51 protein-coding genes and 5 pseudogenes (2 of these 56 cut by a window edge) are annotated in these 57,671 nt (G+C 43.9%); 35 read left to right on the top strand and 21 right to left on the bottom strand.

Annotation, left to right across the window (positions count from 1 at the left end; all coding sequences use genetic code 11):
• Positions 1–203 carry the 5' portion of an SDR family NAD(P)-dependent oxidoreductase gene (locus tag R3O62_RS12330; protein WP_005809052.1) on the bottom strand. The gene continues 568 nt to the left of window position 1, outside the view, so 203 of the gene's 771 nt are visible here — the first part of the coding sequence; it begins with the start codon at positions 201–203; its stop codon lies beyond the left edge, outside the window.
• Between the two features lie 189 nt (positions 204–392).
• Here R3O62_RS12330 and R3O62_RS12325 point away from each other — a divergent pair, with 189 nt between their 5' ends.
• The 4 genes from R3O62_RS12325 to R3O62_RS12310 all read left to right on the top strand — a co-directional run bounded on the left by R3O62_RS12325 (position 393) and on the right by R3O62_RS12310 (position 3,011).
• Positions 393–1,676: a DEAD/DEAH box helicase gene (locus tag R3O62_RS12325; protein WP_005776446.1), complete on the top strand. Its 1,284-nt coding sequence runs from the start codon at positions 393–395 to the stop codon at positions 1,674–1,676.
• Between the two features lie 465 nt (positions 1,677–2,141).
• On the top strand, positions 2,142–2,351 hold the full coding sequence (locus R3O62_RS12320; protein ID WP_005776445.1) for a YtxH domain-containing protein: 210 nt from the start codon (positions 2,142–2,144) through the stop codon (positions 2,349–2,351).
• 26 nt (positions 2,352–2,377) lie between these two features.
• Positions 2,378–2,743 (top strand): phage holin family protein, encoded by a 366-nt coding sequence (locus tag R3O62_RS12315; protein WP_005776444.1) that lies wholly within the window; start codon positions 2,378–2,380, stop codon positions 2,741–2,743.
• A 4-nt stretch (positions 2,744–2,747) separates the two neighbouring features.
• On the top strand, positions 2,748–3,011 hold the full coding sequence (locus R3O62_RS12310; RefSeq protein WP_005809055.1) for a hypothetical protein: 264 nt from the start codon (positions 2,748–2,750) through the stop codon (positions 3,009–3,011).
• A gap of 69 nt (positions 3,012–3,080) precedes the next feature.
• Here the strand turns inward: R3O62_RS12310 and R3O62_RS12305 are convergent, their stop codons facing one another.
• Complete coding sequence (locus tag R3O62_RS12305) at positions 3,081–4,052, bottom strand: type I phosphomannose isomerase catalytic subunit (RefSeq protein WP_005776441.1); 972 nt, start codon at positions 4,050–4,052, stop codon at positions 3,081–3,083.
• A gap of 263 nt (positions 4,053–4,315) precedes the next feature.
• Here R3O62_RS12305 and R3O62_RS12300 point away from each other — a divergent pair, with 263 nt between their 5' ends.
• The 5 genes from R3O62_RS12300 to rpiB all read left to right on the top strand — a co-directional run bounded on the left by R3O62_RS12300 (position 4,316) and on the right by rpiB (position 10,659).
• Complete coding sequence (locus R3O62_RS12300; RefSeq protein WP_005776439.1) at positions 4,316–5,413, top strand: aldose epimerase family protein; 1,098 nt, start codon at positions 4,316–4,318, stop codon at positions 5,411–5,413.
• A 50-nt stretch (positions 5,414–5,463) separates the two neighbouring features.
• Complete coding sequence (locus R3O62_RS12295) at positions 5,464–6,789, top strand: MFS transporter (protein WP_005809061.1); 1,326 nt, start codon at positions 5,464–5,466, stop codon at positions 6,787–6,789.
• A gap of 35 nt (positions 6,790–6,824) precedes the next feature.
• On the top strand, positions 6,825–7,979 hold the full coding sequence (galK, locus tag R3O62_RS12290) for a galactokinase (protein WP_005776437.1): 1,155 nt from the start codon (positions 6,825–6,827) through the stop codon (positions 7,977–7,979).
• A gap of 154 nt (positions 7,980–8,133) precedes the next feature.
• On the top strand, positions 8,134–10,143 hold the full coding sequence (locus tag R3O62_RS12285; protein ID WP_005819299.1) for a transketolase family protein: 2,010 nt from the start codon (positions 8,134–8,136) through the stop codon (positions 10,141–10,143).
• A gap of 81 nt (positions 10,144–10,224) precedes the next feature.
• Positions 10,225–10,659 carry a ribose 5-phosphate isomerase B gene (gene rpiB / locus R3O62_RS12280; protein WP_005776435.1) on the top strand — a complete coding sequence of 145 codons (435 nt, stop codon included), beginning with the start codon at positions 10,225–10,227 and terminating at the stop codon, positions 10,657–10,659.
• A 213-nt stretch (positions 10,660–10,872) separates the two neighbouring features.
• On the opposite strand, the pseudogene R3O62_RS12275 reads toward rpiB, so the two are convergent.
• Positions 10,873–11,076, bottom strand: a pseudogene (locus R3O62_RS12275) (hypothetical protein); the annotation flags it as partial.
• A gap of 285 nt (positions 11,077–11,361) precedes the next feature.
• Here R3O62_RS12275 and R3O62_RS12270 point away from each other — a divergent pair.
• From R3O62_RS12270 to R3O62_RS12205, 14 genes are all read left to right on the top strand, one after another.
• Positions 11,362–11,637, top strand: coding sequence for a tetratricopeptide repeat protein (locus R3O62_RS12270; protein WP_317472614.1), 276 nt, complete (start codon positions 11,362–11,364; stop codon positions 11,635–11,637).
• 18 nt (positions 11,638–11,655) lie between these two features.
• Positions 11,656–11,883, top strand: a complete 228-nt coding sequence (locus R3O62_RS12265; RefSeq protein WP_005776432.1) for a 4Fe-4S dicluster domain-containing protein — start codon at positions 11,656–11,658, stop codon at positions 11,881–11,883.
• 11 nt (positions 11,884–11,894) lie between these two features.
• On the top strand, positions 11,895–12,977 hold the full coding sequence (locus tag R3O62_RS12260) for a 3-methyl-2-oxobutanoate dehydrogenase subunit VorB (RefSeq protein ID WP_005776431.1): 1,083 nt from the start codon (positions 11,895–11,897) through the stop codon (positions 12,975–12,977).
• Between the two features lie 10 nt (positions 12,978–12,987).
• Entirely contained in the window at positions 12,988–13,161 is a 174-nt protein-coding gene (locus R3O62_RS12255) for a hypothetical protein (protein ID WP_005776430.1), read from the top strand.
• A gap of 94 nt (positions 13,162–13,255) precedes the next feature.
• Positions 13,256–14,017 (top strand): thiamine pyrophosphate-dependent enzyme, encoded by a 762-nt coding sequence (locus tag R3O62_RS12250; protein WP_005776427.1) that lies wholly within the window; start codon positions 13,256–13,258, stop codon positions 14,015–14,017.
• Between the two features lie 18 nt (positions 14,018–14,035).
• Positions 14,036–14,578, top strand: coding sequence for a 2-oxoacid:acceptor oxidoreductase family protein (locus tag R3O62_RS12245; RefSeq protein WP_005776426.1), 543 nt, complete (start codon positions 14,036–14,038; stop codon positions 14,576–14,578).
• A gap of 122 nt (positions 14,579–14,700) precedes the next feature.
• Complete coding sequence (locus R3O62_RS12240; RefSeq protein ID WP_032531881.1) at positions 14,701–16,743, top strand: putative porin; 2,043 nt, start codon at positions 14,701–14,703, stop codon at positions 16,741–16,743.
• Positions 16,744–16,751: 8 nt separating this feature from the next.
• Positions 16,752–17,576, top strand: coding sequence for a transporter substrate-binding domain-containing protein (locus R3O62_RS12235; protein WP_005809076.1), 825 nt, complete (start codon positions 16,752–16,754; stop codon positions 17,574–17,576).
• A 194-nt stretch (positions 17,577–17,770) separates the two neighbouring features.
• Positions 17,771–18,757, top strand: coding sequence for a Gfo/Idh/MocA family protein (locus R3O62_RS12230; protein ID WP_032531880.1), 987 nt, complete (start codon positions 17,771–17,773; stop codon positions 18,755–18,757).
• Between the two features lie 212 nt (positions 18,758–18,969).
• Positions 18,970–19,491 carry an RNA polymerase sigma factor gene (locus R3O62_RS12225; protein WP_032539793.1) on the top strand — a complete coding sequence of 174 codons (522 nt, stop codon included), beginning with the start codon at positions 18,970–18,972 and terminating at the stop codon, positions 19,489–19,491.
• Entirely contained in the window at positions 19,488–19,913 is a 426-nt protein-coding gene (locus R3O62_RS12220; protein WP_269109625.1) for a hypothetical protein, read from the top strand. The genes R3O62_RS12225 and R3O62_RS12220 overlap by 4 nt, the downstream gene beginning before the upstream one ends.
• A 28-nt stretch (positions 19,914–19,941) precedes the next feature.
• Positions 19,942–20,391, top strand: a complete 450-nt coding sequence (locus R3O62_RS12215; RefSeq protein ID WP_269109624.1) for a DUF6108 family protein — start codon at positions 19,942–19,944, stop codon at positions 20,389–20,391.
• 13 nt (positions 20,392–20,404) lie between these two features.
• Positions 20,405–21,298 carry a hypothetical protein gene (locus R3O62_RS12210; protein ID WP_269109623.1) on the top strand — a complete coding sequence of 298 codons (894 nt, stop codon included), beginning with the start codon at positions 20,405–20,407 and terminating at the stop codon, positions 21,296–21,298.
• A 165-nt stretch (positions 21,299–21,463) separates the two neighbouring features.
• Positions 21,464–21,931, top strand: coding sequence for a nucleoside deaminase (locus tag R3O62_RS12205; protein WP_217737395.1), 468 nt, complete (start codon positions 21,464–21,466; stop codon positions 21,929–21,931).
• Positions 21,932–22,019: 88 nt separating this feature from the next.
• On the opposite strand, the gene R3O62_RS12200 is transcribed toward R3O62_RS12205, so the two are convergent.
• Both R3O62_RS12200 and R3O62_RS12195 read right to left on the bottom strand, forming a co-directional pair.
• Positions 22,020–23,690: an OmpP1/FadL family transporter gene (locus R3O62_RS12200; protein ID WP_032531876.1), complete on the bottom strand. Its 1,671-nt coding sequence runs from the start codon at positions 23,688–23,690 to the stop codon at positions 22,020–22,022.
• A 34-nt stretch (positions 23,691–23,724) separates the two neighbouring features.
• Positions 23,725–25,056: a hypothetical protein gene (locus R3O62_RS12195; protein ID WP_234164448.1), complete on the bottom strand. Its 1,332-nt coding sequence runs from the start codon at positions 25,054–25,056 to the stop codon at positions 23,725–23,727.
• 210 nt (positions 25,057–25,266) lie between these two features.
• On the opposite strand from R3O62_RS12195, the gene prmA reads away from it, so the two are divergent.
• A complete protein-coding gene (prmA, locus tag R3O62_RS12190; protein ID WP_005776412.1) occupies positions 25,267–26,109 on the top strand; it encodes a 50S ribosomal protein L11 methyltransferase in 843 nt (280 codons plus the stop codon).
• A 168-nt stretch (positions 26,110–26,277) separates the two neighbouring features.
• On the opposite strand, the gene R3O62_RS12185 is transcribed toward prmA, so the two are convergent.
• The 6 genes and pseudogenes from R3O62_RS12185 to lpdA all read right to left on the bottom strand — a co-directional run bounded on the left by R3O62_RS12185 (position 26,278) and on the right by lpdA (position 32,543).
• Positions 26,278–26,787: a flavodoxin gene (locus R3O62_RS12185; RefSeq protein WP_005809092.1), complete on the bottom strand. Its 510-nt coding sequence runs from the start codon at positions 26,785–26,787 to the stop codon at positions 26,278–26,280.
• Positions 26,788–26,803: 16 nt separating this feature from the next.
• Positions 26,804–28,840 carry an alpha-ketoacid dehydrogenase subunit alpha/beta gene (locus tag R3O62_RS12180; RefSeq protein ID WP_005819279.1) on the bottom strand — a complete coding sequence of 679 codons (2,037 nt, stop codon included), beginning with the start codon at positions 28,838–28,840 and terminating at the stop codon, positions 26,804–26,806.
• Between the two features lie 32 nt (positions 28,841–28,872).
• Positions 28,873–29,865: pseudogene (locus R3O62_RS12175) on the bottom strand (dihydrolipoamide acetyltransferase family protein); the annotation flags it as partial.
• 198 nt (positions 29,866–30,063) lie between these two features.
• Positions 30,064–30,210, bottom strand: a pseudogene (locus R3O62_RS12170) (biotin/lipoyl-containing protein); the annotation flags it as partial.
• 252 nt (positions 30,211–30,462) lie between these two features.
• Entirely contained in the window at positions 30,463–31,194 is a 732-nt protein-coding gene (locus tag R3O62_RS12165; RefSeq protein ID WP_317472622.1) for a lipoate--protein ligase family protein, read from the bottom strand.
• Positions 31,194–32,543 (bottom strand): dihydrolipoyl dehydrogenase, encoded by a 1,350-nt coding sequence (gene lpdA / locus R3O62_RS12160; RefSeq protein ID WP_317472624.1) that lies wholly within the window; start codon positions 32,541–32,543, stop codon positions 31,194–31,196. The genes R3O62_RS12165 and lpdA overlap by 1 nt, the downstream gene beginning before the upstream one ends.
• 215 nt (positions 32,544–32,758) lie before the next feature.
• Between lpdA and R3O62_RS12155 the strand changes: the two genes are divergently transcribed.
• Both R3O62_RS12155 and R3O62_RS12150 read left to right on the top strand, forming a co-directional pair.
• The gene (locus R3O62_RS12155) at positions 32,759–33,295 is read left to right on the top strand and encodes a hypothetical protein (protein WP_227559354.1); all 537 of its coding nucleotides are present in this window, start codon (positions 32,759–32,761) and stop codon (positions 33,293–33,295) included.
• A gap of 216 nt (positions 33,296–33,511) precedes the next feature.
• A complete protein-coding gene (locus tag R3O62_RS12150; protein ID WP_005809105.1) occupies positions 33,512–33,718 on the top strand; it encodes a hypothetical protein in 207 nt (68 codons plus the stop codon).
• Between the two features lie 158 nt (positions 33,719–33,876).
• On the opposite strand, the gene R3O62_RS12145 is transcribed toward R3O62_RS12150, so the two are convergent.
• Positions 33,877–35,466, bottom strand: a complete 1,590-nt coding sequence (locus R3O62_RS12145; RefSeq protein WP_005809107.1) for a hypothetical protein — start codon at positions 35,464–35,466, stop codon at positions 33,877–33,879.
• A gap of 25 nt (positions 35,467–35,491) precedes the next feature.
• Positions 35,492–37,147 (bottom strand): hypothetical protein, encoded by a 1,656-nt coding sequence (locus R3O62_RS12140; protein ID WP_005809109.1) that lies wholly within the window; start codon positions 37,145–37,147, stop codon positions 35,492–35,494.
• Positions 37,148–37,598: 451 nt separating this feature from the next.
• Between R3O62_RS12140 and R3O62_RS12135 the strand changes: the two genes are divergently transcribed.
• Positions 37,599–38,858: a metal-dependent hydrolase family protein gene (locus tag R3O62_RS12135; protein WP_032531869.1), complete on the top strand. Its 1,260-nt coding sequence runs from the start codon at positions 37,599–37,601 to the stop codon at positions 38,856–38,858.
• Between the two features lie 109 nt (positions 38,859–38,967).
• Here R3O62_RS12135 and arsM read toward each other — a convergent pair whose 3' ends face one another.
• From arsM to R3O62_RS12110, 5 genes are all read right to left on the bottom strand, one after another.
• Positions 38,968–39,798 (bottom strand): arsenite methyltransferase, encoded by an 831-nt coding sequence (gene arsM / locus R3O62_RS12130; RefSeq protein WP_005809113.1) that lies wholly within the window; start codon positions 39,796–39,798, stop codon positions 38,968–38,970.
• 116 nt (positions 39,799–39,914) lie between these two features.
• The gene (locus tag R3O62_RS12125; protein WP_005776397.1) at positions 39,915–40,241 is read right to left on the bottom strand and encodes an ArsR/SmtB family transcription factor; all 327 of its coding nucleotides are present in this window, start codon (positions 40,239–40,241) and stop codon (positions 39,915–39,917) included.
• A 211-nt stretch (positions 40,242–40,452) separates the two neighbouring features.
• On the bottom strand, positions 40,453–40,977 hold the full coding sequence (locus R3O62_RS12120; RefSeq protein ID WP_005809115.1) for a biotin/lipoyl-containing protein: 525 nt from the start codon (positions 40,975–40,977) through the stop codon (positions 40,453–40,455).
• Between the two features lie 13 nt (positions 40,978–40,990).
• Positions 40,991–42,502 (bottom strand): acetyl-CoA carboxylase biotin carboxylase subunit, encoded by a 1,512-nt coding sequence (gene accC, locus R3O62_RS12115; RefSeq protein ID WP_014298606.1) that lies wholly within the window; start codon positions 42,500–42,502, stop codon positions 40,991–40,993.
• Between the two features lie 18 nt (positions 42,503–42,520).
• A complete protein-coding gene (locus tag R3O62_RS12110; protein WP_317472626.1) occupies positions 42,521–44,065 on the bottom strand; it encodes an acyl-CoA carboxylase subunit beta in 1,545 nt (514 codons plus the stop codon).
• Positions 44,066–44,332: 267 nt separating this feature from the next.
• On the opposite strand from R3O62_RS12110, the gene R3O62_RS12105 reads away from it, so the two are divergent.
• A complete protein-coding gene (locus tag R3O62_RS12105; RefSeq protein WP_032531925.1) occupies positions 44,333–44,920 on the top strand; it encodes a DUF3575 domain-containing protein in 588 nt (195 codons plus the stop codon).
• 54 nt (positions 44,921–44,974) lie between these two features.
• On the top strand, positions 44,975–46,423 hold the full coding sequence (locus R3O62_RS12100) for a DUF3868 domain-containing protein (protein WP_032536319.1): 1,449 nt from the start codon (positions 44,975–44,977) through the stop codon (positions 46,421–46,423).
• 230 nt (positions 46,424–46,653) lie between these two features.
• Here the strand turns inward: R3O62_RS12100 and R3O62_RS12095 are convergent.
• A pseudogene (locus R3O62_RS12095) lies at positions 46,654–46,992 on the bottom strand (transposase); the annotation flags it as partial.
• Between the two features lie 148 nt (positions 46,993–47,140).
• Here R3O62_RS12095 and R3O62_RS12090 point away from each other — a divergent pair.
• The 4 genes and pseudogenes from R3O62_RS12090 to R3O62_RS12075 all read left to right on the top strand — a co-directional run bounded on the left by R3O62_RS12090 (position 47,141) and on the right by R3O62_RS12075 (position 51,475).
• The gene (locus tag R3O62_RS12090; RefSeq protein WP_317472627.1) at positions 47,141–49,465 is read left to right on the top strand and encodes a TonB-dependent receptor plug domain-containing protein; all 2,325 of its coding nucleotides are present in this window, start codon (positions 47,141–47,143) and stop codon (positions 49,463–49,465) included.
• Positions 49,462–49,623, top strand: coding sequence for a cysteine peptidase family C39 domain-containing protein (locus tag R3O62_RS12085; RefSeq protein WP_005809124.1), 162 nt, complete (start codon positions 49,462–49,464; stop codon positions 49,621–49,623). Before R3O62_RS12090 ends, R3O62_RS12085 begins: the two co-directional genes overlap by 4 nt.
• 138 nt (positions 49,624–49,761) lie before the next feature.
• A pseudogene (locus R3O62_RS12080) lies at positions 49,762–49,848 on the top strand (IS982 family transposase); the annotation flags it as partial.
• A gap of 127 nt (positions 49,849–49,975) precedes the next feature.
• Positions 49,976–51,475, top strand: a complete 1,500-nt coding sequence (locus tag R3O62_RS12075; RefSeq protein ID WP_165015354.1) for an L-lactate permease — start codon at positions 49,976–49,978, stop codon at positions 51,473–51,475.
• Positions 51,476–51,610: 135 nt separating this feature from the next.
• Here R3O62_RS12075 and R3O62_RS12070 read toward each other — a convergent pair whose 3' ends face one another.
• Together R3O62_RS12070 and R3O62_RS12065 are read right to left on the bottom strand one after the other, a co-directional pair.
• Entirely contained in the window at positions 51,611–53,203 is a 1,593-nt protein-coding gene (locus tag R3O62_RS12070) for a RagB/SusD family nutrient uptake outer membrane protein (protein WP_032536353.1), read from the bottom strand.
• A gap of 99 nt (positions 53,204–53,302) precedes the next feature.
• A complete protein-coding gene (locus R3O62_RS12065; protein WP_032531863.1) occupies positions 53,303–56,431 on the bottom strand; it encodes a SusC/RagA family TonB-linked outer membrane protein in 3,129 nt (1,042 codons plus the stop codon).
• 327 nt (positions 56,432–56,758) lie between these two features.
• Between R3O62_RS12065 and R3O62_RS12060 the strand changes: the two genes are divergently transcribed.
• Both R3O62_RS12060 and bioA read left to right on the top strand, forming a co-directional pair.
• Positions 56,759–57,166: a hypothetical protein gene (locus R3O62_RS12060; RefSeq protein ID WP_317472628.1), complete on the top strand. Its 408-nt coding sequence runs from the start codon at positions 56,759–56,761 to the stop codon at positions 57,164–57,166.
• Positions 57,156–57,671, top strand: partial view of an adenosylmethionine--8-amino-7-oxononanoate transaminase gene (gene bioA / locus R3O62_RS12055; RefSeq protein WP_317472630.1) — the 5' portion only. The gene runs 1,722 nt beyond the window's last position; 516 of the gene's 2,238 nt are visible here — the first part of the coding sequence; the start codon lies at positions 57,156–57,158; the stop codon falls past the right edge of the window. The genes R3O62_RS12060 and bioA overlap by 11 nt, the downstream gene beginning before the upstream one ends.

Here is a 57,671-nt window from a genome sequence, read left to right as displayed (position 1 = left end):
GCCGCTTTGCGGTCACGTACATCAAACGGCAACAAACAGACACGCACCCCATATTTAGTTTCCAGTTCCTTTTTCAGTTCTTCCAGCTTTGCCACATTACGGGCATTCAAGATCAAGTCCGAACCCTGTGAAGCAAACTTACGTGCACAGCCTTCACCAATACCGCTGCTTGCTCCTGTTATAAAAACGATTTTACCTTTCATTTCTCATATATTAATTTAGATTTCCCATATAATGAAACACAAAAGTACGCTTAAACCTCCGATGATATGCCCTACACCTTAGTTAAATAAGATTAAAGCATTACAGAAAAAAGGATTTACGTCTTACTATTGCCCTATCTTTGTGCTATATAACATAACAGAGCCGAGAGGCTCATTCAATTATTGTACATGACATTTGAAAATTTGAATTTGATAGAGCCTATTTTAAAGGCTTTAAGACAAGAGGGTTACACCTCTCCCACCCCGATACAAGAACAGTCAATCCCCATTTTACTTCAAGGAAAAGATCTATTAGGTTGCGCTCAGACGGGCACCGGTAAAACGGCGGCTTTTTCTATCCCTATCTTGCAAAAATTGTATAAAACGGACCATCGCAAAGGGATCAAAGCATTAGTGCTGACACCAACCCGGGAACTTGCGATACAGATTGGTGAAAGTTTTGAAGCATATGGCCGTTACACTGGTCTGAAACATGCCGTTATTTTCGGCGGAGTAGGACAGAAACCACAGACCGACGCTTTACGGGGGGGGATACAGATATTGGTTGCAACTCCGGGCAGATTATTGGATTTGATATCACAAGGATTCGTTTCCTTGAATTCACTTGACTTTTTTGTTTTGGACGAAGCAGACCGAATGCTTGACATGGGATTTATCCACGATATCAAACGTATCCTGAAACTGCTTCCGACGAAAAGACAGACTCTGTTCTTCTCGGCTACCATGCCACCGGAAATAGAGACACTGGCAAACTCGATGTTGACAAAACCGGAAAAAGTGGAGGTAACCCCGGCTTCTTCGACTGTGGATATCATCTCTCAACAAGTTTATTTTGTCGAGAAAAAAGAAAAAAAAGACCTGCTGATTCACTTGCTGAAAGACGCCTCTATCGAGTCGGTACTTATTTTCACACGCACCAAATACGGAGCTGATAAACTGGCACGTATATTGACCAAAGCCGGCATCGGCGCAGAAGCGATTCACGGCAACAAAACCCAGAATGCCCGCCAACGGGCCTTGACCAACTTCAAGAATCACACCCTACGCGCCTTGATAGCAACCGATATCGCCGCACGAGGCATCGACGTAGATCAGCTATCGCACGTGATCAATTATGAGTTACCCAATGTACCGGAAACTTATGTGCATCGCATCGGACGGACAGGACGTGCCGGACATGAAGGTGTAGCCATCTCTTTCTGCGAATCAGAAGAACTTCCCTACCTGAAAGACATTCAAAAACTGATAGGGAAAAACATTCCTGTAGTGAAAGAACATCCGTTTGTCACTGCCGAAGGCGCCAAAGCTCAGGAAGAAAAACAAGAAGAGATTAAGGTCAAAGCAAAAGCCAACAAAGTATACCGTGGAAGCCGGGCGAACGGTGACTTCTGGAGACGGAAAAAACAAAAGCCTAACCAGCCTTCTTCTAATAAGCAAGAAAAAAGGAAATAATCCGTTGGCAATAGGGCAGATGTGATTTTCTTTCACATCAAAATATATAAATCAAGCCAATGGTAAATAGAACCCAAAAGCGCCATATACACAGCCCCATGGTATGAGAAAAATCTTGGAGATTTATAACTCCAAGAAAACACTCCATATAAAAGTATAAAGAAGGTGCGTCATAACTCTTTTTACCACGGAGTGCCACAGAGTATCACTGAGTATTTTGTTAATAATCAACAACTTTAAATCGCCTCCGTGTTACTCTGTGTCCTCTGTGGTGAGTTTCGACACACACTCTTTATTAATTAAATATATCTCCCATACGAATATTCCCACAAAGAAGTGAATCTCCCGCTTTAGGGGCTTCAGATTTTAAACAGAGTATTATTTTCTAAAAAAATTAGGGCAAATAGAACAAGTTTTCAATAAAAATGTTAGCTTTGTAATATGATCATTTAAAAACAAAAGATTATGAAAGGACTTAATGTATTAGCAGCTTTTCTGGGTGGTGCAGCCGTAGGCGCAGCCCTGGGTATTTTATTTGCTCCTGAAAAAGGAGAAGATACTCGTCACAAAATCGCAGAGATTCTTCGCAAAAAAGGTATCAAGTTGAATCGTAACGAAATGGAAAATCTCGTTGACGAAATTGCAGCCGAAATCAAAGGTGAAGTAATTGACTAAATGAACAAGACCAAAACAGAGCTATCATGTTTACAGACGATAAAAGCATTGAAAATATCCAGCAACTGTTTGCTGAGTTCAAGAAGTTTCTTGTGCTCCAAAAAGAGTATACCAAACTGGAATTGACGGAAAAATTAACGATACTCCTATCCACGTTAATTATGATTTTAGTGCTTACTATCTTAGGTATGGTAGCCCTGTTTTATCTGCTTTTTGCCTTGGCTTACATTCTTGAACCATTAGTAGGTGGATTGATGGTAAGTTTCGGCATCATAGCAGGCATCAATATCATATTGATCGCCATCATTTATTTTTTTCGCAGGCAACTTATCATTTCACCAATGGTAAATTTCCTTGCAAACCTGTTTCTCAACGATCCCGATAAAAAATGAAGCAATGAACAACAGCACACCTACTCCCCAAAAAATTACGCTGGAAGACATTGCTCAGCGTAAACAAGAAATATTGCAGGATATCCGCAACCAGAAACAAGCCATGGCGGATACTACCCGCCGGATTTTCGCCCCCCTTGCACCTGCAGCTTCAGGTGGTAGCTCACTGATGCGTTCTTTCAATACCGGTATGGCTATTTTTGACGGCGTCATGCTGGGCATGAAAATGATCCGCAAAGTTCGCGGACTTTTCCGGAAAAGATATTAAAAAAACACCCGGACATACATCATTGTATATCCGGGCATCTATTATTATCATGTGATATCAAGGAAGTCTTTACACGTACGTTTCCAGTAATTTCACATTGCCGCCTTGTGGAACAATCGTCACATCCTGAGTGGTGGCAGGAAGCAAAATCGTTTCTCCCGCACCAAGTGTCACCTCGTTGCCTTCATTATCGGTCATCAGACAAGAACCTTCTATACAAATGAAGATAACAAATGAATCCAGCTCTGAATAATCACAACTGATCTGCTCACTCATGTCATAAACCGACGTGGTAAAGTAAGGACAAGCCACCAACTCAACCGGTTCATCTTTCAGAGGTTCATATTTGGTACGATAGTCATCAAGCACTTCATAGTTGATTGCATCGAGTGCCTGGCTGGTATGCAACTCACGTGTTTTTCCATTCGCATCTTTACGATTGAAATCATAAATACGATAAGTAATATCCGAGGTCTGCTGGATTTCAGCGATGAATGCCCCCGCACCAATGCTATGGATACGTCCCGCAGGCAAAAAGAAAACATCGCCCGGATGGATTTCGTATTCCTGAAGCACATCTGTGATTGTATTATTGTACACGCGCTCTTTATATTCTTTCGGAGTAATCTGCTCAGAAAATCCCGAACGCAGTTTAGCCCCTTTATCGGCACCTACTACATACCACATCTCAGTTTTACCTTTTGAGTTGTGGCGCTTCTTAGCCAGTTCATCAGTTGGATGCACCTGTATAGACAGATCTTGCTTCGCATCGATAAACTTTATCAGCAAAGGAAACTCATTGCCAAAACGGGCATAGTTTGCTTCGCCTACCAGTTCCTCACGGTATTTTTTCACCATATCGGTCAGCGTAAGGCCTTTATCCGGACCATTAGCTACGACAGACTCGTTATTTTCTACGCCGGAAATTTCCCAGCTTTCCCCCACTCCCTTCAAATCATCTTTCAGATGCTTGAACGGGATAATTTTGTCGCCCCCCCAAAGCGTCTGCTTCAGAATGGGTTCGAATTTTAATGGATACATTTTTGTTTTTCTTGTTATAAACTTAGATTAAAAACTCATGATTTTAACAATCAAGGGACAAACATACGAAAAATATCAAATAATACACAAAATCCTGCCTTTTAATTAAAAGTAACATGAAAATTTTATCTTCACATTACAATTTTGGATGCTTTTTCGGGAAACGCTAAACTTTCCTAAATCGCCGAACAGATTTACAAGGAATAATTTGGGAGAACGAAAGAATTTCCCTTTATTTGCAAGAAATTTTAATAATACCAGACATGATTAACACATTCCCAACTGAAGGAAATCTGTCAGGGCTCAGCCGGAAAGATTTTCAAAAGGATATAAACGATAAGAAAACCGATTTGTTTATCCTCAAAAACAAGAAAGGAATGGAAGTTGCCGTAACAAACTACGGATGCGCCATTCTATCTATCATGGTTCCGGACAAAGACGGAAAATATGCCAACGTCGTACTCAGCTACGGCACACTGGATGCACTGATGCACGGACCGGAACCTTTCCTGAGCACCACTATCGGACGTTATGGCAACCGTATCGCCAAAGGTAAATTTACCTTGTATGGTGAAGAGCACAATCTCACAATCAACAATGGCCCTAATTCACTTCATGGCGGCCCCACAGGATTTCATGCCAGAGTTTGGGATGCCGAACAGATAGAGGAAGGCATGATCCGGTTTAACTATACTTCGGCAGACGGAGAAGAGGGCTTCCCCGGTAATCTGGAAGTGGAAATGATTTATCGCCTTGAAGAAGAAGAGAATGCAATTGTCATCGAATACCGTGCTACTACCGACAAAGCGACTGTCGTAAACCTGACCAACCACGGATTCTTTAATCTGGCAGGTACTGCCAATCCCACCCCAACAGTAGAAAACAACATCGTCACAATCAACGCAGATTTCTATACTCCGATAGATGAGGTATCCATTCCAACAGGAGAAATAGCCAAAGTAGAAGGCACTCCAATGGACTTCCGTACCCCGCACACCGTCGGTGAACGAATTAATGATAAATTCCAGCAATTGATACATGGTGCAGGTTATGACCATTGCTATGTACTAAACAAGATAGAAGCGGGTTCTCTGGACCTGGCAGCTACCTGCAAAGAGCCCAACAGCGGACGTACTATGGAAGTATACACCACAGAAGCAGGCGTACAACTATACACAGGTAACTGGCTGGGAGGTTTCGAAGGGACAAACGGAGCAACCTTCCCAGCACGAAGCGCAATCTGTTTCGAAGCGCAATGCTTCCCCGATACACCGAACAAAGCACATTTCCCGTCAGCTACGTTACTGCCGGGTGATGAATACCAGCAGGTAACTATCTATAAATTCGGAGTTGAAAAATAAATAAGGAAATAACTAACCTCATTTTTATAACTAACAACTTTTTAAAAACCATGACACAACAAAAAAAGAATTATGTGTTGCCTATTGCAATGATGTTTGCGCTTTTCGCAATGATTTCATTTGTAACAGGACTTACTAATCCGCTCGGACTTATTGTAAAAGAGCAATTCCAGGCTGCCAACTGGATGACGCAGCTGGGTAATGCAGCCAACTTCATAGCTTATGCCTTTATGGGACTGCCGGCAGGTATGATGCTCAAAAGAATCGGTTACAAAAAGACTGCCCTTACTGCCGTAGCCGTAGGATTTATCGGAGTAGGCATTCAAGTGCTATCGGGACAGATGGACTATCAGCCGGGCGAACTGACTGTATTCTGGGTTTATCTGACCGGTGCTTTTGTTTCAGGTTTCTCAATGTGTATGTTGAATGCGGTAGTAAACCCGCTGTTGAATACACTTGCAGGTGGTGGTAAAAAGGGTAATCAATTGATCCAGTTCGGTGGTTCTCTGAATTCTATTTCTGCTACGATCGTTCCGGTATTGGGTGGTTATCTGATCGGTACCATCAGCCAGGATACACGTATCAGTGATGCTAACCCTGCATTGTTCATCGCTATGGGTATCTTCGCTGTCGTATTCATCGTATTGGCCATCATGGACATTCCCGAGCCTCACAAAGAAAGTGCAAGCGATCATAAAGTAAAAGACACTCACAGCCCGCTTTCATTCCGCCACTTCGTTCTCGGAACAGTTGCTATTTTCGTATATGTAGGTGTGGAAGTAGGTATTCCTAACTTTATTAACCTGTTCCTGACCACTTCACCGGATGCGGCAGGTGCCAAAGGATTCGGTATGGATACAGCTATGGCAGGTTCAATCGTAGGCACCTATTGGTTCCTAATGATGATCGGCCGTCTGTGTGGAGGTGCTTTGGGAGCTAAGTTCTCAAGTAAAACTCAGTTGACAGTAGTTTCTTCACTGGCTCTGATCTTCTTGCTGATCGGTATGTTTGCCCCCAGTGCAACAACAGTAGCTATGCCTGTATTTAAAGGAGGTGCCAGCATCGGCTTCGGTATGGAAACAGTACCTGTAGGAATCATGTTCTTCGCACTTTGCGGACTCTGTACTTCTATCATGTGGGGTGGTATCTTCAATCTGGCAGTAGAAGGATTGGGTAAATACACAGCAATGGCTTCCGGTATCTTCATGGTAATGGTTTGCGGTGGTGGTATTCTCCCGCTGATCCAGGGCGCTGTAGCCGATGTAACCAGCAGTTATATTGCAAGTTACTGGGTAATCTTCGCAGCTGTAGCATACATGCTGTATTATGCACTTGTAGGTTGCAAGAATGTAAATAAGGATATTCCTGTTGAATAAAAACATAAATAATAACTTTTAATACCAAAACGATCATGGATATAGAACACGTAAGAAGTCGCTTCATCAAACATTTTGATGGAACTACAGGATTTGTATATGCCTCTCCGGGCCGTATCAATCTCATTGGCGAACATACCGACTACAATGGCGGATTTGTTTTCCCGGGAGCTATCGATAAAGGAATGATTGCCGAAATCAAGCCAAATGGCACAGACAAAGTAAATGCTTATTCTATCGACCTGAAAGATTATGTTACTTTCGGATTGAACGAAGAAGATGCTCCGCGCGCCAGTTGGGCAAGATATATATTCGGCGTATGCCGTGAAATGATCAAACGTGGTGTTGATGTAAAAGGATTCAATACAGCTTTTTCCGGAGATGTGCCTCTGGGTGCGGGTATGTCCTCTTCAGCAGCTTTGGAAAGTACTTATGCTTTCGCACTGAATGATCTGTTCGGTGAGAATAAAATAGACAAGTTTGAATTAGCCAAAATAGGACAGGCTACAGAACACAACTATTGTGGTGTAAACTGTGGTATTATGGACCAGTTTGCTTCTGTATTCGGAAAAGAAGGCAGCCTGATCCGCTTGGACTGCCGTTCTCTGGAGTACCAGTACTTCCCGTTCAAACCGGAAGGTTATCGTCTGGTATTGCTTGATTCGGTTGTAAAACATGAACTGGCTTCATCAGCATACAACAAACGCCGTCAGAGCTGTGAAGCTGCCGTAGCTGCTATCCAGAAAAAACATCCTCATGTAGAATTCCTGCGTGACTGTACAATGGATATGCTGGCAGAAGCAAAAGCTGATATCAGTGCAGAAGATTATATGCGTGCCGAATATGTAATCGAAGAAATCCAACGCGTACTCGATGTATGTGATGCTCTGGAAAAAGGAGATTACGAAACCGTAGGCAAGAAAATGTATGAAACTCACCATGGCATGAGCAAACTTTACGAGGTAAGCTGCGAAGAGCTTGACTTCTTGAACGACTGCGCTAAAGAATGTGGCGTAACCGGCTCACGTGTAATGGGTGGCGGTTTCGGTGGTTGCACCATTAACCTGGTAAAAGACGAATTGTATGACAACTTCATCGAAAAAGCCAAAGAATCATTTAAAGCTAAATTCGGCAGAAGCCCGAAAGTGTATGATGTAGTTATCAGTGACGGTTCAAGAAAACTGGCATAAAGATTTAAAAACTAATATTCAGAAGGCAAGGCACATCCTAAACAGATGTGCCTTTCTTTTTGTTATGTAAAAAAGCTATCTTTTTATGGTAGATAAATCCCACTAAAAGGTTATCTTTGCGAAAAATCTGAAAAAACTAAATTAATCAATAGATATGAACGATAGTAAACTTATGAATCGTGCGGCTGATAATATCCGCATATTAGCTGCGTCGATGGTAGAAAAAGCCAATTCGGGACACCCGGGAGGCGCCATGGGCGGTGCTGATTTTGTGAACGTACTCTTCTCTGAGTTTTTGGTATACGATCCGCAAAATCCACGTTGGGAAGGTCGCGACCGCTTTTTCCTCGACCCGGGACACATGTCACCGATGCTTTATTCCGTATTGGCTTTCACCGGAAAATATACATTGGACGAATTAAAGCAATTCCGTCAGTGGGGCAGCCCTACTCCGGGACACCCTGAAGTGAATGTAGACCGTGGCGTTGAAAACACTTCCGGCCCGCTGGGACAAGGACACACTTATGCAGTAGGTGCAGCCATTGCAGCAAAATTCCTGAAAGCCCGCTTCGGCGAAATAATGAACCAGACTATCTACGCATACATATCTGACGGAGGTATCCAGGAAGAAATTTCCCAAGGTGCAGGCCGTATAGCCGGTACACTCGGACTGGACAACCTGATTATGTTCTACGATTCAAACGACGTACAGCTTTCTACCAACACAGAAGATGTGACAACCGAAAACGTAGCCATGAAATATGAAGCATGGGACTGGAAAGTAATCACAATCAACGGCAATGACCCGGACGAAATACGTAAAGCTTTGATTGAAGCCAAAGCTGAGAAGAGCCGTCCGACCCTGATCATCGGTAAAACCACCATGGGTAAAGGAGCACGCCGGGCAGATGGAACCAGTTATGAAGCCGATTGTGCAACACACGGTGCACCGTTAGGCGGTGACGCATATGTAAATACAATCAAGAATCTAGGTGGAAATCCGGAAGCTCCATTCACTATATTCCCCGAAGTGGCCGAACTGTACGCAAAACGCGCGGAAGAGCTGAAAAAAATTGTTGCCGGAAAATATGCAGCCAAAGCAGAATGGGCAAAGGCGAATCCCGAACTGGCCGCTAAATTGACAGAGTTCTTCTCAGGAAAAGCCCCGAAAGTAAATTGGGATGCCATAGAACAGAAAGCAGGCGGAGCAACCCGTGCCGGGTCTGCAACCGTATTAGGTGCATTGGCCACTCAGGTAGAAAATATGATCGTGTCTTCGGCTGACTTGTCTAATTCAGACAAAACAGACGGTTTCCTGAAAAAGACCCATGCATTCAAAAAAGGCGACTTCAGCGGTGCCTTCCTGCAAGCAGGAGTTTCTGAGTTGAGTATGGCTTGCATCTGCATCGGTATGTCTCTGCACGGAGGTATTATTGCTGCATGCGGTACATTTTTTGTCTTCTCGGACTATATGAAACCGGCTCTTCGCATGGCTGCCCTGATGGAGCAACCGGTGAAGTTTATCTGGACTCACGATGCATTCCGTGTCGGAGAAGACGGACCTACTCACGAACCGGTAGAGCAAGAAGCACAAGTACGTCTGCTTGAAAAGCTGAAAAACCATAAAGGACACAACTCGATGTTGGTACTCCGTCCGGCAGATGTAGAAGAAACAACAATTGCGTGGAAGCTCGCCATGGAAAATATGTCGACTCCTACAGCACTGATCCTTTCACGCCAGAACATCGTTAACCTGCCCGTAGGAACCGATTATTCACAGGCTGCTAAAGGTGCTTACATCATTGCAGATGCCGATGAAAATCCAGATGTAATCCTGGTAGCTTCGGGATCGGAAGTTTCCACACTGGTTGCCGGTGCCGAACTTCTGCGCAAAGAAGGTGTAAAAGTCCGCATCGTTTCTGCTCCGTCCGAAGGATTGTTCCGCAATCAAAGTAAAGAATATCAGGAATCGATACTCCCTGCAGGTGCCAAAGTATTTGGTCTGACAGCCGGACTACCGGTGAATCTTGAAGGTCTGGTAGGTTCCAACGGTAAAGTATTCGGTCTTGAGTCCTTCGGTTTCTCCGCACCATACAAAGTACTGGATGAAAAGCTTGGATTCACAGCAGAAAACGTATACAATCAGGTAAAATCAATGCTCTGATCAATCATTCAATGTGCTAATGTGCCAGTTCTTCCGGACTGGGGCATTAGCACATTCACTATATTAGCACATTAAAGAAAAATGAAGAAAATTGGAATTTGTTGCGACCATGCCGGTTTTGAATTAAAAGAATATGTAAGAGGTTGGCTGGAAGCAAAAGGCTGGGAATACAAAGACTTTGGAACATACTCGACAGACAGCTGTGACTATCCCGACTTTGCCCACCCGCTGGCTCTGGCTGTAGAAGCCGGTGAATGCTATCCGGGAATTGCCATTTGTGGCAGTGGAAACGGTATCAGTATGACACTTAACAAACATCAAGGTATACGTGCGGCACTTTGCTGGTCAGCAGAAATTGCACACATGGCACGCCTGCACAACGATGCAAACGTACTGGTCATGCCCGGCCGTTATATCAGTACCGAAGAAGCGGACATGATTATGACGGAGTTCTTCTCGACTGAATTTGAGGGCGGACGCCATCAAAAACGTATTGATAAGATCCCGGTAAAGTAAAACCATACGGTCTCATATCAGTAGAACGCCAATTCTTATAATAATACGAGGCTGTGTCGAAACTCTTTTCACCACGGAGTAAGACAGAGTAGCACAGAGTCTTTTTTTGCTAATAATCAACAACTTAAAATCATCTCTGTGTTACTCTGTGTCCTCGGTGGTGAGTTTCGACACACCCTCTTCTATTTACAGGCAATCCGGCATACTTCTCTATCAGTGCTTCTCCTTACGTTCAGACTCACCTTCTTCAGTATAATATTTCCACGTACCTTTAGGTTGATTATTTGCATACTTCCCACGGAATTTCAGTTTACCATTTTCGTAATATTCACGGTAACGACCATGACGTTTTCCTTCTTTAATCTCCGCTTCGCTTTTCAAAGCACCTTCCGGATAAAACTCCCGTAATACATTTCCCGGAAGAAGAAGTTCATTGATTACCAAGTGATAAGAATACCTTAAATTAAGCACATTAAGATATAAAAAACATAATTCTTCAAAAGTCTGATATAATCAAAGAATTGTAAACAGTAGGAGCTACAAATACCTACAAACACATCAAAAGAGTATCAGATTGACAAAGAGGCATACTATACTCAGATCTCTATTTTCTTCGGTTTTCCTATTTTTCACAATAGAGATGAACAGGTTAAAAGATAAAAAGCTATCTTTGTGACTCAATAATCCGGAAAATCAAAAGATATGGATCAACTGAAAACCATCAAAGAGCTTATCAACCAAGGAGATATAGAAAAGGCGCTTCAGGCACTTGACGAATTTCTCCGGACTGAACCAGTCGAAAAAGATGAAGCTTACTATCTGATGGGAAATGCTTACCGCAAATTGGGAAACTGGCAAAAAGCTCTCAACAATTATCAATCCGCCATCGAACTCAATCCCGACAGCCCGGCTCTCCAGGCACGCAAGATGGTGATGGATATTTTAAATTTCTACAATAAAGATATGTATAATCAATAAACGTAATAAAGACAGATTATGGCAAAAATCAAAGGAGCAATCGTAGTCGACACGGAGCGTTGCAAGGGGTGCAACCTGTGTGTGGTAGCTTGTCCGCTCAACGTAATATCCCTCGCCAAAGAGGTGAATGTAAAAGGGTATAATTATGCCCAGCAGATTCTTGAAGATACCTGTAACGGATGCAGTTCATGCGCAACTGTATGCCCGGACGGATGTATCTCTGTTTATAAAGTTAAAGTAGAATAAAAGAAAAGAATATGGCAGAAGAAGTTGTATTAATGAAAGGAAACGAAGCCATCGCCCATGCGGCCATCCGCTGTGGTGCCGACGGATACTTCGGATATCCTATTACTCCGCAATCGGAGGTGTTGGAAACTCTTGCCGAACTGAGACCCTGGGAAACTACCGGTATGGTAGTTCTTCAGGCAGAAAGTGAAGTGGCAGCTATCAATATGGTTTATGGCGGTGCCGGCAGCGGCAAAATGGTGATGACTTCATCATCAAGCCCCGGTGTCAGCCTGAAACAGGAAGGTATCTCTTATCTGGCAGGTGCCGAACTTCCATGTCTGATCGTGAATGTGATGCGCGGTGGTCCCGGATTGGGTACCATCCAGCCCAGTCAGGCAGACTATTTCCAGACAGTGAAAGGAGGAGGGCATGGCGACTATAAACTTATCGCACTGGCTCCGGCATCTGTTCAGGAAATGGCAGATTTTGTCGGACTCGCTTTCGAGCTTGCGTTTAAATATCGCAATCCGGCAATCATCCTTGCAGATGGTGTCATCGGACAGATGATGGAAAAAGTCGTTCTTCCTCCCGCCAAAGCTCGTCGTACGGAAGCAGAAGTCATAGCACAATGTCCTTGGGCTTCTACCGGAAAGACGAAAGACCGCAAGCCCAACATCATTACTTCACTGGAGTTGCGTCCGGAAGAGATGGAAAAGAACAACCTGCGCTTCCAGGCGAAGTACAGAGTAATTGAAGAAAACGAAGTACGTTTCGAAGAAATAGACTGCGAAGATGCAGAATATCTGATCGTAGCTTTTGGCTCAATGGCACGTATCGGTCAGAAAGCCATGGAGCTGGCACGTGAAGAAGGCATTAAAGTCGGTATGCTTCGTCCCATCACTTTATGGCCGTTCCCGACAAAAGCAATTGCCGAGTATGCCAATAAGGTAAAAGGTATGCTGGTAACTGAGCTGAACGCCGGACAGATGGTAGAAGACGTCCGCTTAGCGGTAAACGGAAAAGTGAAAGTAGAACATTTCGGCCGCCTGGGAGGCATTGTTCCTGACCCGGACGAAATAGTAACTGCATTGAAAGAACAATTAATCAAATAACTACAGTACGATGAATCCCGATAAAATAAGAAACGTATTGAACATACTGTTTATGATATTGGCCCTGGCGGCTATTATCACCTACTTCGTAGCGAAGGATGACTTTAAGGTGTTTATCTACGTATGCGGCGCGGCAATCTTTGTCAAGCTGATGGAGTTTTTTATACGGTTCACCAACAGATAAGTTTCTGAGTTTTTGTGTTTTCAAATCCGTGAGACTTAAAACCTCCGAACTTAAAACCATAAGTTCAGTGACTTAAAGATAAAAAAAAGAAGTTATGACGAAAGAAGAAATAATCAAGCCCGAGAATCTGGTTTATAAAAAACCGACTCTGATGAATGACAATGGCATGCACTATTGCCCGGGTTGCAGCCACGGCGTGGTACATAAACTGATTGCCGAAGTAATTGAGGAAATGGGATTGGAAGACAAAGCAGTCGGTATCTCACCTGTAGGTTGCGCTGTATTCATATATAATTACCTTGACATCGACTGGCAAGAGGCTGCCCATGGACGTGCACCCGCGCTTGCCACAGCCATCAAGCGCCTCTGGCCTGACCGCCTGGTATTTACTTACCAGGGAGACGGCGACCTTGCCTGCATCGGTACGGCAGAAACCATCCATGCACTGAATCGTGGTGAAAATATTACGATTGTCTTCATCAACAACGCCATCTACGGTATGACCGGAGGACAAATGGCTCCTACAACCCTGATGGGAATGAAGACGGCTACCTGCCCTTACGGACGTGATCCGGAACTCCACGGCTATCCGCTGAAGATTACTGAAATCGCTGCTCAACTGGAAGGTACAGCTTACGTAACCCGCCAATCGGTACAAACAGTTCCCGCCATCCGAAAAGCTAAAAAAGCGATTCGTAAAGCATTCGAGAACTCAATGAACGGAAAAGGTTCCAACTTGGTAGAAATCGTTTCAACCTGTAGTTCCGGATGGAAAATGACTCCGGAGAAAGCCAACAAATGGATGGAAGAACACATGTTCCCGTTCTATCCTTTGGGCGACCTGAAAGATAAATAATAATTTAATATTATTAAGATGAAAGAAGAAATAATTATAGCAGGATTCGGTGGACAGGGTGTACTGTCTATGGGAAAGATTTTAGCTTACTCCGGACTGATGGAAGGCAAAGAAGTGACCTGGATGCCGGCTTATGGTCCTGAACAACGTGGCGGTACAGCCAACGTTACAGTCATTGTAAGCGACGACAAAATATCCTCACCGATTTTGAGTAAATATGACACAGCCATCATTCTGAATCAGCCGTCACTTGAAAAGTTCGAAAGCCGTGTGAAACCGGGAGGTATCCTGATTTATGACGGATACGGAATCATTAACCCTCCTACCCGCAAAGATATCAAAGTATACCGCATCGACGCAATGGACGCGGCCAACGAGATGAACAATGCCAAGGCATTCAACATGATTGTACTGGGAGGATTACTGAAGCTTCGCCCCATCGTTACATTAGAGAATGTAGTGAAAGGCCTGAAGAAAACATTACCCGAACGTCACCATCACTTGATTCCGATGAATGAAGAAGCCATCAAAAAAGGTATGGAACTGATCAGAGAGGTTTAAGCCGACCGAGAATTGAGAATCGAAATTTAAAAATTATTAGCTATGCCACAGCCCGGGAAACCGGATAATTTTTAAAATTCAATTCTCAATTCTCATTTTAATAAGTATCTTTGCGGCTAATTATGAGACGAATCCTACTTACATATATACTCCTTGTCGTAGGTTTACTGACCGCACAGGCACAGTTCAATCCTACACAACAAGTCGATCCCCGTACCGGTAGAGATGCCAACGGTAACCAGATAGACCCGGCCATGCGGGTGCATGAGGACAGTACAGACGTTGAAATACAAGGACTTCCCCCAAAACTCTATATGTGGCATGTCAGCGAAAACCTGGGAACAATCCAGAAAATACCCGCTGATACGGCAACCCACATGTTTCAAAACACCAATTTAGTGGAAGGCCTGAGAGGGCATTATAATTATCTGGGTAACTTAGGTTCTCCCCGCCTGTCACGTCTCTTTTTCGAACGCCGTGACGCAGAACCGACCATTTTTATGGAGCCATTCTCCAGTTTTTTTGTCCGTCCTGACGAATTCAACTTTACCAACAGTAACGTACCTTTCACCAATCTTACCTACTATAAAGCCGGCAATAAGGTGAACGGAGAGGAGCGATTTAAGTCCTATTTCTCAGTAAATGTAAACAAACAACTGGCATTTGGTTTCAATTTCGATTATCTGTACGGACGGGGATATTACAACAATCAAAACACTTCTTTCTTTAATGCCGCACTCTTCGGAAGTTATATAGGCGACCGCTACGAAGCGACATTGCTTTATAGCAACAACTATCTAAAGATGAATGAAAACGGCGGTATCACCGATGACCGTTATATCACCCGCCCGGAAGAAATGGCAGAGGGAAAAAAGGAATATGAATCACAGAACATTCCCACCCTGTTAAGCAAAAGTGCCAATCGTAACAAGGACTTTTACATATTCCTCACCCAACGTTACAAACTGGGATTCACTCGTGAAGTGGCCAAAGCCAAAGACGATACCACCAGTACGGAAAAGACGGAATTTGTTCCGGTTACCAGCTTCATCCATACAATGAAAGTGGAACGTGCCCGCCACCAGTTCACTTCGGAGGACGAATTGTACAAAATCTACCCGGAAGCGTATATCCAGCCGGGCAATAAGCTGGTGAATGACTCTACCAGCTATATCGGAGTAAAAAATACATTGGGAATCGCTTTGCTTGAAGGTTTTAATAAATATGCCAAAGCCGGATTGACTGCCTTTATCTCACATAAGCTAAGCAATTACCGGCTAATGGACAGAGACTCCGTGAGTGTAGATAAATACAGTGAACACGAAGTTTTTGTCGGGGGTGAATTGGCCAAACGTCAGGGAAAAACGCTCCATTACCGTGCCATGGGCGAAGTAGGTATTCTGGATAAAGCGATTGGGCAGTTCCGTGTCAATGCCGATCTCGACCTGAACTTCCGCTTATGGAAAGATACGGTCAGCTTTATTGCCCGTGGATCAATCAGTAATACCCTCCCGGCATTTTATATGCGTCATTATCATTCTAAATACTTCTACTGGGATAATGACAATATGGACAAAGAGTTCCGCACACGCCTGGAAGGCGAGCTGAACATCGAGCATTGGCAGACCCACCTGAAAGCCGGAGTAGAAAATATTAAAAACTATACGTACTTCAATCAAAAGGCACTCCCTCAGCAGAATGACGGTAATATTCAGGTGCTTTCCGCCACTCTGTCGCAGAATTTCCGATTGGGTATTTTCCATCTGGACAATGAAGTGACCTGGCAAAAGTCGAGCAACACTACCGTATTGCCCTTACCGGAGCTTTCACTTTACCATAATTTCTACATCCAGACAACCTTGGCGAAAAAAGTGCTTCATGTGCAGTTGGGAGCCGATGTACGCTATTTTACCAAGTATTATGCCCCGGCATATACCCCGGCCATCCAGCAGTTTCATCTGCAACCGGAAGACGATCAGGTAAAGATTGGCGGTTACCCCATCATCAATGTATATGCCAACCTGCAACTGAAACGCACGCGTCTTTTCGCAATGATGTATCACGTCAATCAGGGAATGGGTAACTCGAATTACTTCCTGTCGCCCCACTATCCCATCAATCCGCGCCTGTTTAAGATCGGTGTTTCCTGGAACTTCTACGATTAATCGCTACCATGAATCTATTGAAGCCTAAATATCTGAGATATGTAGTATTAGGACTGATATCAGCCCTCGTTGTCACATTCTGGCCTCGTAAAGAGAAGCCGCAAGGACATCCGCGCGACTACGCAGAGATCGAAGAAAGCGGCATCCTCCATGCCGCCACGGAATATAACTCCATCAGTTTTTATGTGGATGGAGATACCGTTTCGGGATTTCATTATGAACTGATAGAGGCATTTGCCCGTGACAAGGGCTTGCAAGTACAGGTCTCCCCGGTGATGAGTTTCAACCAACGGCTGGAAGGATTGGCCAATGGCACCTATGACGTAGTAGCTTATGGTATACCGACAACAAGTGAACTGAAAGACTCCCTGCTCCTCACCTCACCCATTATCTTGAGCAAACAAGTCCTGGTGCAACGCAAAGCCGAAGAAAACGACTCGCTTGCCATCAGAAGCCAACTCGACCTGGCCGGCAAAACACTGAACGTCGTAAAAGGTTCTCCATCCATTCTTCGGATACACAACCTCAGCAATGAAATAGGTGATACAATCTACGTAAACGAAGTAGCAAAATATGGTTCCGAACAACTGATCGCAATGGTTGCGCATGGAGATATCGATTTTGCCGTATGCGACGAGAGTATAGCCCGGATGGCCGCAGATTCATTGCCTCAACTCGATATTAATACCGCCATCAGTTTCACCCAATTTTACTCGTGGGGAGTCAGCAAGCAGTCCCCTGCTCTGCTCGACAGCCTGAATACATGGCTGTCCGGCTTCCGAAAGAAAGGTGAATATCAGGCCATCTATCGTAAATACTACGGAAAGCAGTAACAACTCCCTCCCCTTCTTTCCAATTCATTTAAAGACTACGATTACCAGTTGCGCAACTGGTAGCATACGGAGTTGTGCAACCGGAGAATGTAAACTAAGAAACGGGCACAGAGAGTCTCTATTATGATAACTGTAAATCATTCGTCGCTTTCAGCAGAATTGAGTATATTTGCGGATGGATAAATAAAAAAGATATGAGCGATAAGATTATAAAATGGGGATTCATTGGTTGCGGAGAAGTAACCAAATACAAAAGCGGACCTGCCTTTCAGAAAGTAGAAGGTTCCAAAGTCATAGCAGTCATGAGTCGTGACGGCAATAAGGCCAAAGCTTATGCCAAAGAACGGAACATTCCGAAGTGGTATGACGATGCACAGGAGCTGATTGACGACCCGGATGTAAATGCCGTATACATAGCCACTCCTCCCTCTTCACACGCCACTTATGCCATCATGTCCATGAAAGCCGGAAAACCGGTATATATCGAAAAGCCAATGGCACAAACTTACGAAGAATGCGCCCGTATCAACCGTATTTCTCAAGAGACAGGAGTGCCTTGCTTTGTAGCTTACTACCGACGTTATCTGCCTTACTTTATGAAAGTCAAGGAACTGGTAGACAAAGGAATTATCGGAAATGTGATTAACGTACAGATCCGTTTCGCTCAACCCCCACGCGACCTGGATTACAACAGAGAGAACCTGCCTTGGCGTGTACAGGCAGACATTGCCGGAGGAGGATATTTTTATGACCTTGCCCCCCACCAGATCGATCTTCTACAGGAAATGTTCGGTTGTATTCTTGAAGCCAGCGGATATAAGAGTAACCGTGGGGGACTTTATCCAGCAGAAGATACATTGAGTGCTTGTTTCCAGTTCGACAACGGTCTGGTAGGAAGCGGTTCATGGTGCTTCGTTGCCCATGATTCGGCTCGCGAAGACCGCATTGAGATTATCGGTGATAATGGCATGATCTGTTTCTCCGTATTCACCTATGACCCGATTGCCCTTCACACCGAAAGAGGACGTGAAGAAATAGTTGTAGAAAACCCCGAACACGTGCAGCAGCCTTTGATTCAAGCCGTGGTAGACCATCTTCTTGGAAAATCGACTTGTTCCTGTGACGGCGAAAGTGCCACAACTACCAATTGGGTCATGGATAAAATACTTGGAAAGATCTAAACGATAAACGTTTTGAACGATGAATGAATCATCCACGCTGAACGATCAACGGTGAACAATGACTGATGAACAATAGAGATTGTTTTTTCCTTATGCTTTCGGCCTATTAAAGCACCATTCATCATTGATCGTTCAGCGCTGATAATTAGTTCATCGTTTTTTTTATCTTTTCCATGTCACGTTTTCCTTCCTCTTCCGTCTTGCTTATGTAAATGGAACTAAAACAATTCAAAATAGCCGTTCTTCCACTCCGCAACAAATTACTTAATTATGCGCGGAAGTTGACCGATGACCATTCGGATGCTGAAGATGCCGTGCAAGAAGTAATGCTGAAACTATGGAACCTCCGCCTGAAACTGGACGAGTACCACAGCATTGAAGCACTTGCCATGACAATGACGCACCATACCTGTATGGACATCTGGCGGGGAAAACATATGGACAACCTATCGCTCGACAGCGTACAAGCTGCCAGTCCGTCTGCCACCCCCGAACGCTTACTGGAAGAGAAAGACGAATTCCGCCTGATGCGCGAAATAATCGGCACGCTACCACCTCTGCAACAAACCATCCTGAGGATGAAAGATGTTGAAGAGTATGAAAACGAGGAAATCGCCGAGATAACAGGATGCGGTGCCGAAGCCATCCGCAGCAACCTAAGCAGGGCACGGAAAAAAGTGAGAGACATTTACCAACAAACCATACAACAAAGAAAAAGGAGAAACGAAGCATGAATATAGAAGAATTATTGAACAAGTATTTTGAAGGGGAAACCAACTGTGAGGAAGAACGTGAGCTCCGCCGTTTTTTCACTCAGGGCATCGTACCGGAACATCTGCAGATGTATGGTCCGATGTTTGCTTTCTTCAGCGAAGAGAACCGGCAAAGCAAGACTGCCGGCTCCGGAGTTCCGAAAACTTCTGTTCCTCTGCGCCGCCGTCTACTATACATATTCAGCGGAATAGCTGCCGGAATGTTGATTGTGCTGGGTATCGCCGGCCTCAACCAACATTTCAGCACCTCTACCGGAAATTATGTAATCATCGACGGAAAATGCTATACCGACACCCGACTGGTGCGCGAACAGGCCATGGTAGCATTCCGTGATGTCAGTATCAGCGAAGAGGAAGTGTTTGCCACGCTATTCTCCGAATAAAAAAAGAAAACAATAAAAGAAACGATGTATGAATAAAGTCATTCGCACCACATGGATTGTCCTGCTGCTCACCGTTGCCTCGGGCATGGTAAGAGCACAACAGGGACTGCAAATAGCTTCCATATTCCAGAAATACGGCAAACAGAAAGGAGTGACTATGGTAGAGTTATCCAATGAGATGCTGGAAACCTATCAGATGACTCTCTATAAAAGCCTTGTTTTTAAAGACGTCGAAGAAGCTTTGCCCGATATTCTCAACTGCCTGGAAGCCGACAAGAGAAAGGCCAGGAAAGTAAAGGAAGTAGTAGCAGGCGGACAAATACAGTCCGGCTATTATCAGTTACCCCAACTAAAAGAAGATGTCAACCGGTTCATCCTCTTCAAAACCGGCAAGAAAGGCTCGGCTACCTTGATTTACATCGAAGGCGAGTTGGATGCAGATGATTTGGTAACCATGTTATTTATGAAGAAAAACTAAACATTATAAGAGTATGAAACACATTTATTTATTACTGTTTATGCTGATCCCGATGGCGGGAATGGCTCAAGAAAGCGTTTCGCAAGACACGACTCTTTACGTAAACGGACGCAAAATCCTGATTAAAGAAAAAGAGGGGAAAATAAAGGTAAAACTTTACGAACAGTCTTCGCGCGGCGATACGATAGAGAACGATCAGATATTCGAAGGAATCTATACGGACGGACAAACAACCGAACGCCGCACAGCATTCACCATGCCTTTTGTCAAGAGAAAGAACTATTACCGGTTTGAACCGCATATTGCCGGGATCTATATGGGATACGCACGGCTCTCCGACGGTATCAATTTCAACACTCCGAACGGATTGGACGTCAATGCAAATAAGTCTTGGGAAATTGGTTTTAACCTGTTTCAAGGTTCCCTGACGCTCTCACGTGATCGCCAATGGGGCATAACGACAGGCTTAGGCTGGGGATATCGCTCCTTCCGTCTGGGTGGCAACTACGCTTTCAGACAAACCGATGGAATCACAAACATTGTTCCGGGGATTCCAGATGAAGAAGTTTACAGCAAAAGCCGGTTACGCTATTTCTATTTCCGCATTCCGGTAACATTGGAATGGCAAAAAAGATTTAGCCACAGTAACGGACACGGTCCTCTATTCTTCTCAGCCGGACTTGAGGCAGAAATCCGCCACGGGGTTAAGTCAAAGGCGAAAGTAAACGGACATAAAGAAAATTTAGGCAATAACCTGAATGTTCATCCGATAGGTATCAACCTTTTGGCACAGGCAGGTTATGGCGATATCGGAGTTTATTTGCGCTATTCTACCTACAGCCTCTTCGAACACAAGAAAGGACCCCAACTTTATCCTTACTCTTTCGGCCTCTGCTGGTATTGGTAACAATAGCCCCCAGCGGTCAGCCGCCGCATCCCGGCAGATGAAAGTAACCTGTCAATCCGTAAAGAATAGGCCGATTTCTTAACTTGAAGGAACAATCTATCGTTCTTATTGTTTATATTTGCAAAAAACAGATAACAATATCAACGATAGATTTTTTTATATCACATGACCAAAGAAGAACTAATGCGGAAAGCGATTGAGCTTTCCAAAGAAAATGTAGCAAACGGAGGAGGCCCTTTCGGAGCCGTTATCGCAAAAAATGGAGAAATAGTAGCCACAGGTGTTAACCGCGTAACAGCTTCGTGCGATCCCACCGCTCACGCAGAAGTAAGCGCTATCCGTGCTGCCGCCTCAAAACTGGGAACTTTTAACCTGAGCGGTTACGAGATTTACACCTCTTGCGAACCATGTCCCATGTGCCTGGGTGCTATCTATTGGGCCCGATTAGACAAGATGTACTATGGCAATAACAAGACAGATGCCAAAAACATCGGATTCGACGACTCGTTTATCTACGATGAATTGGAACTGAAACCTGATGACAGGAAGTTGCCATCCGAGATATTACTTCACGACGAAGCAATCAAAGCTTTTGAGGAGTGGATGAAGAAAGAAGATAAGATAGAGTACTGATAAAACAAGAATCCCCGAAGAACACTGCATCGTTCTTCGGGGATTTCTATACACACAAAAGTTATAATTTAATTGCTTGGGAATCTGTTTAGAAACGCAGACCTAAAGTAAACAATACCTGGCTACGGGTATTTGTTACCTTGGTTGTTTCCGGTGTCAGCACCGTAGTTGCGTTGTTCTCCTCATACTTATTTACGAACGGATAGAAATCTTCTTTATATGCAGAGAATTTATAAGCCAAATCTGCATAGAACATAGATCCACGATATCCAATACCCAAAGTATAATTGCTCAAAGCTTTCGTATTTGCCCAATCAGTATCTGTCTGGATAGAATAAAAAGGCATATCTTTGAAAGCATCTCCATGGAAAATTGCCGAAGAGTAATTATAACCGGCACGCAAAGCAAACTGGGGAATCACTTTATATTCAAGGCCAAGACGGAGGGTATTTACACCTTTCATCATAGGTCTCGTGCTATTTTCAAACGTAAACTCTGAACTTGAACCGGTCGGTCCTCGGAACTTCATCGTTGAATAATCCTGATATTCATATTCAGCACCTAATGCCAGACTGGTACCCACGGTGTATCCTAAACTTACATTGTAAGTCCACGGAGTCTGAAGCCGGAATTCACGTACCATATCTCCATTTCCGGGTAACTTGTCCCTTGTATCTATAGACCACTGATCTATCTTCCCTGTCTCAACATTCAGCACATCCGATTCCAAATAAGCACTGGTCTTATAATCCAAATTATAGAATGTAGGAGTATGGATAGCAAGACCGATACGGAACGGAGAATCTTCGAACGGACGAAGAATTGTACCTAATTTTACATCAAAGCCCGAACCTCTTACTTTATTCCAACTTCTTAAGTTGTAATTCTGTGGTGCATGTGCTCCTGTATATGCTTCAGAATAATAAGTGTACTTACTATAATCAACAGCATATGCTCCAATAGTCAATCCCAGATAAAACCGATCATTAAAATTGAAAGCAATATTAAAATCATACTGATCGATTCCTCCACGTTCCTGTGAGCTAAAGTTGGCAACACCATCATCATACATACCATAATAATTGCCCGGTGTTGTATACAGTGGTTTACCATTGACGTCATATCTTTGATTCCCATCTTTATCCACATACGGAGGATTAGGCTTGCCGGCTGCATTCATTTTATCAGTTGTAATATCACTAATCAACCAACCGTCATATCCCAATATGGAAAGCCATCCTATCTCCGGATCATCGTAAGGATGATCTCCCCATTTTGATATACCGCTTGCCTGTTCGGCCATCTGATAGGTCTGCGAACTGTTACCAAGTCCTCCTGTCATCTTCATATTCTTATAAAAAGACTTAGCCTTGTGATAGTTAAATCCAAAATTCACATAACGCAATGAAGTTGCATTACCTATTTTTGTAGCAAACACAAAACCCAGGTTATCAAAAGAGCCTTGGATTTTATCCGAGCTTAATTTATTCCCTAAATACTTACTTTCGGTCCCATACGAAGAAAAGCCAAAAGAAGTCATAAAATCATTGCTACGATAAATACCGATACCCGCAGGGTTAGTTCCAATTGTAGAGATATCACCTCCCAAAGCCCCCATAGCACCGCCCATTCCTACAAAACGGGCTGTTCCATTCAGATCTTTTCCTGTTATCTTGGCAGCATCGTACACAGTTTGTGCACCTATTGGGGCTGCTGCTACCAGCAGCCCTAAAGTTGCTAAAGTTATTATTTTTTTCATCGTCAAATGCCTTTTAAAGTTAATATCTCCATTATTATCTTCTACCTCTTGAAGAGCCGCCACCTCCACCGGAAGAACGGGAAGAACCACCGCCGCCACCAGTAGAATAACTACGTGAACTGCTACCGGATGGTGAAGAATAACTGCGCGTAGACGAGCTACTACGAGAAGGAGTACTGTTGTACGAACGACGAGTGGTACCTTCATTAGAATAACTGCGTGAAGGAGTTGCCGAACTGCCACGGGTATAAGTAGAACTACTTCTAGTACTTGCCCTTCTGCCTCCCTCAGAGTAAGAAGGAGAACCGGTAGTAGCACCACCGCGAGTACCCTCGTAAGAAGAACTACTGCGTGTACTACTTGGACGCGTATAAGTGCTTCGGCGTGAAGAAGAAGCATCTGTACGGGTAGTAGATCCCGGACGTTCTCCCACTACACGTGTACCAATCACACGTCTGGCAGAATTTTGTCCTCTGCTATAAGAGGAGGTTCCGGACGAACGAACAGCAGAACCACTATTGGAACGAACTGCACCTGAACCATACCGACGAACAGTTGAAGGACTTCCATAGCTACTTCTTACAGCAGACGAACCACGGCGGGTATAAGTATCGTATCTTCCTGCCCAACTGCCTCCACCACCCCATCCGGGATGATAATGATGGTGATGTCCCCAGTAGCCGCCGCCATACCAGCCGCCCCAGTAACCACCCCAGTAGCCACCCCAATAACCAGGATAATAGCCTCCCCAGGCGTAATAAGGTGAAGACCATCCCCATCCCCAGCCCCATCCGGGACCATAAGAGTTATAACGCCAATCCCACCACAAGCGGTTGGTAAACGTTGGGAACGCATAAGCATAGAAACCGTCTGTATAAACATTCCAATCCCAAGAATTAGCTCCATAAACAATGTCCCAGTAAAGCGGACTGCTGATGCTTACCGCAAAACGAGGATTACGGAAACGAATGATACGTTCGGCATACTCGTAGTCATCCTGTGAGCCATTGAACCCGTTCACCCATTCACCATCCGGATCGGAGATAGCTTTTTCTTTTACATATAATGTATCGTCCTCCATTGCGAACTCATTATCTTTAGCATCGTAACGGCGGTTATACTCATCCACATCACGCATATCGCGTTTGTTTCCTTTACGGTCCTGAACCACTACCGTAGTACCCGGAGCCGTATAAATATTCGTGGTGACTGTCCTTTTTTCCGGTACCTTCTTTACAGGAGTCTTTTCTGCTTCCTGCTTTTTCTCCTTAGAAGGCACGAAATAAAGGTCGTCATTATTGCTTTGTGCCATCACAGCCAGTGGAAGGCACAGGGCAAACAGCGATAATAAAACAATCTTTTTCATATTTCCGTGGTTTATTGGTTACTTTATCTTTTTATTCACGTTACAAAGATAAGCAAGGTATTCACGCTACCGGATAGATTTTCCCCAAACAATAATAGGGATTTCCCTATTTTGCCGTTCTTTAACTTAACAAATCTCAACCCGATAAAAACAATGTTTACTTTGTTTCTATCTCTTTAAATCGTACTTTTGCAAATAAAAAAAACACTTATGAAGTACTTTGAGTTCACTTTTGATACCCATCCTTGCACCGAAACGGTGAATGATGTACTGGCTGCCGTGTTGGGTGAGGCCGGATTTGAAAGTTTTGTCGAACGGGAAGGCGGACTGACTGCTTATATTCAACAATCACTCTACAATGAAGAGACGCTGAAAACTGAACTGGCAAACTTCCCGATACCGGATACGGAAATTACTTATGTATTTACCGAAGCTGAAGATAAAAACTGGAACGAAGAGTGGGAAAAGAATTTCTTTCAGCCCATTGTGATCGGAAACCGTTGTGTGATTCATAGTACATTCCATCAAGACGTGCCCAAAGCGGAATATGACATCGTGATCAATCCGCAGATGGCTTTCGGGACGGGTCACCATGAAACAACCAGCCTGATTATCGGTGAACTGTTAGATAGTGAGCTAACCGGTAAGTCCTTGCTGGATATGGGATGCGGAACTTCAATCCTGGCCATCCTTGCACGGATGCGGGGAGCTCAACCTTGTACAGCCATCGATATTGACGAATGGTGTGTACGTAATTCGATAGAGAACATCGAACTGAACGGAGTGACAGATATTGCCGTTTCTCAGGGAGATGCTTCGGCTTTGGCAGGAAAAGGACCATTCGATGTAGTAATAGCCAATATCAACCGGAATATCTTACTGAATGACATGAAACAGTATGCAGCATGCATGCACCCGGGATCGGAGCTATATATGAGCGGATTTTATGTAGATGATATTCCGGTCATCCGACAGGAAGCGGAAAAGAACGGATTTACATTTGTACACCATCAGGAAAAGAATCGGTGGGCAGCAGTAAAATTTGTACTCTAATTAAAGTTCCTTTGAACATTCATCCTGTGCTCAATCATCTAAAAGAGCAGGAAACATAGCAATAAACGCAAATCCCACAAATATTCTGATTTTGTATCCATCAAAGAAATTAGTGGGATTTGCGTAGCTTACCTCTGAATAAAGTTCTTTGTTACTCTTGAAAGGTCCTTATTGGCTCTCAAACTCTTTTTTTACCTGTTTGCACCAGTCTTTTATTCGTTTATCAGTCATTTCCGACTGATTTTCAATATCAATAACCAGTCCACACCACTTGTCATCCCGCAAAGACCGTGAGCGTTCGAAACTATATCCGTCAATAGAGGTGAAACCAACAAGTGTGGCTCCGTCATTCTCAAATACTTCGGCAAGAATACCAATACCATCGGCAAAGTTTTCAGGATATTTCACTTGGTCGCCAAGTCCGAAGATGGCAACTTTCTTCCCTTTCAACTGAAGAGTACGGAGTTCGGGAAGTAGTTCGTCCCAATAAGTGGGCAACTCACCATCGAACCACGTGGAAGCTCCGACAATAAAGTTGTCATAAGCCTCAAAATCGTTTTGCCAGGCATTTTCGATAGCCACAGACTCGGCGGAAGCACCGAATTCCTTTTGTATCTTTTCAGCTACCCAAGAGGTTTTATCAGCTTTGGCAGCATAAAATATTCCTATCTTTTTCATGATTGCTTGCTTTTAATTAAAATTCCAGCAACTCTTTGGCTGCTTTATATATCTTTTCATCATTCGGCAGGATGGCACGCTCTAATATCGGATTGAAACCTACCGGAGTAAAGGTGGAGCCAATACGCTGTACCGGAGCATCCAGATAACGGAACATCTCTTCGGCAATCTGCGCGGCAATCTCAGCACCGAAACCGGAGAAGACTTTATCTTCATGTACAACCAATACTTTACCGGTTTTCTGCACAGAGGCAAAAATAGCCTCTTTATCCAATGGGATCAACGAACGGAGATCGATGACTTCGACACTGCCCAACCCCTCCTGAGCAAGACGTTCGGCTACGTTCAGGCAGAAATGAGTCGTATTCCCATAAGTAACTACAGTCAGGTCGGTCCCTTCACGACGGATACGGGCTTTACCAAAAGGGACCTCAAACTCTTCGGGCACAACAGCAGCAGCCTCTACTGAGTTGTAAAGTGCTTTCGGCTCCAGATAAAGAGTGAAACCTTTGGAACGCATACTGGTACGGAGTAATCCGGCAGCATCGTCGGCAAACGACGGACAAACGATGCGGGCACCGGGTAAAGTCGTAAGAGCCCCTTCGAGATTCTGCGAATGATACAATCCACCGCCAATGTAACCACCGGAAGCCAGACGAAGTGTTATATTAGGAGTAAACTTACCGTTACTACGCCAATACTCGTGCGTACACTCCACATACTGTTCTACGGCTGGCCAAAAATAGTCGGCAAACTCAGCTCCTTCGATAACAACATGTATTTTAGGGTCGAAGCGACACATACCGTTAGCGGTTCCCACAATATAGTCTTCAGCAATCGGGGCACTGAATACACGTGCATCACCAAACTCTTGCTGCATACCTTTGGTTACATTGAATACACCTCCTTTATCCTTATTGGCTACGTCCTGTCCCCAGATAAATGTATCGGGGTTACGACGGAACTCTTCTTTGAGAGTTTCGTTGATGGCATTCACCATAAAACTCTTCTCTCCTTCAACAGGTCCCGGAAGCCCGTCTTTATACTTTTGAGGGATATAAGGTTCGGGAAGTACAAAATCATAAATACTTTCCGGTTTCGGATCGGGAGCAGCCAAGGCCTTACGATTGGCTGCGGCAAGTTCCTTTTTAGCGGCAGCCTCTATTTGCTGGAGATCTTCCTCTGTCAGGCGTTTATAGCGCAATAGCATGCGGCGGAATTTCATCAACGGATCGGCCTCTTTCACATAAGCCAACTCGTTTTCGTCACGATAAAGCGTATGCTTATCCGAATTGGAGTGCGAACCGATACGGACACAATTAGCATGGACAATGACCGGAGTACGATTGGCAATAGCAAACTCACGAGCTTCGGTCATGGCATTCATCGAGTCGAACACATCTTTCCCATTGCAATGGATGATACGGAGATTCTTAAAACCGGAGAAATTATCGGCCACTTTACGGTTGGCTGTCTGATCCTTTTTGGGAACAGAAATGCCGTAACCGTTGTCCTGAAACACAAAGATCACCGGAAGACGTTCGTTACTGGCACCGTTGATGGCTTCATAGACAAAGCCTTCGGAAGTGGCGGACTCTCCGTGTGAAGTGATCGCAACACCTTTATGTCCATAATATACCATGGCGCGTCCCACGCCTGCCGCATGAAGATCATGTGTGCCGGTAGCAGAAGAGATATTCTCGATGTGCCATTCCGGTTTGGCAAAGTGATTGGACATATGACGTCCGGCACTGCCCGGATCGGTAGCTTTCGAAATTCCGTTCAAAATCAGCTCCTCCGGTGTCATTCCGGCAGAAAGAACCGTAAGCATATCCCGGTAGTAAGGGAAAAGATAGTCTTCACCAAGGGTAAAGACCTGCCCTATAGCGAGCTGGATACCGTCATGTCCGGCATAAGGAGCATGATAAGACCAGCCAAGGGATTGCAGCAGATAGGCGGGTGCTTTCTCATCGAGAGCGCGACCCAGGGTCATCAAATGATACCACTTGCGGAGGGTCTGTTCGTCAGTGGTTTTTATATCATATTTCTTCATTTTCAATCTTTTTAGTTAGTTTCACACAGCAGTCACTCTTTCCAGTTCTCCAGATAATCGGCAATGAAATGCAGGAAGTTACCTCCCAGCGAACCATCCACCACCCGATGATCGTAAGAGAGCGACAAGTACATCTTATGACGAATGGCAATCACATCGCCTTCGGGAGCCTCCACTACGGCCGGCTTTTTTTCGATAACTCCCACGCCAAGTATTGCTACCTGCGGCTGGTTAATGATTGGCGTACCGAACAACATCTTAAAAGTGCCGAAATTGGTAATTGTAAACGTACCTCCGTCAATATCATCGGGCATCAGCTTATTCACCCGGGCCTTTTTCGCCAACGAATCGATAGCTACGGCAAGTCCGTTAAGATTCAGGCGATCAGCGTCGTGAATCACAGGGACAATCAGGTTTCCGTCATCCTGAGAAACCGCAATGCCGACATTAATATGTTTCTTATACAGAATGTTATATCCATCCACAGACACATTCACTTGCGGATAGGCAGCCAATGCCTGCGCCGTAGCCTCAGCAATGGCAGGCATATAAGTAAGTTTCACCCCTTCACGACGGAAGAAGGCATCCTTATTCTTTTCACGCCAGCGAACCAACCGGGTGACATCGACTTCAACCACGTTGGTCACATGCGGAGAAACTTTCTTCGACATCACCATATGGTCGGCGATAATGCGACGAACACGATCCATCTCTTTCACCTCTACCGATGCGTCCGAAACAGAGGGGCTGAGGGACTGGGAAGCCACAGCTACAGGTTTCTTTGGCATTTCAGCAGCAACCGGAGTCGCAGGTGAAGAAGCAGGAGTGTTCACCTTAACCGCTGAAGACACCGCAACAGGGGCATCGGCAACCGGAGCACCTTTTTTCATTTCAATATAATGACGGATATCTTTTTTACTTAACCGTCCTTCATAACCTGTCCCGGGGATCGCATCCAGTTCTTCCTGGGGAATCTTTGCCTCCCGTGCCAGTTGGAGCACTGCCGGTGAGTACCAACGTTCTACTTTCGAGACAGTAGTTTCCGCTTTCACATTCGGAGCAGACGCGGCACTTGAAACTTCCGCCGCTTCGGAAACAGATGTATCTTCCGCGGAACCTTCAGTTTCCGATGTTTCTACGGAGTCTTCTCCATCCATATCTACAATAGCAACTACAGTGCCCACGGGCACAGTATCACCTTCTTTAAACAATATCTCCACCACCTTTCCGGAAACGGGAGAAGGGATCTCCGCACTCACCTTAGCGGTGTTTACTTCAAAAAGCACATCATCTTCATTGATCCTGTCGCCCACTTGTACCGACCATGACAGAATGGTTCCTTCGGTAATACTTTCGCCCAGTTTGGGCATTTTTATTTCGAATCTTGCCATACATACAATTATTTATTCTTTCACTTGTTTAAGTAGAACAAGATTTTGAAAAAGAATGTTTTAAGTTAGTGTTTTTTTTAAGTAATAGCTTGAAAAAAGAAGATTAATAAGCATCTGAGAAAACTGTTTATAATTCAATCCGGAATCAAAGTACTCCTATTACTACCTTAATAGTACATACATTCAACGCATATATCGGGAGACCGGTAAGCTAAAAACTTTATATTTTGATTAACGAGGTCTGGTAGATCGCCTGTATGACTCTTCATCAAGTGCATTGTATTTGTTCCCGCGCAACTCTTCAATGACTGTTTGTTCTGCCTTGTTGAATCCCTCGGAGACCGATGTCTCTGCAAAATATCTGAAAATCCAATTCCGGAACCTATCTGTAGGTATAGCCGGATAAAAATACTCTTTCAGATTCGTCACCTCACTACGGACCGAACGTACAGAAGGATGTAATCTGATATTTTCCTCTGACGGGGCTACGGCAAGCAGTGTATTCAGCAGTTTCAAATCCGTATCATACAGCAATGTGCAATGATACATCGCACGATTGCGATGTACGCATTGCGCACTGCCCGAAACCTTTCGCCCACCGACATAAATACCCAACCGTTCATCACCCGTCGCTGTCACTCCGGCAGCACTCAGCATTGTAATCGTTTTCTCCAGATAAGTCTCAAAACGTGCCAGGCGGGTAGTCTCAATAAATGTAAGATTGATATTACCCAGATCGTGATATACTGCGCCACCACCGGAAAAACGGCGGAATACAGGGATCTGTTTTTCACCTGCTACCGTTAAATTTACTTCCGCTTCCATCCGTTGATGCTTACCGATAATTATGGAAGGAGCACTTTGCCAAAGCATGAATACATCTTCCGTACCCTGTTTCAGCAAATACTCCTCAGCAGCCAAGTTAAAACCGGCATCCGTTGAAAAACTGTTGATGAAACGCATCAGGCAAACAGTGTTTCATGATAAATCTCACCGACTGTCGGGTGTGGAAAAACACTCTTTCTGAATTCATCGACCGTATAGCCCCGTTGGATAGCAATGCCCGCCACGACAATAATTTCCGAAGCCGGATTACCCAGCATGTGACAACCGATAATTCGATCATTATGATCGATAATCAGTTTGCAGAGTCCGTTACCTAATTCATTCTCGGCAACAAAACGTCCCGAATAAACCATTGGAAGCTTCTGTACCCGATAATAAATACCCTTAGCCATCAATTCTTCCTCTGTTTTACCAACGCCGGCAAGTTCAGGATTAGTATAAACCACACCGGGAACACAATTATAATTCATTGGATCATCTATACCCAAAATATGGTTAACAGCCACCTCTGCCTCACGGATAGCGGTATGTGCCAACAGTGAATAACCGGTAATATCACCACAAGCATATACACGTGGATGAGAGGTCAACATATGTTCATCCACTACTACACCGTTCCGGTGTAATTCGATATTCAGTTTATCCAATCCTACCTGAGTGATATTAGCTTTCCGACCTACACTTACCAATATCCGGTCCGCTTCAATAAACGAGCTCTTTCCATCCTTCTCCACTGTCACCCCTTTATCACTCACTTCTGTTACTTTTGTATTCAAATAGAAGTTTATACCTTTCTTTGTATAGTCGCCACGCAACATGGCACTCGTTTCTTTATCCATTACTCCGAGAATTTCCGGCATCATCTCGATAACCCGTACCCTGACGCCCATACTATTAAAGAATGAAGCAAATTCCATTCCGATTACTCCCCCACCGATAATGGCAAGTGAAGAGGGAAGAACGGTACTGTCCAATGCTTCACGCGAAGTCCAGTAATCTATATCCGAAAGCCCCTTTATAGGAGGAATCACTGTATCCGATCCTGTACAAACCATCAGATAGGTCGCCTCGTAAACATCTCCGTCACAATAGATGCGGAAGCCATTTTCACCCTCACCTTCTATCACCGCTTCTTTATCTATAATGTTCACTCCGTAAGAGTTCACCGTCATTCTTACCCCACCCGTCAGTTTCTGTACCGTCTTATTTTTCCGGTTAATCATTTTTTCCATATCAAATGTGGGAGCACTATCTACAGAGACACCATATTTCGGGGCACTCTTGATGCTATCAAGTATCTTGGCAGAATAGAGTAATGCCTTCGTAGGAATACATCCTTCATTGAGACACACGCCACCCATTGCTTTTTTCTCAAACAAAACGGCACGTAATCCGTTTGCTCCTGCCCGCTCGGCAGCGGTATATCCAGCGGGTCCCCCGCCAATGATAGCTATATCATATTTCATAATCGTATAATTTTTTAAGTTATTCCTACTATTAACAACAAAAAAGGATAGAGCTTAGTTTTAAGTTAATCCTGTATCTTTCATATGAAGAAGGAGAACAAAAGTAACAAGTCGCTTTTTTACCATAAACATAAGAAGGAAATATGTACTTTTGCAGCATCCATTAAAAATGGTCATAACATTATCATTAATAAAAAGAAGAAATGACACTGTTGATGTTAATCATAATCCTTTTAGTATTATTGCTGGGGCTCTATGCTTACTTGGGCGGATTCTCCGAGATTAAAGTAAGTACCCAAAAGTCCGGTGGAGAAACTATTGTCTACCAAGAAGTAACAGGCGACTATAAACAGACTAAAGCAATAACCAACAAGATCTATTATTACTTGTTGCACAAACTTAAAATAGAAGCCAACAGAGGCATAGGTATCTTTTATGATAATCCGAAAGAAATAGCCAAGGATAAGCTACGTTCGGAAATCGGTTGCATCATTGAGTCTAAAGACACTAACCGTTTGTCTATCAACGAATGCATGTACAAAATAAAAGTTCTACCGTCAGAAGACTATGCAACAGCTGAACTTCCACTCAAAAACGGGCTTTCCATATTTATTGGTTTTATCAAAGTATATCCTGCGCTGGATAAATATATATCAGAACAGGGTAAAAAGAAGGGTTCGGTCACCGAAATTTATGATATTCCAAATAGAAAAATTATTTATAGGCAAGCCCTGTTGAAATGCGATCAATAAGTGATGGCAGACCACAGAAAAATCTTTGGCAGATAACCAAAGAATAGGAATATCTCTTCTCAAAATAATTAGATAGAAGTAGTTTTACTAAATCTGCTATTCATATTTGCAGAGAGCTGATATCTAAAGAGCTTGTTGAATGTCATCCGATTTATAGGCATACAGATAAAAACAATTATAAAATAACATTTTATCAAAGAATCCATTTTTAGTAATATGAAGAAATTACTCTGTCCCCAGTGCAAAATCGCTGGTATGTACGTAAAAAACAGCCAAGGAGAGCGGTTATTAGTATACATCACCCAAAATGGAACAGTAGTCCCCAAATATCCGGAAGCCTCAACTGAGGGATTCGACTTTACGGAAGTATATTGCTTGGGGTGTTCCTGGCATGGCTCACCCAAGCAATTAACAAAGATTTAAAAAAGCAACATTTACAGACAATGTCGCCACCTCCTTTCCGGGGAGATGGCGACCGACTGAAACACTTCACTTCTCATCTGAATAAGGTATATAAGGGCTACACATATCCGTATTGTAACAGAGATTTCGCATAACTGTTTCCGTATTAATTAGATGTTTCAATTGTCCCACTGCCCGAAATCAATCCAAACCATCTTCGACATTTTGAGATCCGTTTTAGCCGAATCGTGTCCATAGCGAATACCACAGTTATAATGCACATAAGTCTTTTGCAAATTGATAGCATCGGTAATGGCAACAGAAACAACTCCGGGTTGCGCATCAGCTTCCAGAGAATAAATACACTGCTGCCGATGGAGCTTCATACTATTGTTGATGTGAGCCAGATAATTCTGGCGAAGAGTCCAGCCCCCCCATGTTACATAATTGGGAGTCATTGCCTGCGCAGCATCAATCCACCGCAACCCCTCGCTCGTTTCGTAAACAAAGGCTTCTGCTCTATCATAAAACTCTCCGGGAATAAACTGCCAGAGTTTACTGTATAACCCATTGCCATATTGTCCTTTACAAGAGTAATCCATCGACAATGTTTTATAAGATATTTCAGTAGACGATTCCTTGCCAAACGATACTTTGAAAGCCTTCCAAGGTTTTTCTTCCAGTTCAGCAGGTGATACGGATACAGATACTTTCCAAAAAGAATTCTCTGTATAGTTGGTTCCATGATTCACCGTTTGCGGCTGATAACTGATTTCCCGGAAAATCCCCCCATCCGAATGGACAGTGATCTCACTGGAGGCTTCCCGCATCAGGTTCCAGATGTAAGCATAGACATTGGCTCCTTTGGGCGTTGTATAGTCTTTGATATTAGCAGTGAAACCATTTCCCGCGTCGTTCGTTATACTCAATATACAATTGTTGTTCTTACTGTATATCTGGAAGTTATAGGCATCTATCGCCCAGGAGTTATCTATAATCACATCGGGTGCTGCCCCCTCTTTCATCTTATAAGGAACCGCCTGCATGGAATAGTTCATATCCCCCTGAGCATAACCGTAGATACGGTTATAAATTTCTATCCGCTTCAAAGCCTCCTTATCTGCCATTTGTGCATTATATGCAGGATCCGGATCGGTACCTTTGGGCAAAATATCCGCAGAACGGGTCAACAGTTGCTGGTTGAAAGAGGCCGCTCCCTTACCAATCATATTGTTTTTGGCATATGGATCGGCAGAAGGAAAGATTCGGTAATGCTGCACATTATCATAATTAATGGCATAATAACCCGGCTCCATATAAACTCCTATTAATGAAAGCATTTCGTTCTTTTGTTCCGGAGTATCCTGAGTGGCAATAACATAGAAATCTCTCTTATAGAACTTCAGCATGCGGAACAGAGAGACCGGATATTTACCGGAAACAACATCTTTGATATTCAGGATAACCGTCACATAGATATCCGGATTCTTGATATCGGCATCGAGTTCTGTCTCAGGATTTGTCATCTTATCATAGTCCACAATTGTCTTTTTCCCTATTTCCCAGGAAGTGGGAATGTTGTTGAACAAACGGGAAGTAATATCTTTCACTTCCGCATCATCAGTTCCCATGCGTACCAAGACTACATCTTTCTTATCGATCTCATTATCTTCATCAGGCACCGGAACATCATCGATAATATCCCTAACACATGCCCCTAAAAGAATGCTTGAGAACAGAAGTAGCATATATATCATTTTTGTTTTCATAATAATCTTTTTTTAATGGTTCGTTTTACCAGTTATTATAGTCAATCCACACCGTAGTTGTTTTATGCACATCTACTGTGGCATCATAAGCAGTGCCGGCACTACTTGGCAAAGGATGAATCACTGCGGCTCCCCAACTCGTGAACCAGGCTCCTCCGCGCTGTAACACCATTCCGTCAGTTATTTCAATGGCTACAACACCTGCCGACGCGCCGGTTGTACGAGCAGTAATAGCACATTCCTGATTGTAATTGAGCAAATTCTGGTTAAACTGCAAGTCATTGTTATAATCGCAAAAAACATTATCCGTGCCCGGGGTTCCCGCCACATGGTTGTAGAGAATATCATACCATGCGGGCGAAATCATGGCAACCCCATCGATCATACCATCTGCTTTCATTGCTTTATTCCCCTTGAAAAGGATTTCAGGATACCATTTCCAGCAATAATCCATCTCAGCATCGGTAATCGTACGGGTCACTTCACGGGTCATTTCCGCCAGCTGATAGATGATAGACTTTCCCCAACGATACTCACCCTTTAAAACAGGACTCGCTCCCAAATCAAACCCTACACTCTTTTCATACGCATGTTCAATGGTACTCTCAGTTTGCGGCAGTCCTGGTGCAAAATCAACCAATTTGAGATCTAATTGAGACTGTTCGTCGTCACGGATATTAATCTTTGTATAAGCATTATTCCGTAATCCCCATATCAGTGCCCAGAGTTCATACATGGGGGGATTATTCAAAGATACCAATGAATTATCGAGCCTGTTAGAAAATCCGTTGCCACCCGAACTGTAAACAGCAAGCATATTATCTCCATTGGTTGGCGCATAAATACGTAAATTATAAGCGTCAATAGTCCATTCTCTGTCAACCATCCCATCATACCTTTTATCTTCCCTTGGAGCATAATTCCTTGTTTCAGCAGTATAAGGTAACAACGTTTCATATCCAGTCATATGATACTTGTAATCACTGGTATAAACATAGAACCGGTTACTGATATAAATTTTCTTCATAGCATGCAAAGCCCGTTCGGTAACTTCAGGGGCAGAAGGATCATCCGTTGGACCGGGAGAAGAAAGCATACTACGGGTATGGGGGTTAAGACCATTCGTGCCACAGAGTTTCTTCAAAGCGTCCGGATCATTTGTGTCATAATAAGCATAACGCTGCTCGCGCGGGAAGCTAACTTTATAATACCCTTTATCTACATAAAGTCCGAAAAGTTTCAGCATCTGTTCCTTCAAATCTTCCTCCTTACCATCTTTGGCAATTAAAATCACTCCCTGACGATTGTGACGGATATCCTGTATCATTTCAAAATTATAAGTACCTGCTAAAAAGTCAGCGACATTGCCTACAATTGTCAGGTCGTTCAATGTATCTTTTGCCATAGATTCCAACGTTGCCAGCTTATCTGTACCAGGTAGATCATTAAAAGATATCATCTTGTCGTAATGGTTCACGGTTTGCAGTCGAACTGCAACTTTCTTTGTTTCCGCACTCGTTCCATTGAGCCAGATTAAGTAGTTTCCCGGACGGGAAGCTACATCGACATCATCCATATTCATAACGGTTGCAGCCGATAAATCCTCTGCACTGATCGGTTCGTCCGTATCGCAGGAGTAGAATGCAAGCAAAACAAATAGAAAAATGAATAAAGTTTTCATATCCATATGTGTTTAATAGTGAGACAATATGCCACATTTACCGGCTGAAATGTGACGGGTTCAATTACTTCGTCTATAAAAAGAGAACGTACAGCAAAAAGAATAGGTTCAAATCAACAGTAATTAAGGTTAATATACAGTCTATCAAAAAGAAGTAATCTATGCATGAAAGTACTGTAAATAGTACAATGTGGAAAGTTATTAGAACTTTCTAATTAGGTCATTTTAATTATTCCGGACAAGAAAAATATTCTATTTTAATAATGACAAGACATAAAACAGCATATAGAGTAATCAAAATCATCAGACAGAAGGGCACTCCATATTTAGTAAAGTTTTTTAGAATACAGACGCAGTATTTCCCGGTTAACGAAGTTTATCATCCCGGTAAGTAAACCAATACCTTCCCTCACGGGTTATACCACCAGTATTCACCCATTCACGATGTATCATGGATAAAAGTATTTTAATCAATAACGTTCAAATATTCGATGGCAGCCACGAGCAGACTATCCAGGGAAATGTACTGATAGAAAACAGCCGGATTAAAGCCATTTCAGAAACTCCGATCCCTATCGGAATTAGTAATCCCACTATCATCGACGGAAAGAGAAAATTCCTGATGCCCGGACTAATCGATGCACACTGGCATGCTTATATGTCATGCAATACAATGATGGATCTGCTGACTGCTGACACCGCTTATACACAATTCAAAGCCGGACAGGAAGCAGAGGCCACGCTACTACGCGGATTTACGACCATCAGGGATGCCGGTGGTCCGGTCTTCGGACTAAAACGGGCCATTGATGAAGGGATTCTTTCCGGACCACGTATCTATCCAAGCGGTTCCCTTATCTCTCAGACAGGAGGACATGGAGATTTCAGAGCGGTGTATGACGAACCGCGTCCATTCGATTGTTGCGGATTAACGCATACGGAAGAGATAGGTGCTGCCATTATTGCCGATGGAGTGGATGCCGTAACTGTTGCCGCACGCAACAATCTCCGCTTAGGAGCCAGCCAGATCAAGTTGATGACAGGCGGCGGAGTTGCTTCTCTATACGATCGGTTGGAAGACACACAGTTTTTTGAAGAAGAAATTCATGCTGCTGTCAAAGCGGCAGAAGATGCGGGAACCTATGTAATGGTGCATGTCTATGTGCCCAGAGCTATTCAACGAGCTATCCATGCGGGAGTAAAAAGTATTGAGCACGGACATCTGATTGATGAGGCGACTATGGAACTGATTGCGAAAAAAGAGATATGGCTCAGTATGCAGCCTTTCACTTTGGGAGATAATCAGTTCCCTACGAAAGAACAGCAGGAGAAACATGCTTTAGTAGTTCAGGGTACAGACCAGACATATCAACTGGCAAAGAAATATAAGGTCAAGTTGGCATGGGGAACAGATTTACTATTCAATCCGGCCAATACGAAAAACCAGAACCAAGGTATCCTCAAATTACAGAAATGGTTCAGCAATTTTGAAATTCTTAAAATGGTGACACATGATAATGCGGAGTTACTGGCCTTATCCGGTGCAAGAAACCCCTATCCAGGAAAGTTAGGCAGTATAGAAGAAGGAGCCTGGGCCGATTTAATCCTGGTGGATGGAGATGTACTGAAAGACATTACACTACTGGGCGATCCGGAAAGAAATTTCGCAATGATTATGAAGGGAGGAACAATATACAAGAATAAAATTTAATCTCACGTAGAAAAGCCCGACTCCCCTCCAAATAAAATTCCGGTTAACGCAGAATCAGCGATAACCGGAATTATATCCATTTAAACGGAAAGAATTAAGAATCCGCATATTACACAGATCGTTTTTCTCCCGTTACTGTAATTGAGTAAATCCCGACATTTCCGGATTTATACTTTCGGATCGTGTCTTCATCCAGATGTTCATATAACACTTCATCAGGAATAAGAACCGTTTTAGTCCTCGCAATACGAATATCCACAAAGTCGGCCTTTTCTATCTCCTGCAAATAATCTTCCTTTTGAATAGCACTTGCGATGCACCCTGCATACATCGCCGCATTATCAGTAAACTTTTTGGGGAATGTTCCATTAAGTACAACATCGGATATACAGAAATGTCCGCCAGGCTTCAGCACACGATAAATCTCTTTGAAAATAATATTCTTTTCAGGAAGCAGATTAAGTACACAGTTGCTCACAACGACGTCTGCCGTATTATCCAGTAAAGGCATATTCTCTATATCACCTTCCAAGAACTCCACATTGGCATATCCCCGTTTAAGTGCGTTGTTACGTGCTTTTGTTATCATTTGAGGGGAAAAGTCAATACCAATGACCTTACCGCTTTCACCTACTTCCGCACGGGCAATAAAGCAATCATTCCCTGCTCCCGAACCTAAATCAACCACTGTATCACCTTCACTGATATTGGCATATTGTGTAGGTAATCCGCAGCCGACCCCTAAATCCGCATCAGGTTCATAACCTTTCAAATTTGTATAGTCCTCACTCATTATGGTAAATACTTTTTTTGAAGCAGCCAAGGGGTTTCTACCGCAACAGCAACCTTTCAGCTCTTCTGCATTCAGAGCGAGCTCACTATAACGTTGTTTCACTAACTCCTTTAAATCTTGATTGTTTTTTATCTGATTCTTTTCCATCTTGTTCTCATTTTTAATCATACTATAATCTTCCGTATCCGATACTCTTCATTAAAATCGTATTGCAAGAATATCTGTTCGTAAATACACGAACAGATTTCATAAAAAAAATCCCTTTACCCACAACATGATGTCCCGGTACAGGTGCAATCGTTTAAAAACTCTACGAATAACAACCGGGCAAACTCCCAGTTCTCACGGTTGATGCAATACCGAACTTTAGGCGCTTCTATTTCTCCCTGAATCAATCCTGCATCTTTCAGTTCTTTTAAATGCTGTGAGACGGTTGCCTTGGCAATAGGCAACTCTTCATGGATATCCCCGAAATAACAACTATCCTGTTTCGCTAAGAAACTAAGGATAGCAATCCTCGCCGGATGTCCCATAGCCTTGGCAAAGCGGGCAAGCTGCTCCTGCTTTTCTGTGTACTGCTTTGTTTTCACTTTATCATTCTCCCATTGTTTATTGTTCGCAAAACAACGAACAGATTCTGAATTGACAAAACGAAGCAAGTTCTTTTTAGGAATGATTAAGAATATCTTATACCGGTCTCCAAAAGCTAACTATATCTATTTCAATGAAAGATAACAATACACATAAAAAGAGCTCTGAAATAAAAACTTCCAGAGCCCCTACCTCTTAAATACCTGTTTGTTACTCAACCACCATGATGCGGTCATTTAATCCCACTTTCGTATTTTCTTCCACAAAAATCTCTTTCACCACCCCATCAGCCACCGAACGAATTTCATTCTCCATCTTCATGGCGACCAACACACATAGCGGATCACCCTTCTTCACTTCGTCTCCTTTCTTCACATAAGTTTTCAGGATAACACCCGGCATAGGAGCCACAACCACCTGACGTCCTACGACATCTGCTCCGTTACGGGCATTATGAATCTTTTCCAACTCCCCTTTCAGTTCAATCTGATAAAGTTCCCCCTTATTCATAATGGTATAGGAGGAATGGGAAGTCGGAGATATCTGTACTCCGTGCGAATGATGATTGATGATGATGGAATAGATAGAATCACCTCCTACATTATAGTCCACATCATATACTTTTCCGTTGACCGCCACTTTCTTCACAGGCCCGTCTTCCAGTATCTCCACTTTATATTCACTGTCGGGCACATCCTGTATCTTGGCATAATAGGTTGCTAATATTGTTGTCATAATCATTCTGAGTTTAATAGTTATTGGCAGTCATCTGCAACTTGCCATAATATTTCCAAAGCGAATCTCCTACTACCGGAAGCGTAGTGGCGCGTGAAGCAGCCTCTTTTTCTTCTTCATAGTGCTTCAGCGCAGCAGCAATCACCGCTACAGTCGGATCGGTATTCTGCCTGCGCTTCAGGTCTTCCTTGTCGAAACGGGTGTCGATGAAAGTAGTATCGTATTCTCCTTTCAGGAAAGCCGCATTCTTCAACACACGCTGGTGGAAAGGAATCGTAGTCTTGATACCTAAAATCTTGTATTCTCGCAGTGCACGGGCCATATTCGAAATGGCAGAATCACGGTTACGCCCCCAACAACAAAGTTTGGCAATCATCGGGTCGTAATGTAGAGAAACCTCAAAGCCGGCGTAGGCAGCACTGTCCAAACGAACATTACGCCCTTCGGGAGCCTCACGGACAGTAATCACCCCGGGTGAAGGCATAAAGTTATTCTCAGGATCTTCGGCATAGATGCGGCATTCGATGGCAGCACCCCGAAATTCGACATCTTCCTGCCGGTAAGGGAGGCGGTTGCCCGCAGCCACCAGAATCATGTCTCGCACTAAATCCACTCCCGTACATTCTTCCGTCACCGGATGCTCTACCTGCAGACGGGTGTTCATCTCCAGAAAATAAAAGTTCTGGTCTTTGTCCATCATAAACTCCAGCGTTCCGGCACTGTAATAGTTGATTCGTTTGCAGGCTTCCACTGCCACCTTCAGCATTTTGGCTCGTGTTTCGGGCTTCACAAAAGGAGAAGGCGACTCTTCGATCACTTTCTGGTTACGCCGTTGAATGGAACATTCACGTTCGTACAGATGAATCACATTGCCATATTTATCGCCCAGTATCTGCACCTCAATATGATGCGGATTCTCGATATATTTTTCAATATAAACGGCATCGTTGCCAAATGAAGTTCCGGCTTCGGATCGCGAAAGGCGAAGTGCGGTTTCCATCTCCTCTTCACTGCGTACCAGACGCATACCTTTCCCACCACCTCCGGCAAGTGCTTTCAGCATGATGGGATAGCCTACTTCGGCAGCCACCTTTTTGGCTTCGGCAATGCCTTTCACCGGATCTTCCGTGCCCGGTACGATCGGTAAACCAGCTTCACGCATAATCCGGCGGGCCTCAGTCTTAATACCCATTCGGGCAATAATATCGGCACTCGGACCAATAAAGATAACCCCTTCTTCCTCACAACGACGGGCGAAGTCCGCATTCTCAGACAGAAAGCCATATCCCGGATGAATGGCAGCTCCCGTCTTTTTAGCAATCTGCAGAATCTTCTCCGGCTTCAGATAAGAGGTATCTTCCGGCGAATCGGAGATACAATAAGCCTCTTCGGCATAACGTACATGCAAGGCACCACGGTCTACGCGGGTATAAATAGCCACCGTAGCAATATTCATCACCCGACAGGTACGGAAAATACGCATGGCAATCTCGCCACGGTTCGCAACTAATATCTTTTTTATCATACGATGTTCTCCTCTGCTTTAAAGTGGAAGGTTTGAATGTTTCTTCGGTGGATTGGACTGCCGCTTATTAGCGAGCATCTCAAAACTGCGTATCAGGCGCATACGTGTAATGGCAGGGTCGATAACCTCGTCTACATAGCCCAATTCGGCAGCCCGGTACGGATTGGCAAATTTACTGCGATAATCATCCTGCAGCTCTTTTCTTTTCGCCTCGGCATCTGCGGCTTTGTCAATCTCTTTGCGGAACAGAATATTCACCGCACCGTCCGGCCCCATTACGGCAATCTCGGCAGTAGGGTATGCCAGATTTACATCTCCCCTGATATGCTTGGAACTCATTACGTCATAAGCACCGCCATAAGCTTTACGGGTAATGACAGTCACTTTAGGTACAGTGGCTTCGCAATAAGCATAAAGCAGTTTAGCACCGTTACGGATAATGCCGCCATACTCCTGATCCACACCCGGAAGGAACCCCGGCACATCGACCAGCGTGAGCAACGGAATATTGAACGCATCGCAGAAACGCACAAAACGTGCCGCTTTGATAGAAGCATTGATATCAAGTGTTCCGGCCAATGCCAACGGCTGATTGGCCACCACTCCTATCGTTTTCCCGTTCAGGCGGATATAGCCGATAACGATGTTACGGGCAAATTCTTCCTGCAATTCAAAGAAACTATTATCATCCGCCACGGCACGGATCATCTCTTTTATATCGTATGGCTGATTGGGGTTGGTAGGCACGAGTTCCGATAGTTCGGGCGTAAACCGCGTCGGAGAATCGGTGGTAGCCACAAACGGAGGTTCCTCCATATTATTGCCGGGCAGATAAGAAATCAGTTCACGGATGTAATTGATACATTCAATATCATTTTCGGCAGAAAGATGCGCCACCCCCGACTTCATGGTATGGACATCCGCCCCTCCCAGATCTTCTTTGCTGACCTCCTCCTGCGTAACACTTTTTACCACATCGGGACCGGTAATAAACATATAACCGGAGTTTTTGACCATCAGGATAAAATCGGTCAATGCAGGCGAATAGACTGCCCCGCCCGCACACGGACCCATGATGGCACTGATCTGCGGAATGACACCCGAGGCTAAAGAATTGCGTAGGAATATCTCCGCATAACCGGCCAACGAACGGACTCCTTCCTGAATGCGGGCTCCTCCGGAATCGTTCAGTCCGATGATGGGTGCCCCCATCTGCATAGCCATATCCATCACTTTACAAATCTTCTTGGCATACGTTTCGGACAGTGCACCGCCAAAAACGGTAAAATCCTGAGCAAAAACATAGACAAGCCGTTTGCCGATCATTCCGTATCCGGTCACAACCCCGTCACCGGAAATCTTCTGTTTCTCCATACCGAAATCGGTACAACGGTGGGTTACCAGTTTATCGAGTTCAATAAATGACCCTTTCTCCAGAAGCAGGTCGATGCGCTCACGTGCCGTCAGTTTTCCGACAGAATGCTGTTTCTCGATACGGGCGTCTCCGCCACCTTTTTCAGCTTGCCTGTTCAGTTCTTCCAGGCGATTGATAAGCTCTTTCATAGGCTATTATTTTAAAGTATATGTAAAGTTAGCATGTAAAAAAGAGAATAGATGTAATCCAAATTACAATTGCTTGTTTATTTTCATCCTCTTTCCCGGAGAAAATGAAAAGTTTGGAATCCCGACTTTATTAGGATAACAATTATTTGCTTAAAAATGTTAGCGTGCATGTCCTATAACATTATTTTGAGTATGAGTCAACAAACTTCCCCTCTCAGACGTTTAATCTCGCAAATAGTTTATGTAAAAACCTAGACCAAAATGAAAATGAGAACAATCAAACTTTTTTTAGCAGCATGCTTCCTGCTTGTGTTTGCCACAGGCATACATGCACAAGAGCAGGGAACAAAAACTTATCTGCCCAAGTTTGCCATCAAAACCAACGCCCTCTACTGGGCTACCAGTACTCCGAACCTGGGATTTGAAGTGGCTTTGGCGAAAAAACTTACTCTTGACGTATCGGGCAACTACAACCCCTGGAAATTCTCCAAAAACAGACAAATCAAGCACTGGCTGGTACAACCCGAACTCCGTTACTGGCTTTGCGAACGTTTCAACGGTAGCTTTTTCGGCCTGCACGGCCATTACGCCGATGTCAACATGAGCAATCTCGACATCTTCGGATTGGGCAACTACCGCTATGACGGTAAGATATACGGTGCAGGTATCTCTTACGGTTACCACTGGATACTCAAGAATCGCTGGAGTATGGAAGCTACCATCGGTGCAGGATATGCCCGCCTGAACTACGATAAATATGCGTGTGGCAAATGTGGTGAAAAGCTGGGACATAACAACAAGAACTATTTCGGTCCGACGAAAATAGGACTCAGCATTATTTATACTATCAAGTAAATCCCCCCACACATTCTCCGGAACCAATTATAAAAAACTAAATCAATAGTAACAATGAAAAGAAAAATCATATATTTCCTCTTGGCCCTCGCAGTTGTTATGCCGGCCAGTGCCCAGAAATTCTTTAAAGATGCCATCAGTCTATCCGATGTTTCGCTGTGGCAACAAGGCAATTCGCTTTATGTAGACATGCAGGTCGATATGAAGAATCTAACGGTCAGTCCCGAACGTATGCTCACACTTACTCCGCTCCTGACAGACGGACAGCACAACGTAGCGCTGGAAGAGATCATCATTAACGGTAAACGCCGTCAGAAAGCTTACTTACGCGGATTAGCCATCAGCCGCGAACTGCCTGCCGGTATCGTGGTGCCTTATAATAAAAGAGAAGTACTCAATTATGCCCAAGTGATCCCTTATGAACCCTGGATGGCAAATGCCTCACTGAATTTGGTTGAAAACCTCTGCGGATGCGGCAATAACGAAGAGATGCTCGCACAGGAACTGATCACCAACGATGTCTCTACCGAAGCCAAACGCCTGAGCGCCATGGTACCGGTGGTTGCTTATATTCAGCCTACCGTAGAAGTTGTGAAAAACCGTAGCGAGCAATATGAGGCCCACCTCGATTTCCCTGTAAGCAAAGCTGTTATCCAACCGGAATTCATGAATAACCACAAAGAGCTGATGAACATTCATGCTATGTTCGACAAGATTCAGAATGACAAGAACCTGACAGTAACAGAAATCAGTATCGAAGGATTCGCTTCACCGGAGGGTCCGTTGAAATTCAACGAACAACTGTCGCAGAAACGTGCCGAAGCTCTGAAGAATTATCTGACTACCAACGAAAAAGTTCCCGGCAAACTTTACAAAGTAACTTTTGGTGGTGAAAACTGGGACGGATTGGTACAAGCATTGGAAAAATCGTCAATGAAGGATAAAGATAAATTTATCGGTATCATCAAGAATACGACTGACGATGCACGCCGCAAACAGGAAATCATGCGCGTGGACGGAGGCGTACCCTACCGTACGATGTTGAAAGAGATTTATCCCGGACTCCGCAAAGTGAACTGCAAGATAGACTACACCGTAGCCAACTTCGATGTAGAGCAAGGACGGGTGGTGATAAAAGTCAACCCGAAATACTTGAGTCTGAATGAGATGTATCAGGTGGCCAACAGCTATCCAAAAGGAAGCAACGACTTCGTGAATGTATTCGACATCGCTGTACGTATGTATCCGAACGATGAAGTAGCCAACCTGAATGCCGCCGCCGTATCACTGACCAAGAAAGATCTGGAAAACGCAATCAAGTATATGGATAAAGCCAACCATCAAACAGCAGAATTCATCAATAACGTAGGTGTATACAACTTCCTCAATGGAGATGTACAACGTGCTGTCGCTGCCTTCAACCAAGCTGCCCAGATGGGTAACGAGGCCGCTAAAGCCAACCTGCAGCAGCTGCAACAGATCTTGAATATGAAGAAAAAATAAATCCCCGGCATTGGGGTGTAGCCATCCGATGAAAAGGGTGTAGCTATCCGGACCAAAGGGTGTAGCCTTTCCATGCGGAGGGCTACACCTTTTTATTTAACGTGAGTTCGATATAACTTAAAACATAGAAAACTACCTGTCTTTGAAAAAATTAACATCAACTGCAGACTTCTTTTTAAAGAAACAGTAAGCCGCAATGGCAGAGTGAATTAGCAATAAAGTTATTATCACCCCATGGAACATTTTCCACGTTCGGCATGCCCTCTAAAAGTTTCATGAATCAGTATGCGTTGATTACAACACACACGAAGTGGGGTGGAATCCACGAAACGCCTGCAAGATATACGGTTTTGGAAAAAATATACCAGATGTTTGCAAACATATTCCTTGTAATAATGCCTAAAACAACGGAAACCTCCCGAGTGGAATAAGATAAGGATGACCGTGATTTCATCATCATTCATACGATTAGGTTTATTCCGGTTCATAAGTACCGGAATAAACCTAATCGTATATTTTTCTTGCTATAATGCAAATTTATGGAGGAAATCGCCAGCCAAACAATATATTTATGTAACTTTAGCCTCTGAAAATATAGCAGTAATTGTTTTTAATGTTATAATTTAGCACTATAAATTTAATACTTTTATCGCCACGTTACTATTATTCAGAGACATAATTTAATACTTATATCGAACTCACGTCAAACTTAGGATAATGAAAAACACTTTGCTTGTATTATTATATCTTACATTGAGTTTAAATAATGTTTTTTCAAAAGAGATTCAACTCAAAGGTCAAACCGTAGATAGCTTAACGCTTGCTCCTGTTACGATGACGCTTGTAAGCGTTATCGACAACAACAATAAGATGCTGTTTACCGGTATGGTTGAATCGGAAGATGCCTCTTTTGCATTCGATAAGATCAAAATAGATAAAGGCGGTTGTCAGGTTGTAATAAGCAATAACGGATATTTTACTAAAAATATTGTTCTTGATGAACAAGCGATTGAACGGGAAATTGATTTGGGCGTCATCCCTCTGAAAGCGATAGAGCTCAGCATGGAGATGGATCAAGTAACCGTATTGGGTAATTACAGAACCCGGGTATCTGTAGACAAAACGTCCTATATTATCGACAGTCTCAGGTTAAAGAATGTATATACATCTACTGATCTTATGCGTAAGATACCGGAAATTGCTGTAGATGAACTAAGCCGGAAAATAAGAATTATGGGTAAAGAGAATACCCTTGTATTGCTTAATGGCGTGAATACCGGAACTTCGGTAGATATGCGCTCAATCAACTTCAGGGATGTGGAAAAAGTAGAGGTGATTACTTCGCCGTCAAGTGGCACGGAAGTGGAGTATGACGGTATTATTAATATCATACTCAAACCTAAGGCTCAAAAAGGCATTTCGGTTGATGTTGAAGAAACGCTGAAATTAGATTTACGCTCTAACGACACTTATGTGGGAGTAACGTGGGGATCGGACAAAGTGAGACTAAAAATGTCTTATGATAACTATTACCGTGCCAATCCATTCGATATCCAACAACAACGTACCGACCAATTAACGGACGAACTATATGGAAAAATTGGATATTCGGCTAAACCTTTTGAAATGACACATGACATCGGTCTTAATCTCGACTACCAAATAACCCCACGTGACTTTTTCAATATCACCACCAGCACTAAGCAGGTTCGTACTCGTAAAGATATTGATTATTCAGCCTTCAATATCATTGACGGGAAGCAGTACGATCTTTCGCCGTTTAACACTCGTTTTGCCAATAGGTACTGGATGGGTAACTATACGTTATATTATCGCCATTCGATGAAAAATAAGGCGAAGGATTACTTTTCTATTAATGCCAATTTCGGCTTTATGGATGCGATTGAAGATGTTGATACTAAATATCAGGATGGAACTCAGCCTTTTATGAATCGTGAATTGGGAAATAAATTTTCGACTACGTTACGAGTAGAGTACAATAACGTTTTAAGTGACGTTTTTCATCTCAACACAGGCGTGCAAGGCTATTTTCAGGATTTTAAAGGTTCGCTCAACAATGAGCCGAACGAAAATAACCTGAAGAACTATCGTTGTAACCTATTTGCCGATCTAAACGCCTCTGTTGGCAAGTTTCAATTTAGAGTCGGTGCAAAAGGCGAAGTAAATGCAAACGAGTTTAAGGACAAAGCTTATGGCTCCAGTTCACAGTTTACACTTATGCCAACGGCTGCTGCTATAATGAAAATAAATAATGAAAACACTCTGAAAGCTGAATTCAAATACCTTACAAACTATCCATCAGCATGGATGATGGCACCGTATGAAATAAAAGATGACGAAAAGACCATATCACGAGGCAACCCCAATCTCAAACTCCAACAATACAAAGTGTTTGAACTAACATACACTTATAGAACGGATGCCATAACCATCAACACTATACCATACTATCATAAAAGTAATAATCTGATAGTAAACCAAATTTTACACGACAATGAGCTAAACACAATAAGCACATTTACAAACGGAGGTAAGCTTGAGAGAGCGGGTCTGAGAATCAATGGTTCACTCAACTTCCTTGGTGGAGCGATTAGCATTGACCCTGAGCTTAGTGCGGCTTATGAGATTATGGGCTACAATGGCGTTAAGCGAAGTAATTTTCTGTATAAACTCGGCGGAACTGTCATGCTTGCTTTTCCAATGGGATTCGGTTGCGGCACTTACGGATCATATAATAGTAAGACTCTTACTACTACAGGATATATAGCTCCACTTCGTTCAATTAACGCCATCTTCATAATGAAGCATTTTGACAAATTGAATCTCAACGTTTTTGCAGGCTATCAATCCATAGTGGAATCAGCAGAAGTGGTGCATACTATTAGTGATACTTATTCACAAAGAGACTATTTTAAGCTTAATTCAAAAGGTTTCATGTTCCGGATCAATTACTATTTCACGGCAGGTAAATCAAAACGGATGGAGAAGGTAAACACTTATTTCGATAATGATCGTAAATGAGTAAATGTAAAAAGTTTAAGTTTTATTCTCAATATAATGCGATGGATTGTGGCACAGCCTGTCTGGCTATGATCTCGCATTATTATGGCCATAATCTGACACGCGATAAAATTGCCGAATTATGGAATGGCGTATCTATGCTATCGCGCAATCTTTAATATAGTCGCAAGTCTACAATCCAAGAACTCACAGAAATTCAATTACTCCTTGCATTCTTCATTCAAATAAAAATCACTTTGTAATTCTTCAAAAATCACACAAAACGAAACAATAGATCTGAGTATCTATTTCACATAGCTGCCATTGCGGCTTACTGTTTCTTTGAAAAGAAGCCTGCCATTGATGTTAATATTATCAAGGACAGGCAGCTTGCCATGTTTTAGATTATATCGAACTCACGTTATTTACCGCTATACAGCAAAAAAATAATTATTTCATCCGTCAAAACAGGTTCCGGTTTTGTTATATCAATATCTTAACTTAAACATCAACTATTAAAAACAGACAATTATGACATTGATCCTTGCCATCGTTCCGGTATTGCTCTTGATTGTATTAATGGCATTTTTTAAAATGCCGGGTGACAAAAGTAGCGTCATCTCCCTCATAGTAACTATGCTGATAGCTCTTTTCGGATTCCATTATGCGGCAGACAACTTGGTATTTTCATTCGTATACGGTGCACTGAAAGCGGTTTCTCCCATCCTGATTATCATCCTAATGGCTATCTTCAGCTACAATGTATTGCTGAAAACAGAGAAAATGGAGATTATCAAACAACAATTCTCTTCCATCTCTACCGATAAAAGTATCCAGGTACTGCTCCTTACCTGGGGTTTCGGAGGGTTGCTTGAAGCTATGGCAGGTTTTGGTACAGCTGTTGCCATCCCCGCCGCTATCCTGATCAGTCTGGGATTCAAACCCATTTTTTCAGCTACCGTCAGCCTGATTGCCAATAGTGTGGCTACGGCTTTCGGTGCCATAGGTACACCGGTGCTGGTACTCGCCAAAGAAACCAATCTGGATGTACAGGTGCTGAGTACGAACGTCGTACTGCAACTTTCCGTACTAATGTTCCTGATACCGTTGGTACTGCTCTTCCTGACCGACCCGAAAATAAAATCATTACCCAAAAACCTATTTCTGGCACTGCTGGTAGGCGCTGTATCTTTAGGCAGCCAGTACGTTGCGGCCCGATATATGGGGGCGGAATCACCGGCTATCATCGGCAGCATCTTGTCTATCATCGTTATCGTTATTTATGGCAAACTGACCTCTCCGAAAAAAGAGAAAGAACAGAAAAGCATGTTGAAGGGTAAAGATATCCTAAACGCTTGGAGCATTTATCTGCTGATTTTGTTACTGATCATACTGACCAGTCCGCTTTTCCCGGGACTCCGAAGTACGCTTGAAAATAACTGGGTGACACGCATCAGCCTCCCCATCAATGACTCCACCGTGAACTATACCATCGCCTGGCTGACACATGCCGGAGTTCTGCTTTTCGTAGGCACGTTTGTAGGCGGTCTGATACAGGGAGCCAAAGTGAAAGAGCTGTTTGTCGTTTTATGGAACACGGTGAAACAATTAAAGAAAACGTTCGTCACCGTTATCTGCCTGGTGGGGTTATCTACCATTATGGATACGGCAGGCATGATTTCCGTGATTGCCACTGCACTCGCCACAGCCACCGGAAGCCTCTACCCTCTCTTTGCTCCGGTTATCGGCTGTTTGGGTACCTTCATCACCGGAAGTGATACATCCTCGAACATCCTCTTCGGAAAGCTGCAAGCCAGCGTAGCAGGACATATCAATGTCAGTCCGGACTGGTTATCAGCAGCCAATACGGTAGGTGCGACAGGAGGCAAAATCATCTCTCCTCAAAGTATCGCCATCGCTACATCGGCAGGAAACCAACAAGGGAAAGAAGGAGAAATCCTGAAAGCAGCCATTCCATATGCACTGGCTTATGTAGTCATTACGGGAATCATTGTGTATATATTCAGTTAACCATTAACGGTATTGATAAAAAAGGTGTGTCGCAACTCTTATTCACCGCAGAGTTATGACACACCTTTTGTCTATTGTATTAATCTATCTGATTTTTCAGAAACAGGTTATATAAAATCAGTTGACTATGGTTTCTTATTTCAGATTCGTATTTGCATTCGTCTCTTTTTCAGGAATAGAATACAAATAATACTTACTATTGGGCACAAACTTCGTTCCATCGGGGAAGCTGGTGAACCAATGTCCTTCCGGATGATACTTCTTGAAAGTGCCGTTCTGCTGCCAACAATCGTACTCCTTGGCAGCTTCCACATCAGTCAGTGCCACACGTACCACAGGACGTTGCGTACGTAGAACATCAGTAATGCCAAATCCTTCGCCCCACAATTCGCGACGACGCTCCATCAGAATTTCGTCAATCACCTGTTCCTGTGTTTTTCCGGTAAGATCATAGTCAGTCAGTCCGCGGGCATTCCTTAAAGTGTTAAGCGGTTTTACCGCTTCGCCCAATTGACCTTTACGTGCCAAAGCTTCGGCAGCTATCAGATACATCTCGGCAGAACGCATAATGACAATATCTCCCGTCTGATCAGAGCGGATACGGAACTTGCGGTATCCCAGATAACCTTCACGCATCCACTGGAACAATTCCAGACGGATATCACCTTCGGTAAAAGTATCCTTGAAATGCGGATCGGCCATAAAACTATTATATGAATCGGGTTCCACCACATCCAGATAATAGAAGTTATAGCTGGCATCGGACTGGCTGACAGATTGCGGATGTCCCCAGATCCACTCGGTATTCGATATATCGTTGAAACCCATATAGTTTTTGGCATCCGTCATCAAAGTATATCCTTTGGCTGCTTCAAGCGCGGCTTTGGCAGCTTCGTCCCACTGTCCGGTGAGCAGATAAGTACGGGCCAGGAGTCCGTTTACCACATCGGTGTTAGGTTTATATTTCGACTTGTCGTTCGGACGTACATAGCCGTCAAGAAGCCCTTTGGCACGGTTAAGGTCATTAATGATCTGTGTATAAATCTCTTCAAGAGTCGCCTTCCCCTTAGGTTTGGTATTCGGATTGGTGGGTTCGGTATACAACGGCACACAAAGAGCATTCTTATCTTTCAGATAGGTGAACTGATAATGCTGTGCCAAATGAAGATAACAGAAAGCACGTACGGCGAGTGCCTGTCCCTGGGCATGCCGGAATTCCGGTGTATCATCATCCCCGGTAGCTTGGATAGAAATGGCCGTATTACAGTTATCAATGGTCTTATACATCAGATACCAGGCAAAAGTGGTACGCCCGTCGGAAGGCATCACCACGTCGTTGAACTGATAAGAAGAATTAAACCCATACATGGGACGTGAAACTACGTCATCAGCCATCATGTCGTCCTGACACATCAAAGCACGATAGCCGATGTTGGCATAAGTGGTACCATATTCGAACAGATTGTACCACGCACCGTTAAAGATGCGTTCGGCATTCGAAGGCACGGGTACGAGACCGGAATCTACGGCATCTGTCGGCTTATTGTCTAAGAAGTCACTGCTGCAACTCCCCAGAAACAAAAGAAAGAAGAGAAGGAGAAAGGGAACCTTACCTTTAGGGATCTTATCTCCGGAGGCATTACTCACGGAAGTCTCTCTCCTACCCTCTTTCCGAAGAAAAAGAGAAGAGGAGATACGTCTGTTATTGTTAAATCGTATTGTTCTCATATCATCTATTATTTTATACTTTACTATATATGATTTATTCATGATTAAATCGAGCTGAAGCATACTATTGCAACAGCACCTTTTCTGAGGATTAAAACCTTAGAACGAAACATTGATTCCTCCTGAAATGGAACGCATAGCCGGATAACGGTAATATGTCAACCCACTGATATCCTGTTCGGGATCGAGTCCCTGATTCTTCGAAACGGTAAGCAGATTATCGGCCTGTACAAACAATTGTAGGCTGTTCAGGCTGATCTTCTTTATCATCGGTTGCGGGAAGTTATACGATAGTGTGATATTCTTCATCCGCAGGAACGAGTTATTAAACAGGTTACGTGTGGAATTTGCATTCCAACTGTTCGATACGGTTTTTAGTGCCGGTACATCAGTATATCGATTCTCCGGTGTCCAACGGTTCAGGATTTCTGTCGACCAGGCACGTCCGGTAGAACTTCCGTTATGCCATAGCATAGTTACGTCACGGTCCACGATATAATTTCCGATACTATAGGCAAAAATTGTCGATAGTTCAAAACCCTTATACGAGAAAGCGGTATTAAATCCCCCGTACACTTTGGGTAAGGATGATTTGCCGGTATAGTAATAATCCGCCTGGGCATAGTCATTGGTAGTCGTACGCCCGGTGATCTTGTTATTGGCATCCTTCACATTTTTGTACCACAACGGATCCCCGTTTTCCGGATCAACTCCCGCCCATTTCTTCATGTAAAAATCATAAACAGAACGTCCCACTGCCAGTTTATGAACTCCGTTCACAGGCATATCTTTCAATGGAAGGTCAGTCACGACATTCTTATAATGTGTCAGGTTAAGCCCCAATCGCCACATAAAGTCCCGGGTATGGATTAAGGTACCTTTCAGATCGATTTCAACACCAGTATTCTTTAGTTCGCCTACATTCTCGTCTACTGAATTATAACCGAGCGAGGGAGCCAACGGACGGGAATAGAGTAAATCTTTCGAACGCCGACGGAAGAAATCGAACGAACCGGAGAATCGGTTGTTGAACAACGAGAAGTCAATGCCGGCATTGAAATTCAAGTTGGTTTCCCACTTCAGTTTTGGTGTAGCCAGACGATCGGATACCAATGCATTCTCTCCGTTATTGCTCACCACCGAATAAAGTCCGCTGCTGGCATAATACGTTCCCAAATTATCGTTACCCTGCGCACCATAACTAACCTTCAATGTGAGAGCAGAAAGCCAGTCGCTCGTAGCCACCATGAAGTCTTCACGATCGATACGCCAGGAAGCACCGACGGACCAGAAATTACCCCAACGGGTCTCTGGAGCAAAACGGGAAGATCCGTCCCGCCGATAAGAACCTGAAAAGAAATATTTGCTTTGATAGTCATATTGGGCATTTAAGAAGTATCCTACCAACGAGTAATTGACGCGGTATCCTGTCCCTCCGGTTACCAGCGAACCGACAGCCAGTTCGGGAAAATCGGGCAATGCCATATTCGAACGGGATGCCCGCAACACATCGTAACGGTAAGAATAAGCCTCTTGTCCGGCCAACAGGTTGAAATGATGCTCTCCGAGGGTTTTGTCATAAGTCAGGATATTATTCCAAGTCCACGAAAAAGTACGGTCGTTTTCACGACTCGATGAACCTCCGGTATTAACAGCCGGGCCTATTTTAGGGTTGGTATAGTCGAGTGAATTATAATTGATCAGGTCAAAGTTGAAGCTGGTTTTAAACTTCAATCCTTCGATAAAAGTAACTTCAAGGAAAGTACGTCCCGAAAATTCATCTTTCATACGCTCCGACTTATCATTGGGTAATGTAGCCGGAAGGTTCCAGTTAGCCATCGAACCGGACGGACGGTAAGAACCGAAATCGTATATCCGCTGTCCCTCGGAATCCAGTTTATAGGTTCCGTCTTCGTTCATCTGATAGATGGGATAGAACCCGTTCATCAGACGGCCGGCATTGATGACGTTACTTGTTTTCGTATCCGATGATACAGGATAATTCTGCAAAGAGTGGGCAAAGCTCATGTTCACTCCTCCCCGAAGCCATTTGGTCATCTGGCTTGTCACGTTCGAACGGAGATTAAAGCGTTCATAGCCGGACTCCAAGGCAATACCTTTATCATTCAGATATCCGGCAGAGAAGTAATATTGATTGGTTTTGCCCCCTCCTGAGACATTCAATCCCAATTCCGTGCGAAGTGCCTGCTGCTCCATGGCATCCTGCCAATCGAAGTTCCAGAGTGGAACGGCCCCGTCCACCAATTTTCCATCCGTGCCTACCGGCTGAGGGTATTTAGCCCCATAAGGATTGGGGCCACTCCCCATGAGTTTTCCTACCAAGTCTTTAGAAGCTTTGATAGCCGCCGTCTGAGGAGTATAATTCTTTGTATCAAGTGCATATTGGTTACGTAAAGCCTCCCAATAAAGTTCGAAGTACTGATCGGTGCCGATCCGGTCGTAATCGCGTACCGCACGATTGGAACCACCGAAGCTGGCTTTCACATTCACCGTAGTCTTCGAATCGCTTTGTCCCTGTTTAGTGGTGATAATAATTACACCATTGGCACCACGCGAACCGTACAAAGCAGCCGAGGCCGCATCTTTGAGAACCGTCATCGATGCGATATCTTCGGGGTTGATAGAGTTCACACTGCCGTCATAAGGCACACCATCCACTACATAAAGAGGTGCACTGGACGCATTGATGGATCCGATACCGCGGATACGTATGGTTGCATCGGTACCCGGCTGACCGCTTGCGGCACTTGCCTGCAGACCGGCTACGGTTCCTTCAAGGGCACGTGAGACACTCGAGGTTTGTAACTTTGCTATCTCGTCACCTTTAACGGTAGAAGCGGCACCGGTGAAACTATATTTCTTGGCAGTGGCATAGGCTACTACCATCACTTCTTCCAATTGTTTGCTGTCGGGCACCAGTTCGACATTGATCACTGAGCGTCCACCCACTTTATGTTCCACGGATTTCAGTCCGATAAAACTGAATACCAGCGTACCATCGGACGGTACATTAATGGAATACTTACCGTCGATACCCGTAATGGTACCGACACTGGTTCCTTTCACTAATACCGATACACCGGGCAACGGGTCTCCTTCGGACACAACAGTGCCCGAAACACGTATGTCATTCATTGTCCCGGCATGTAATGCTGCAACCGAAACCACAAAGAGCAACGTAAATAATAGACGTAAATTGGTCTTCATACCTTAAGTTTAGTTATGTTTAAATTAGAATCTTTTGTTTAACACACAATCCGGCAGATTGTTGTTAAAAGCTTTGAAATTGTTGTTTTATTCTTGAAGGTGTGTCAAAAGCCACCTACATTTTTTAATTAATTTTCACGGATCATTCCATGCTGCAAAAGTAGAGCATAGAGGTTGTTCCCGAAATCCCTTTTATAGGGGATTCTTGTACCGCATTTGTGGTAGAAGTGACACTTCTGTTCACAAACCGATGCTATCCCTTGGTCATTCCGTAGATTCTTTGTAGCTTTGCCCCCGTCCGATAACAAGATATCCCCCATATAGCTTATGAAAAAAGAAAGGTATATATCGCATTCGTTCATCCGCTTCCGCCAGTGGAGCCGGAAAGCCTATGCCATATTCGCCACTTTGGGATTGTGTGTCACCATCGGACAATTGAGAAAGAATGTTACGGAATGTGCGTTGTGCAAGCAACAGACTCCACATGCGGAAGGAATTGACCCGCAACGTGAAACAGAAGATTCTGTCCCGGAAGAAGATTGGGAGAGTACCGTACTGTCTCCCACACCCTTACTCTTTCTTTTCATTCCATTTCAATCTTTGAAACATTCTTATTCAGGTGCCGCACAGCAGGCTGTTGCGACATCCGTTTTATACATTTTATATAAAGAGGTTGCCTCCCATCCAAATGGGACCGGCAACCTCTTTTTTAATTCCCCATCCTATGACCATTGAAGAAATCAAAAACCAAGTATTACAGGGAACGGCGATCAGCCGTGAGCAGGCCGAATGGCTGGCACAATTTCCCCGAAAAGAAGAGTTGTACGATGCAGCGCACGAAATCACCCGTTTCTGCGCTTCACAGGAGTTCGACATGTGTTCCATCATCAATGCCCGTTCGGGACGCTGCCCCGAAAACTGCAAATGGTGTGCACAGTCGTCCCACTACAAGACGAAGGCAGATGTATACGATCTGGTGAGTGCGGAAGAGTGTCTGCGTCAGGCCAAATACAACGAAGCGCAAGGAATCAATCGTTTTTCACTGGTGACCAGCGGTCGGAAACCTTCGCCTAAAAACATGAAGGAACTTTGTGTAGCCGCACGACGAATGCGACGTCACTCGTCTATCCGGCTATGCGCCTCACTGGGACTATTGGACGAAGAAGAATTACAGGCACTGTACAATGCCGGAGTCACCCGGTATCACTGTAACCTTGAGACTGCTCCTTCACATTTCGAC

Origin of the sequence: Bacteroides hominis, assembly GCF_033042785.2 — a bacterium.
GTDB classification, from domain to species: domain Bacteria; phylum Bacteroidota; class Bacteroidia; order Bacteroidales; family Bacteroidaceae; genus Bacteroides; species Bacteroides hominis.
Note: the sequence above shows the minus strand (reverse complement) of the source record. Positions and strands in the feature narration are given on the sequence as shown.

Bases quoted from the DNA above. Each gene is read 5' to 3' on its own strand.
- R3O62_RS12325 (WP_005776446.1), top strand. From the start codon at position 393: ATGACATTTGAAAATTTGAATTTGATAGAGCCTATTTTAAAGGCTTTA.
- R3O62_RS12320 (WP_005776445.1), top strand. From the start codon at position 2,142: ATGAAAGGACTTAATGTATTAGCAGCTTTTCTGGGTGGTGCAGCCGTA.
- R3O62_RS12315 (WP_005776444.1), top strand. From the start codon at position 2,378: ATGTTTACAGACGATAAAAGCATTGAAAATATCCAGCAACTGTTTGCT.
- R3O62_RS12310 (WP_005809055.1), top strand. From the start codon at position 2,748: ATGAACAACAGCACACCTACTCCCCAAAAAATTACGCTGGAAGACATT.
- R3O62_RS12305 (WP_005776441.1), bottom strand. From the start codon at position 4,052: ATGTATCCATTAAAATTCGAACCCATTCTGAAGCAGACGCTTTGGGGG.
- R3O62_RS12300 (WP_005776439.1), top strand. From the start codon at position 4,316: ATGATTAACACATTCCCAACTGAAGGAAATCTGTCAGGGCTCAGCCGG.
- R3O62_RS12295 (WP_005809061.1), top strand. From the start codon at position 5,464: ATGACACAACAAAAAAAGAATTATGTGTTGCCTATTGCAATGATGTTT.
- galK (WP_005776437.1), top strand. From the start codon at position 6,825: ATGGATATAGAACACGTAAGAAGTCGCTTCATCAAACATTTTGATGGA.
- R3O62_RS12285 (WP_005819299.1), top strand. From the start codon at position 8,134: ATGAACGATAGTAAACTTATGAATCGTGCGGCTGATAATATCCGCATA.
- rpiB (WP_005776435.1), top strand. From the start codon at position 10,225: ATGAAGAAAATTGGAATTTGTTGCGACCATGCCGGTTTTGAATTAAAA.
- R3O62_RS12270 (WP_317472614.1), top strand. From the start codon at position 11,362: ATGGATCAACTGAAAACCATCAAAGAGCTTATCAACCAAGGAGATATA.
- R3O62_RS12265 (WP_005776432.1), top strand. From the start codon at position 11,656: ATGGCAAAAATCAAAGGAGCAATCGTAGTCGACACGGAGCGTTGCAAG.
- R3O62_RS12260 (WP_005776431.1), top strand. From the start codon at position 11,895: ATGGCAGAAGAAGTTGTATTAATGAAAGGAAACGAAGCCATCGCCCAT.
- R3O62_RS12255 (WP_005776430.1), top strand. From the start codon at position 12,988: ATGAATCCCGATAAAATAAGAAACGTATTGAACATACTGTTTATGATA.
- R3O62_RS12250 (WP_005776427.1), top strand. From the start codon at position 13,256: ATGACGAAAGAAGAAATAATCAAGCCCGAGAATCTGGTTTATAAAAAA.
- R3O62_RS12245 (WP_005776426.1), top strand. From the start codon at position 14,036: ATGAAAGAAGAAATAATTATAGCAGGATTCGGTGGACAGGGTGTACTG.
- R3O62_RS12240 (WP_032531881.1), top strand. From the start codon at position 14,701: ATGAGACGAATCCTACTTACATATATACTCCTTGTCGTAGGTTTACTG.
- R3O62_RS12235 (WP_005809076.1), top strand. From the start codon at position 16,752: ATGAATCTATTGAAGCCTAAATATCTGAGATATGTAGTATTAGGACTG.
- R3O62_RS12230 (WP_032531880.1), top strand. From the start codon at position 17,771: ATGAGCGATAAGATTATAAAATGGGGATTCATTGGTTGCGGAGAAGTA.
- R3O62_RS12225 (WP_032539793.1), top strand. From the start codon at position 18,970: ATGGAACTAAAACAATTCAAAATAGCCGTTCTTCCACTCCGCAACAAA.
- R3O62_RS12220 (WP_269109625.1), top strand. From the start codon at position 19,488: ATGAATATAGAAGAATTATTGAACAAGTATTTTGAAGGGGAAACCAAC.
- R3O62_RS12215 (WP_269109624.1), top strand. From the start codon at position 19,942: ATGAATAAAGTCATTCGCACCACATGGATTGTCCTGCTGCTCACCGTT.
- R3O62_RS12210 (WP_269109623.1), top strand. From the start codon at position 20,405: ATGAAACACATTTATTTATTACTGTTTATGCTGATCCCGATGGCGGGA.
- R3O62_RS12205 (WP_217737395.1), top strand. From the start codon at position 21,464: ATGACCAAAGAAGAACTAATGCGGAAAGCGATTGAGCTTTCCAAAGAA.
- R3O62_RS12200 (WP_032531876.1), bottom strand. From the start codon at position 23,690: ATGAAAAAAATAATAACTTTAGCAACTTTAGGGCTGCTGGTAGCAGCA.
- R3O62_RS12195 (WP_234164448.1), bottom strand. From the start codon at position 25,056: ATGAAAAAGATTGTTTTATTATCGCTGTTTGCCCTGTGCCTTCCACTG.
- prmA (WP_005776412.1), top strand. From the start codon at position 25,267: ATGAAGTACTTTGAGTTCACTTTTGATACCCATCCTTGCACCGAAACG.
- R3O62_RS12185 (WP_005809092.1), bottom strand. From the start codon at position 26,787: ATGAAAAAGATAGGAATATTTTATGCTGCCAAAGCTGATAAAACCTCT.
- R3O62_RS12180 (WP_005819279.1), bottom strand. From the start codon at position 28,840: ATGAAGAAATATGATATAAAAACCACTGACGAACAGACCCTCCGCAAG.
- R3O62_RS12165 (WP_317472622.1), bottom strand. From the start codon at position 31,194: ATGCGTTTCATCAACAGTTTTTCAACGGATGCCGGTTTTAACTTGGCT.
- lpdA (WP_317472624.1), bottom strand. From the start codon at position 32,543: ATGAAATATGATATAGCTATCATTGGCGGGGGACCCGCTGGATATACC.
- R3O62_RS12155 (WP_227559354.1), top strand. From the start codon at position 32,759: ATGTTAATCATAATCCTTTTAGTATTATTGCTGGGGCTCTATGCTTAC.
- R3O62_RS12150 (WP_005809105.1), top strand. From the start codon at position 33,512: ATGAAGAAATTACTCTGTCCCCAGTGCAAAATCGCTGGTATGTACGTA.
- R3O62_RS12145 (WP_005809107.1), bottom strand. From the start codon at position 35,466: ATGAAAACAAAAATGATATATATGCTACTTCTGTTCTCAAGCATTCTT.
- R3O62_RS12140 (WP_005809109.1), bottom strand. From the start codon at position 37,147: ATGAAAACTTTATTCATTTTTCTATTTGTTTTGCTTGCATTCTACTCC.
- R3O62_RS12135 (WP_032531869.1), top strand. From the start codon at position 37,599: ATGGATAAAAGTATTTTAATCAATAACGTTCAAATATTCGATGGCAGC.
- arsM (WP_005809113.1), bottom strand. From the start codon at position 39,798: ATGGAAAAGAATCAGATAAAAAACAATCAAGATTTAAAGGAGTTAGTG.
- R3O62_RS12120 (WP_005809115.1), bottom strand. From the start codon at position 40,977: ATGACAACAATATTAGCAACCTATTATGCCAAGATACAGGATGTGCCC.
- accC (WP_014298606.1), bottom strand. From the start codon at position 42,502: ATGATAAAAAAGATATTAGTTGCGAACCGTGGCGAGATTGCCATGCGT.
- R3O62_RS12110 (WP_317472626.1), bottom strand. From the start codon at position 44,065: ATGAAAGAGCTTATCAATCGCCTGGAAGAACTGAACAGGCAAGCTGAA.
- R3O62_RS12105 (WP_032531925.1), top strand. From the start codon at position 44,333: ATGAGAACAATCAAACTTTTTTTAGCAGCATGCTTCCTGCTTGTGTTT.
- R3O62_RS12100 (WP_032536319.1), top strand. From the start codon at position 44,975: ATGAAAAGAAAAATCATATATTTCCTCTTGGCCCTCGCAGTTGTTATG.
- R3O62_RS12090 (WP_317472627.1), top strand. From the start codon at position 47,141: ATGAAAAACACTTTGCTTGTATTATTATATCTTACATTGAGTTTAAAT.
- R3O62_RS12085 (WP_005809124.1), top strand. From the start codon at position 49,462: ATGAGTAAATGTAAAAAGTTTAAGTTTTATTCTCAATATAATGCGATG.
- R3O62_RS12075 (WP_165015354.1), top strand. From the start codon at position 49,976: ATGACATTGATCCTTGCCATCGTTCCGGTATTGCTCTTGATTGTATTA.
- R3O62_RS12070 (WP_032536353.1), bottom strand. From the start codon at position 53,203: ATGAGAACAATACGATTTAACAATAACAGACGTATCTCCTCTTCTCTT.
- R3O62_RS12065 (WP_032531863.1), bottom strand. From the start codon at position 56,431: ATGAAGACCAATTTACGTCTATTATTTACGTTGCTCTTTGTGGTTTCG.
- R3O62_RS12060 (WP_317472628.1), top strand. From the start codon at position 56,759: ATGAAAAAAGAAAGGTATATATCGCATTCGTTCATCCGCTTCCGCCAG.